The following is a 57,671-nucleotide window of genomic DNA, read 5'->3' as shown; positions in this document are numbered from 1 at the left end:
GGCACCGCGAAGAGCTGCTGGAAGTCCTGATCGACACCCAGAAACTGGAATCCTACTCGATCACCCAGCAGGAGCTCCTGAACTCGCTACAGCTCAACAACCAGCTTGTTCCTGCGGGCTTTATCGACGGCGGCAAGGGCCGCTTCAACGTAAAGGTGCCTGGTCTCGTCGAGACCGCAGAGGATGTCTACACACTTCCGCTGAAACAGAGCGGTGAAGGTGTGGTGACCCTTGCAGATGTCGCCGAGATCCGGCGCACCTTCAAGGATCCCAACGCCTACACACGCGTCAATGGCAACCGGGCAATTGCTCTTCAGGTCGTCAAGCGTATCGGCACCAACATCATCGAGAACAACGCGGCAGTCCGTGAAGTTGTCGAACATGCCTCCAGGGACTGGCCGGAAACCGTTCGCGTCGACATGATGCTCGACCAGTCCAACAACATCTTCGAAGTGCTTGGCTCGCTGCAATCGTCGATCCTGACGGCGATCTTCCTGGTGATGATCCTGGTTCTGGCGGCGCTTGGCATGCGCTCCGCGCTGCTCGTCGGTCTGGCGATCCCGACCTCCTTCATGGTCGGCTTCCTGATCCTTGGCGGCGTTGGCTACACGGTCAACAACATGGTCATGTTCGGCCTCGTTCTGACCGTTGGCCTGCTGGTCGACGGCGCCATCGTGATGACCGAATATGCCGACCGCAAGATCCAGGAAGGCATGGAAGACCGCGAGGCCTATATCCGCGCCGCGAAGCTGATGTTCTGGCCGATCGTCTCCTCGACGGCCACCACGCTGGTAGCGTTCCTGCCCATGCTGCTGTGGCCCGGTGTTGCCGGCGAGTTCATGAGCTACCTGCCGATCATGGTGATCATCGTCCTCACCGCCTCGCTGTTCACCGCCATGGTGTTCCTGCCGGTGACAGGGGGCATCCTGGCCCAGGTCTCGCATTTCCTGAACAGATATGCCGCTGGACTTCTGGCGCTGACATTTGGCGTTCTGGCCGCCGTCATTGTCGGATTCGGCCCGTTCGTACCGATGGCTCTCGAAGGCGTCGTGCCAGCGGTGGCTGCAACCGGCATCGCCATCCTGTGCGGCCTGGTGGCCCTCGTCCTTGTCGGCTTTGTTTCCTACAAGCTGCTTCTTCCGTTTGTGCGCTGGTCTCAAGCACGAGCTGCCAAGAGAGCCGAAAAGGAACGTGCGGAAGCTGCCGCCCTTTCCGGCTCCGAAGCGTTCGATGTCAAGAAAGTAAGCGGGTTTACCGGCATCTATGTTCGCATCCTGAAGATGTTTGCAGGCAACCCGATCGGCAACATCGCCGCCATCGTGCTGCTGATCGGCAGTTGCTTTGCGATCGTCGGCGCGTTCATGGCGAACCCGACCGGTGTTCAGTTCTTCATCGATGAAGAACCGGAACAAGCGGTGGTTCTTGTTTCCGGCCGTGGCAACATGTCTGCCTCGGAAGCGCGCGATCTCGTTGTGCAGGTTGAAGACAGGATCATGTCCATTCCGGGCGTCGACAATGTCATCACCAACGCGTTCACACCCGGCGGTTCGTCCGGCGGCCCCTCCGTCGGCGACGTCCAGGACAAGCCTGCCGACGTGATGGGCGAGATCAATATCGAGCTTGCAGACTTCTGCTGCCGCCGGGTGGCGAAGGAGATCTTCGCCGACATCCGTAACGCGACCAGTGACATCCCCGGCATCAAGGTGGAGACCCGCAAGATCGAAGGCGGTCCGCCAACGGGCAAGGACGTTCAGCTGGAGATCAAGTCCACCGATTACAACGACATGGTTGCTGCTGTCGCCCGCATTCGCGAGCACATCAACGGCATGGATACGCTGATGAACCAGGAGGACGACCGTCCCCTGCCCGGCATCGAATGGCAGATCTCAATCGATCGGGAACAGGCCGGCCGCTACCAGGCAAGCATCGCTTCCGTTGGCAACATGGTCCAGTTGGTCACCAACGGTGTTCTGATCGGTACCTATCGTCCCGGAGACAGCGAGGACGAGGTGGACATTCGCGTGCGCCTGCCGGAGAACGAGCGGACCATCGACCGGTTCGATCAGCTGCGGCTGCAGACCTCGCTTGGACTGGTGCCGTTGGCAAACTTCGTCAGCCGCGAACCGGCCCAGAAGGTGTCGGAAATCGTGCGTCGTGACGGGCTCTATTCCATGTTCGTGAAGGCGGCGGTCAATCCGGAAAGCGGTTCCACGCCGACAGAACAGGTTGCAGCTCTTCAGAAGTGGCTGGATACGCAGGAATGGCCTGCCAACGTGTTTCTGAAATTCCGCGGCGCGGATGAGGACCAGCAGGAGTCAGGCGAGTTCCTGATGAAGGCGATGGTGGCATCGCTGTTCCTGATGTTCCTGATCCTGCTGACCCAGTTCAACTCGTTCTACCAGACGATCCTAACGCTCTCGACGGTGGTTCTGTCAGTGTTCGGGGTGCTGCTCGGAATGCTCGTCACCAATCAGCCGTTCTCGATCATCATGACCGGGACCGGGGTGGTGGCGCTTGCCGGGATTGTGGTCAACAATGCCATCGTTCTGATCGATACCTACAACAGGTTCCTTCATGACGGCCTTCCCCCGCTGGACGCGATCCTGAAAACATCCGCTCAGCGAATCCGGCCGATCCTGCTGACCACCATCACGACCATCGCCGGCCTGGTGCCCATGGCCACCATGATCAACTTCGATTTCTTCAATCAGGTGATCACCTATGGCGGCATCACGGCGGTCTGGTGGGTGCAGCTGGCAACGGCGGTCATATCCGGCCTTGCTTTCTCCACCTTGCTGACGCTGCTGATGATCCCGGTCATGATTGCGCTGCCGAGTGTATGGTCAAGCACCTTCTGGAAGGTGGTGTCCACCGTACGGCGCAAGCCAGGTACTGCCACCGAGGAGGTAACTCCGGAACCTGTGGCTCTTGGCGATCAGCCCGAACAGCGCCCGGCTGCAAAGGTGGTTTCCATGCCGAAGCCGTCGCAACCGAAAATCCCCCCGCAGGAGGAACTGCCGCACGCGGCAGAGTGATCCTATGCACCTCCAAGCAAAAAGGCCGCCGGTTTCCGGCGGCCTTTTTGTTTGCAACATGCAGAGTGTCTTCACCCGAATTCCAACCACTGCCCCTTGAATTGCGGCCCATCAATCAATATAGTTGCAATATACAACTATATAGGCTTTTGCATGTCCCAGCATTCCCCCTCCCTCGTCAACGATATCCGTGCAGCGTCCCGCCAACTGGTCCGGGAATTCGGCTTTCTGGACAAGACCATCGCCGGTACGGATCTGTCCGGTTCAGGTGTCCACGCAATGATGGAAATCGGTTTGAACCCAGGCATTACTGCCAAGGAAATCTCGACGAGACTGAAGCTCGAGAAATCGACCATCAGCCGTTTGCTGAAGTCACTCGAGGCCCGCGGGGAAATCACACAAACCCGGTCTGACAGCGATGGCCGATCATTCGGACTGACTTTGACCGAAACCGGTAAGGCCACCTTTGCGAAGATCGACAACTTTGGCGATGCCCTTGCTCGAAGGGCGCTCAACCGGATCAACGGGGACAAGGCACAAGAAATTTGCGATGCCATGTCCGCTTATGCGGAAGCGCTCGCCATGCCGCAGGAAACGCCGGCAGATTACCAGCCACAATTCACGGTCGCTGAAGGTTATCAAACCGGAATGATCGGCGACATTGCCGGAATGCATGCCCGCACTCACGGCCACATCGTCGGTATGGGGCCAACCTTTGAAAGTGTGGTCTCAAACGCCATGGCCGAATTCATGCCGCGCATCGGCAAACCGATGAACAACAGCTGGAGCGTGCTCGAAAACGGAGCCGTTATCGGATCGATCACAATCGATGGCGAAGACCTAGGCAACAACATCGCACATTTGCGCTGGTTCATTCTGTCCGAACGCCTGCGAGGCAAAGGACTGGGAAAAGTGCTGCTCCAGAAAGCCCTGGAACACTCGGATACGCTTGGGTTCGATGAAATCCACCTCTGGACGCTCAAGGGGCTTGAAGCCGCACGTGTGCTCTACGAAAGAAACGGGTTCACCCTTGCGGAGGAATATGTCGGCGACCAGTGGGGCAAGGCCGTCACGGAACAGAAATTCATAAGAATTCGCCCAAAATAAATTCGCAGGCCCCGCAGGCCCCTATCACCGGGCCGTATCAGCCTTTCAGCCCAAAAGGAACGGTTCGGGTCTTCGCCAGAACCGTTCCTGTGCTGGCTCATCCCTTGGAGATGGAGTTTCCGCCATCACAGAGCATGGCGGAACCGGTGACAAAAGAACTGGCGTCGGACAGCATAAACGCAGCCGCCTTGGCGATCTCTTCGGGTTCAGCCATCCGCTTCAATGCGTGGAGGCCGGCGATATACTCGCGGAATGCCGGGTCATCGCCCCCCATCTCGGTCTTCGTGCCACCAGGAAGAAGAGCATTGACCCGTATGTTTTCCGGTCCGTGTTCCACGGCCAGAACCTGTGTCAGGCCGACAAGCCCCGCCTTCGCAGCCGCATAGGCGGCCATGCCCGGAAAACCGATGGTATGGCCAACGAACGATGAGGTGAACACAATCGATCCGCCTCCCCGCTCGCGCATGGCCGGGATCTGGTATTTGGCCGCGAGAAAGGCGCTGTTGAGATTGGTGGCGACAACATGGTTCCAGGTTTCCATGCTCATGTCCGGCACCGGCCCCATCTCTCCTAGCGTACCTGCATTATTGAAGGCACCGTCGAGGCCACCAAAGGCGTCGAGGGTCGCTTTCACGGAAGCTTCGGAAAATGTGGTATCGCAGACATCGCCAACGAACAGTGCGATCCGGTTGGATGCATGGGGCAATGATGCCCGCAGCTCTTTCAGTCGGTCTTCCCGTCGGGCAGCCAGCATCAGGTTCGCACCGGTGTCAGCCAGAAGACGCGCGGCAGCCGCTCCGATGCCGCTGCTGGCACCGGTGATCAGAATTGTCTTTCCATCAAGCATGAGAAGGCTCCTCATTTGTCGAGGAGGCCTAATTGAACCAGAAAATCGCCTGCTGAAACCCGATTTGCGATCAGGTGTGCGTCAGCCGCCGTGGTCCTTGTCCCTGTCCGCGATGTTGTCGAGATCTGTATCGCATTCGTCACCGTCGTCATCGAGGCCCAGCGAGGCGTCTGCGAGCACCAGCTTCCTGTGCGCACGCCAGGACAACGGAATGGTCAGCAGGTAAAGGACCGCTCCTCCCGCCAACATCCGGAAAGGATAGGAAACGGTCAGCGCCACCACCAGAACCGCAACCAGGAACAACGGCAATACGAAGTCGCGGCGCACCCTCGTGCCCAGCGTCTTGCCGGAATAGGTCGGCAAACGGCTGATCAGCAGGAAGGCAACTCCGATCGTATAGACTGCAACAAAAGCTGAATCTGCGAACCAGTGCGGAAACAGGCCGAGAAAATCGAGATAAAGCGGCAGGAGCACGGTCAGCGCTCCAGCCGGTGCAGGCACGCCTGTGAAGAAACGTGACGCCCAGGCAGGCTTGTTCGGATCGTCCAGGGCCACATTGAAACGCGCCAGACGGAGTGCGGCTGAAATCGCGAAGATAAGGCCTGCGATCCACCCCATGTTGCCTGCATCCTTGAGGATCCAGAGATAGAGCATCAAGGCCGGCGTGACGCCGAAATTGACGAAATCCGAGAGGGAATCCAGTTCCGCACCGAAACGCGACGTTCCCTTCATCATGCGGGCGACACGGCCATCGAGCCCGTCCAAGACGGCTGCCACGAGAACGGCACCGACCGCGAATTCCCAGCGGCCTTCGAAGGCCATGCGCACAGCCGTCAGACCGGAGCACAGCGCCAGCAACGTCACCATGTTCGGAATGATCAGGCGCAAGGGTACGCGCCGGAAGCGCGGTGTTCTGCGGGTGTCGGCCGGTCCTTGATCGGGCGTCTCGTTCACGGTGGCCTCAGCTTACACGGGTCAGGGACTGAGCCGGGCTTTGCGGTGCCGACAGATCGGCCAGCACGGTCTCGCCGGCAATCATGGTCTGGCCGAGGGCAACCTTTGGCTGGGTTCCGACCGGAAAATAGACATCAAGACGCGAACCGAAACGGATCAGACCAAAGCGCTCGCCAGCAGAGAGATTTTCTCCTTCACGAACGAAGCAGACAATACGGCGGGCAACAAGACCGGCGATCTGCACGACACCGATCCGGCCGTTGCCGGTGTCGATGACCAGTCCGTTGCGCTCGTTGTCTTCACTGGCCTTGTCCAGTTCCGCGTTCAGAAACTTGCCGGCACGGTAGGCGACGCGCTCTATGCGCCCGCCAACAGGTGCCCGGTTCACATGGCAGTTGAACACGTTCATGAAGATGGAGACCCGCATCAGCGGTTCAGCGCCGAGTTCCAGCTCAGCAGGCGGGCGTGCCAGGCCAACTAGGCTGACGACACCATCTGCCGGAGAAATCACCAGCCCTTCGCCGACAGGCGTCACACGCTTGGGATCGCGGAAGAAATAACAGACCCACCCCGTGAGGAAGAGGCCGATCCAGAACAGCGGATCGATGAACCAGCCGATAACGAGCGTCGCCACCAGAGCAATCGCGATGAAGGGCCAGCCTTCACGATGGATCGGCACCATGGCCTTGGAGACGGAATCGACTATCGACATCTTCTTTTCTTCGCTTTCCATTGCTGCCTGGCGGCAGGCGTATTCCCGGCCCGGGACTGAACGCACCCGTTGCGCTTTAGCTTCTGCCCCGCTTCTAGTGGCTTTTCAAGGCAAAGAGAACCTGCTTTTCATGAAAATCACACGGTTTGCGACCCACTTGAGCCAGTGGAAGCCGTCCGATAGTCGCTCTCCCAGTAGGGCGGTCGACCGTACTTTGAAATCAGGAAATCGACAAAGGCGGTCACCTTGGGCGGAACGAACTGGCTTGGCGGATAAACGGCCCAGATCGCCCCGGTGCGGGCAATCGTATAGTCTTCCATGACGGCGACCAGACGCCCGTCGCGCAGGTCTTCCCAGACATGTGCCAGTGACTTCAGACTGAGGCCAAGGCCGTGAAGCGCGGCGTCGTAAGTCAGGTCGCCGCTATCGCCCTTGATGACCGGCTTCTGGATTTCGAAAGCGACCTCCCCCTCCGGCCCGTTGAAATACCAGAACGGCATGGAGGCCATGGCGATACAGTCGTGGTTGGCAAGGTCTTCCGGTGTGTGCGGCACGCCCTTGCGAGCCAGGTAGGCCGGTGATGCACACAGGGCTCTTGGATTGCCACCCAGCTTGCGGGACAGCAGAGAGGAATCGGTCAGTGGCGCTCCCCTCACCGCCATGTCATAGCCTTCCTCGATCACGTCCACGATCCTGTCGGAAAAATCCATTTCCAGCCTGATATCCGGGTAGAGTTCGCGGAACTCCACCAGATACGGCAGAATGTGCTTTCTTCCGAAGAATGTGTTGCAGGAAAACCGAAGCGAGCCGCGCGGCGCTTCTGTGGAGGCTTCCAGGATCGAGCGGGCCTGTTCGATCTCACCAACTGCGGTGCGCGCGTGTTGCAGCAAAACACGGCCGGCTTCCGTCAACATCGTGCGTCTGGTGGTGCGGGCAAAAAGCTGGGATCCGAAGGACTTCTCAAGGCCGGTCAACCGCGTGCTGGCAGCTGAAGGCGACAAGCCGATTTCCCGGCCGGCAGCAGCCATGCTGCCCAGTTCCGCTATGCGGACAAAAAACTGCAGGTCTTCCAGTCTCATTGTTCCAATCTTTCGAAGAATTAATTCTACACTAGCCTCATTCTTCGAAGGAACGCAATATGAGACAAATGCTCATCCCAAGCGATGGAGAGCATTATGACACATACAGGAGACGACTACGAAGCCCGCGCCCGCGCGGCCCGTCACGCCGAACTGCGTCGCCTTGCCAAGGCACTTTCAAGACTGTTGTTCAAAAGGGGTGAAGCTGCCCCAAACAACAATCTGCCGACAACAGGCCATGTAGCCTGCGACAATGATCAGGCACCTCAAACATTTCGTGCAGCCTGACCTCCGGCAAGTTTCTGACTTCTTGTCATCCAGGAAGACCGGTGGTGGAGATCCGGGATAATTGCGCCCAGATCTCTTTCAAGGGTCAGCGTCATACCGGGAACAGGTGCATTCCCTCTCCCGGTTAAGGCTCGGCTAGGCCCGGATGACCAGAAATAGCTGTCGCCAGACCTATTTCGCCGGTACGTAATCAGCCCTTTGACCACGTGTGACGATACCAAGATCGTCGTTTTCCCGCGCTGCCCGCAACCGTTCTTCGGCTTCGTCCGCCTCGCGCTGACGAGCCCACATGGATGCATAAAGACCGTTTTCCTTGGCCAGCAGCTCCTGATGGGTGCCGCGCTCGGCAATCTCGCCACCTTCCAGAACGATGATCTGGTCCGCATTGACCACGGTCGACAGGCGGTGAGCAATCACCAGCGTCGTCCGATCCTGCGAAACCTCATCCAGCGCCGACTGGATCTCGCGTTCGGTATGTGTATCAAGCGCCGATGTCGCCTCATCGAGGATGAGGATCGGCGGAGATTTCAGGATGGTGCGGGCAATCGCAACACGCTGCTTTTCACCGCCCGACAGTTTCAATCCGCGCTCGCCGACTTCCGCGTCATAGCCCTGAGGTAGCCTTTCGATGAAGTCATGGATCTGCGCCATGCGCGCGGCCTCCCGCACTTCCTCGTCGCTGGCGTCCGGGCGGCCATAGCGGATGTTGTAGGCAATGGTATCGTTGAAGAGCACCGTATCCTGCGGAACCATGCCGATGGCCTGACGCACGCTTTCCTGCGTCACGTTTCGGACATCCTGGCCATCGATCTCGACTGAACCGTCGGTGACGTCGTAAAACCGGAACAGGAGACGGGAGATCGTCGATTTGCCCGCACCGGAGGGACCGACGATGGCGACGGTCTTGCCTGCTGGAACCTCAAAGTCGATCCCCTTGAGGATCGGCCGGTCGGGATCGTAGTGAAAGCGAACGTTCTTGAACGCAATCTTTCCCTCAACAGCCTTCAACGGGCTGGCGTCGGGCTTGTCCTCGATTTCGGCGGGAACCATCAGCAGGTCGAACATGGATTCGATATCCGCAAGACCCTGACGGATTTCACGGTAGAGGAAGCCGATGAAGTTGAGCGGAATGGAAATCTGCATCAGCAGCGCGTTGATCAGGACAAAGTCGCCGATGTTCTGCTCGCCCGCCAGTACGGCCTGCGCAGACAGCCCCATGCAGGCGGCCATGCCAATGCCCAGGATGACCGCCTGACCGAAGTTGAGCCACGAAAGGGACGTCCAGGTTTTCGTCGCGGCGCTCTCATATTTCGCCATGGAGACATCGAAGCGCGCAGCTTCCATGTTTTCGTTGCCGAAATACTTGACCGTTTCGAAGTTGAGCAGACTGTCGATGGCCTTGGAGTTGGCATCCGTGTCGCTGTCGTTCATCTCGCGGCGAATGCCGATCCGCCAGTTCGAGGTCTTGATGGTGAACCAGACGTAGGCGACGATCATCACCGCGACGATCACAACATAAAGGAAACCGAACTGGTACCAGATCACGGCTGCCATGATGGCAAATTCCAGAACCGTCGGAATGCCGTTCAAGATGGTGAAGCGGACAATCGCCTCTATGCCCTTCACCCCGCGCTCAATCACACGGCTGAGCCCACCCGTCCGCCGGGCAAGGTGGAAACGCAGGGAAAGCTGGTGCAGGTGGCGGAATGTCAGGATTGCGAGCTGGCGTACGGCATGCTGGCCGACCCGGGCAAACAGCGCATCACGCAGCTGGTTGAAAGCCACTGCCAATACGCGGGCTGCATTATAGGCGAGCACCAGCATGACCGGAGCTACCAGGAAAGCAGGCAGGTTGGAGCCTTCACCTGTCAGTGCATCCGTCGCCCAGGCGAAAAAATACGGCGACAGGACCGTCACGATCTTGGCAATGATCAGTGCAAAAATGGCCAGAAGCACGCGCTGCTTGAGATCCGGCCTATTAGACGGCCAGATGTAGGGCCACAGGTTGGCCAGCGTTGTGAAGGTGCTGCCTTCGTCTGCATTGACAGGCTTGCGGATGTGCGCTTGAGCGGAATGGCTGCCGGCAGCCGCAGCCGAAGGCTTTTGCGGCGGGGTCGCTGTCTGATCGGTCACACAAAATCTCCAGGCCGCGGAAGGCGGCCACTTGGGTTAGTCTGAAGCGGAAACCACTTGCGCACCGGCTGACTGTCCTGCCTGGTCCGGCTGCGCCGCGTTCAGGCGCTCCCAGAAGTCCTTGGTCCGGCACTCCGCCAGACTGAGCACTTGCCAATTGAGCGCGTAGTGGCAATTCCTGCCCCGCGTGTCACAGCACAAGAGCCCGGCGTCCTTCAAAACCTGCAAATGCTGAGACACGGTCGACTGAGCCAACGGCAGGTGACTGACGATCTCACCGCAGCAGGCGCCCTGACGGCTTGCGAGCTGCTTGATGATTGCCAACCGGGCCGGATGTCCAAGTGCACGGAAGATAGCCGCGAGTTCCTCGCAACTTGCCAGACCTTCCTTGGAGGTCATGCAATTTCCACCGGCCGGCAGATCCGTCCCGCTCATGGGGCGGTTTCCTCATTCACGATTGTTTGTTTCATCGTTGATATGCGATGAATCATCAAAAAAACAAGGGGCTGATGCAAAAAGGCAGAGGATCATTCCGGTCCCCTGCCTTCATTTTTGACATTCAACCAAGGCATAACTGACAGAGTTAAGCAGCGCCAACAGCCGAGAATTTTATAAATGCCCATGGCCGATTTCAGACGTGCCGACAACGCCCGAAGTGCCGACAGAGGCCGGTGTCACCTCAGCCGTTGTTTTCGTCTGGTTTCGGCCAGCTGAGATCGCCTTCTGGTGTCAGGAACACTTGCCCCGGGTAAATCAGATCAGGATTGCGGATCTGTTGCTGGTTGGCCTTGTAGATCGTTGTATAGCGAACGCCCTCTCCATAAAGACGCCGGGAGATCCGCCACAGGTTATCCCCCTTGCGGATGATCACGACGGGAAGAGATTTTTTCACTTCCGCGCCCTGGCCGTCGGCTCCTGCACCCTCACCGCTTGCGACGACCTTGGTCAGCACAATCTGCTTGTCCTGTTCCTTTTCAAAGGTAACGGCTGCACGGGCGTCGACCGAGCTGCCATCCTCACCGATCAAATCGGCGCGAACCTCGACATTTCCTTCAGAAATATTCTTTCCGCCTTCAATCAGCCACTTCCCGCCCGAACCGACCTTAGCCTCGCCCTGAAACTCGTCGCCGACGTAGACACGAACCGATGACCCAGGTTCGCCGGTACCGGCAACAAAGACCTTGTCCTTTTCGGATTCCACGGCTTCCACGGTCACCGTCGGCGCATCCGGTGCTGCTGCGGGAACATCAGCCGGTTCATTCTGGCCGGCTTGCGCAACGTCTGCGCCACTGTCCTGTGTCGCTAAAGCTGCCGGCGCTGCCCCTGATGACGTCGAAGCAACTTCGGTTTCTGCTGAAGCCGCCTGTCCGGATGCTTCAGCCGTTGAAACGGCGGCACCATTGCCGGCCGTTTCCGGCTCTGCGGTGCCTGTTCCAGATGAAGTGGTGTCGGCAGACGCAACAGCGGTCTGCTCAGAGGTACCGGCGGGCTGTTCGCTCGTCTCCCGGGAGGCCGTCTGCTGGCTTGCAGAGGTCCCTGCGGCAGGTTCCGCAGCAGCAGTTTCAGTTGCGGACGTCGACCCGGAGGCCTCGGTGGCGGTGCCTTCTGCAGAATCCGTTGTCGCAGCTGTTTGCGAACCTTCGCCAGTCGAAGTGATGGAAGCCACCTGCTGCTCGGCCTCAGGCTTTTGCAAGACGTCCGACGGACCGTCAGGCGTGTTCAGAACCACAAGGGGTTGTTCCTTGCCGCCTTCCGGCAGAGAAACGGCAAGCCGTTCTTCGGACGTGGCAATCGCTTTGCCGGTATCGTCATGAACCTCCAGGCCAACGTCATAGTCGCCCGGCTTCAACGGCTCATCCAGAATGATGGTCCATTCACCGACCTCATTGGCAATGCTCTTGCCGACAACCTTGCCGTTGGCAGTCAAGGCAACGATAGCGCCAGCGACAGACCGGCCCGCAACGACCGTTTCACCGGTCGGCTCAACGCCGACAACGTCAAAGCTAGGGCCTGCACTTGCCGTTTCCGCGGCAGGCGCCTCATCTGAGGCATCAGCCTTATCTGTTTCTGCAGATTGCGTCTTTGTGCCTGTATCAGAGCCTGCAGCCTGTTCGGTCGTGGCACTGTCGCCGGAGACCGATGGCGTGGCGGCAACTTCGGGACCGCTCTGGAAAGGCAGACGCCCCGTATCGCGATAGATGTAGCCCGTCACGAGAGCGGCCAGGCCAACAGGCACGGCTACGATCAAAGTCCAGATGAGTGTCTTGTTATTCATTGTGTGTCCTGCCGGGAAAGCAGCCAGGCGATGCGGCGCTTTCCAAATCCGTTCCCCTGTTTGCGCCCTTTCGGGTGCTGCCTGTCTCAGCCGAACTCCTGACCTTGATGGCCATGTTTCCTTTGCCGTCGGCTCTTCTTCAGATCGTGGTTCATGCATAGCCGTCTTTTCCAGGCGCGGCAAGAAAACCCGGTTCAGAACCAAGGCCTTTCAAACAGAATGCTTGACCTTGTGGCAATCTGAATGCCACATCTTTGCGTCATGAATACGGTTTCTCAAAATCAGCTTACAAGCGTCTGTGTTTACTGCGGGTCCAGCTTCGGTTCGGACCCTGCACACGAGGCATCCGCCACCCGTCTGGGCCAGCTAATTGCCGAGGCTGGCCTTCGACTTGTCTATGGCGGCGGCTCTGTCGGTCTGATGGGAACCGTGGCCAATGCCGCCCTCGAAGCCGGCGGCAAGGTGACGGGAATCATTCCGCGTTTCCTGGAAAAACGCGAGGTGATGCTGGACACCCTCGAAGACCTGATCGTCACGCAGGACATGCACGAGCGCAAACACCTGATGTTCGAGAAAGCCGACGCCTTCATCGCGTTGCCCGGCGGTATAGGCACCCTGGAAGAAGCCGTCGAAATGATGACCTGGGCCCAACTCGGACAACACCGCAAGCCGGTGGCACTGGCCAACCTCAACGGCTTCTGGTCGCCTTTGCTGGAACTTCTGGATCATATGCGGGCACAGGGATACATCCGTCCGGATACTGAAGTTCCTTATCTTGTTGCCCGATCCGTGGACGATATCCTGCCAATGCTGCGCCGCGCGATCAACGGTGACCCCCTGCCGGCACAAGAAGCATGCGCCTCGGTAACAGATCTCTAAAACTCTACTGAGTAAAGAGGTTGGGAATACGTTCCCATGACTGTGAATATTGGAACCAAATCGATTTGCAGTCTGTGGAGTTGAATAGTACCGTCGCACGAAACGCAGGAAGAACAGGCCACTAAATGCAAACTACCCTTCTTGTTGAAGATGCGGCGTTTTTCGAGAAGGCAATCGTCAAGAAACTGCATGAGGTCGGCCGTCACCAGATCATGGTGGCGCGTAGCTACGAAGAGGCAGAGAACTGCCTCAATCTGCCTATCGGTGAACCTGACCTTGCTCTTGTCGACCTGACCCTTCCAGACGCCCCCGACGGCGAAATCGTCGATCTTTGCGAGAAGTGGAATATTCCCACGATCGTCTTCACCAGCCGCTTCGACCCGAAAACCCGAAGCAAGTTCCTGGAAAAAGGCGTTATTGACTACGTTCTGAAGGATTCTCCCGGCAGCCTGAACTATGTTGCGGACCTGATCCGGAAACTGGCGCAGAACCCCAAGATCGGCATTCTCATTCTGGACGATTCCGCGGTGGAGCGGGACGTGATCTCCAAGATCGTCGGCAAGCACCTTTACAAGATCTATCAGGCCAGCTCTACGGACGAAGCCCTCCAGACCCTGAAGGATTACAAGGACATCAAACTTGTCCTGGCGGACTATTTCATGCCGGACAAGGACGGCTTTGCCTTTCTGAAAGCCGTCCGCAGAGTGCATGACCCGGAGAAAGTCGGCGTCATCGGCATGTCGTCCTATGCCAATCCGGACAACCGGGTGCGGTTCCTGAAATACGGTGCAGCGGATTTCGTCGACAAGAACTGCCCTCCGGAAGAGCTGCTGCTGCGCGTGTCGCAGAACCTCGACTACATCTACCGGATCGAGGAACTCAACAACATGGCGATGCGGGACTCCCTCACGGGTCTCTACAACCGCCGTTACCTTCTGGAACAGGCCACCAAGGCAATCGCGACCTGGCCGGTGTCCGAAGGACGAGCGCATTGGCTCGCGCTCCTCGACCTGGATTCCTTCAAGGCAATCAACGATTCACTCGGCCACGATTTCGGCGATGCGGTTCTGATCAGTTTTGCCCGCCACATGATGAAGCTGGCAAAGGAAGACGATATCGTCTCGCGGCTCGGCGGCGACGAATTCTGCATCGTGTTCCGGGACAAGGAAGAAGCCGAGGTTGTCGACGGACTGCAAAACCTTCTGGATAATGTTCTGGCCTCGCCCGTGCGTCACGACGGCGAGGAACATCTGATGAAGACAAGCGTCGGCGTCGCCCCGCTCGAAAGCGGCAGGTTTGGCGATGCCCTGAAGACCGCCGACCACAGGCTTTATGCCGCCAAACGCAGTGGCCGCGGCCAGCTGGTTTCTTCAGACTGACCGCATCTTCCACAGTGCCCTGGCTGCCATTACCCTAGTTTCAGCTGCGGTAGCGCCGCCAGCTGTCGTAGGTAAACACCACCAGCGCAGCCCAGATCATGCCGAAAGTCATCAGCTTGGTCGGGTCCAGCGGTTCGCCCCAGATATAAATCGCCATCAGGAAGTGCATGGACGGCGCCATGTACTGCATAAGCCCCAGCATGAAGAGCGGGAGGCGCCGGGCGGCTGAGGAAAAACAGATCAGCGGCAAGGCCGTGACAATGCCCGTCCCCACGAGGGCGAGCAGAACCGGCGGATCGTTCAAGACCATTGCGTCGACACCCCAGCTGAGGCTCAGCAGCATGTAGCCGGCGGCGAGCGGAAACAGCACAAGCGTTTCCACGAACAGTCCCGGAGTTGCCTTCACGGGCGTCACTTTTCGCACGTAACCGTAGCCTGCGAAGGAAAACGCCAGCACCAGAGACACCCACGGCAACCCACCTGCCAGGATCGCCTGCAGAACCACGGCAATGGCGGCAACGCCGACAGAAATCCCCTGCCAGGTCGTCAGTTTTTCCCTCAACACGAACAGGCCAACCAGAATGCTGACCAGCGGATTGATGAAATAGCCGAGCGAAATATCGAGCACGTTATTGTTGGAAATTGCCCAGACGAAGGTCAGCCAGTTGACGGCAATGAAAGTGGCAGACGCCGTCAGCCCCATGAGCACCTTCGGCTGGCGAAAAACCTCGCGCACTTCCTGCCAGCGGCCGCGCGCATAGAGAAACAGACCGACAAAAAGCACCGACCAGAGGATCCGGTGAGACACCACAAGATCTGCTGGCACGGTATCGGTCAGTTTGTAATAGGCCGGGAGGAAGCCCCACATGCCGTATGCCGCCAGGCCAAACAGAAGGCCCTGACGGAATTCGGCATTCGCTTCGGTGCTGGTCACCGTCTGCGACATGGCATTGCCTTTCTGGCGCCCGAAAGGCGCGTGACCAGGATCAGGCCACGTTGGCTTTCATCAGCGCGAATGTAATGGAGTCGACCAGGGCCTGGAAAGAGGCGTCGACGATGTTGGAGGATACCCCGATCGTGAACCAGCGCCGGTGCGTGACTGTGTCCTGGCTTTCGATCAGAACGCGCGTGACAGCGCCCGTGCCACCATTGAGGATGCGCACCTTATAGTCAATCAGTTCCAGGCCGTCGATGGCAGACTGGTATTTGCCCAGATCCTTTCGCAGTGCCATGTCCAGCGCATTGACCGGGCCGTTGCCTTCAGCAACCGACATTCGGGTTTCGCCGTCGATATCGACCTTCACCACGGCTTCCGAAACCGTGACCAGATCGCCGATTGCGTTAAACCGGCGTTCCACCATCACGCGGAAGGATTCGACAGCGAAGTAACGCGGCACCTCGCCCAATTCCCGGCGCGCGAGCAGCTCGAACGAGGCGTCGGCAGCCTCGTAGGCATAGCCTTCGGCTTCCCGTTCCTTGACCTTCGCCAACAGTAGGTCAAGACGCGGGTCTGACTTGTCGACTTCGATGCCCACCCGGGCCAGCTCTCCCAGAAGGTTGCTCTTGCCGGCCTGGTCGGACACCAGCACCCGCCGCTGGTTGCCGACACTTTCCGGTGCGACGTGTTCATAGGTCTGCGGATCCTTCAGGATCGCGGAGGCATGAATACCGGCCTTTGTGGCGAAGGCAGTTTCGCCCACGTAGGGGGCCTGCCTGTCCGGCGACCGGTTGAGGATTTCATCGAACGCATGGGAGATTGAAGTGATCTCTTTCAACTGAGCGTCGCTGACACCGATTTCGAACCGATCGGAGAATGCCGGTTTCAGCTTGAGTGTCGGGATCAGGGTGATGAGGTTGGCGTTGCCGCAGCGCTCACCCAGCCCGTTCAAGGTTCCCTGGATCTGCCTTACGCCGGCATCTACTGCCGCCAGTGAGTTGGCGACCGCGTGACCGGTGTCATCGTGGGTGTGGATGCCGAGATGCGTTCCGGGAACAACCTCCTGCACCTTGGTGACGATGTCGAAGATCTCGTCGGGCAGCGTGCCGCCGTTGGTGTCACACAGAACGATCCACCGCGCGCCTGCATGGTATGCCGTGCGGGCACAATTGAGCGCGTATTCCGGATTGGCCTTGAAGCCATCGAAGAAATGCTCGCAGTCGATCATCGCTTCCTTGCCGGCAGCAACGGCTGCGGTAACGGTCTCGTAGATCGAATCGAGGTTTTCCTCGTTGGTGCAACCAAGCGCGACCCGGACATGGTAGTCCCATGCCTTGGCCACGAAGCAGCAGGCATCGGAACTTGCGGACAGCACGTCCTGAAGCCCCGGATCGTTCGCGGCCGAGCGGCCTGCGCGCTTGGTCATGCCAAACGCGGTGAACGTTGCCTTGCGCGTCCGCTTTTCACTGAAGAACTCACTGTCGGTCGGGTTGGCACCCGGATAGCCACCTTCAATGTAATCGACGCCAAGCCGCTCCAGAAGTTCGGCAACCACAACCTTCTCGTTGACAGAGAAGTCGACCCCGCTGGTCTGGGCGCCGTCACGCAAAGTCGTGTCGAAAAGAAAAAGCCGTTCCTTGGTCATATCCGTATCCTGAGCAGCGTCGGGGCTGTCTTTTATTCGTTGTCATTTGCCCCGGTGCGAACCGGTGGCCAGGTTTCCGTGTCGTGATCGGGGTGCTGGAACGAAACGAGCGACGCCAGAAAAGGCGCTGCCTCCATATCGTCTTCCGTCACCCTTTCGGGAATTTGAGCCATGCTGTCGGCATAAGGCAGCTTTGCCTCGACGCCGAACTGGATGCTGGGCGGGATTTGCGATGGATCGTCAAAGGTCCCGATGGCCAGTGCAATGCCATCCGGCGCTTCATAGGTTAGCGGCGTACCGCAATCGGCGCAAAAGCCCCGGGTTGCGTGATTGGAACTCTGGAAGTGCTTCAACGATCCACGTTTCCAGACAAGCCTGGATGTTTCAGGAACACTGACCAGTGGCGCGTAAAAGCCACCAAAGGCCTTCTGGCACATGCGGCAATGACAGATGGAAGCCTCGCCCAGTGGCCCTTCCACCTTGAACCGCAAGGCACCGCACTGACAGCCTCCGGTACGGATCTCCGTCATCCGCCCCTCCCTTCCCAATGATCCGTGTCATGATCGGGGTGCTGATTGTTGGTTGCCGTGACATCATTGATCCCACCTGGCAGGTCGTCCCGATTTGACTGCGTTTCGTTCAGTTCGAAAAGATGCCCGTAGAACGAGACACGCCCCTCGACACCGGACTGTTCAACCGGCGTGACTGCGGCAACATCGTCCAGGCTGCCATGGGTAAAGGAAATGTGGTCGTCGCCAATCGTATCAAAGGCCAGAGGCGTGCCGCAGGTTCCACAGAAACCCCGGCGGACAGGCTTGGAAGAGTGGAACCAGGAGGGTTCGCCGCGGGTCCATTCAAAATCGGACTTCGCAGCACCGATCAACGGCAGAAAGAAATTCCCCGATGCCTTCTGGCACATCCGGCAATGACACAGATGCGGATGACCGACCTCTCCCGTCACCTGGTAACGCACGGCGCCGCACTGGCAACCACCACTCAGCTTTTGAACATTATCGCCCATCAGAAATTCTCCTTGCCGTGTGATCGGAGAAAGCTGCTTCAGCACCGCCGCGCCGAGCCGCGGAAAAAAGCCCGGTAACTTGCGCCTTACTCTCCTTTTGCGAGGAAGATGTCCGCGCTAGCAGACAGAGGAGGGTATCCCGTCTTTCCGCCCGGCTCCGTCTCACCGCTTGACTTCCCAGGTAGTAACGCGGGCACCGGTTTCTGAGTCTTTTGAATCCTTTAGAAGAATTCCCTGAGACGTCAGTTCATTGCGGATCGCGTCAGCTTCCGCCCAGTTCTTGGCATTGAGGGCCTCCAGGCGTTTTTCGATGGCTGCCTGAATGCTGGCCTCATCAACGCCAGACAAATCCGCCTTGACCGGATGAACGCCGAGGAGCGCGGTAGATGCCGAGTAAACATCCAGCTTGGCAGGGTCCTTGGAAGCCTCGACGGCGAGCGCGTGGAGCGCCTGAATGGCGCCTGCGGTGTTCAGGTCGTCCAAAAGGGCATCAAGCACCTCGGCAGCAGGGGCTGCATCCGTTTCGACCGGATCCGGCCAACGGGCGAGAAGGTTTTCAGCTTCTTCAAGCTTGCGTTTGGAGAAATCGATCGGCTCTCGATAGTTGGTCATCAACATGGCAAGGCGCAGCACTTCGCCCGGCCACATGCGACCGCCGAAACTGTCCGTTTCCAGGAGCTCCTGAATGGTGAAGAAGTTGCCCTCGGACTTGGACATCTTCCGGCCTTCCACCTGCAGGAAGCCGTTGTGCATCCAGTAGTTGGCCATGACCTTGGTGCCATGAGCGCAGCGGGACTGGGCGATTTCGTTTTCGTGGTGCGGGAAGATAAGGTCCAGTCCGCCGCCGTGTATGTCGAACACTTCACCCAGATGGTGCGCACTCATGACAGAGCACTCGATGTGCCAGCCCGGACGCCCCCTGCCCCACGGGCTGTCCCAGCCGGGCTCTTCTTCAGAAGAAAGTTTCCAGAGCACGAAATCTCCGGGGTTCTTCTTGTGAGCATCAACCGCAATGCGAGCCCCGGCCAGCTGCTCGTCCAGCTTCCTCTTTGACAGGCCGCCGTAGTCGGGCATGGACTGGGTGTCGAACAGAACTTCACCGCCCGCCTGATAGGCGTGTCCCTTTTCGATCAGCGCCGCGATCATCTCGACCATTCCGACAATATGCTGTGTCGCCCGAGGCTCGATGCTCGGCTCCAGCACACCCAGAGACCTGATGTCCTTGTGGAACTGGTCCGCAGTCTTCTGCGTCACCCGGGCAATGGCTTCATTGAGCGGCAGATCGGGAAAGTCACGAAGTGCGCGTGCGTTGATCTTGTCGTCAACGTCAGTGATGTTGCGCGCATAGGTGACGTGGTCGGCACCATAAAGATGGCGCAGAAGCCGGAAGAGCACATCGAAGACGATGACCGGTCGCGCGTTACCGATGTGGGCAAAGTCATAGACGGTCGGTCCGCAGACGTAGAGACGCACATTCCCGTCATCGATCGCCCGGAAGTCCTCCTTCTGGCGCGTCAATGTGTTGGTGAGCTTCAAGCCCTTCAAAGTGCCGGATTTCTCTGTCTCAGCGGCGCTCATGTCAAACGGTCTCCTGGCCGGCTGGCCGGGCGGTCCGTCTCAAAGGAAATTTTGCCAAGAGGGAACGGCCACAGCCAGCGGTGTCGCTAGCTGCAAATAATGGTGATCGAAATGATGTTCCGTGTGGCCGTCATCATGGAGCGCTTTATGGACCGGAAAACAGAACCCGGTCAAGGCTGCAGTTGCCGCTGAAACGCCAAATTCCGTGCCTTGTGGCCGCAACGCGTCACTCCCACGAGCGATAACGGATCGCGCGCTTTTCCTGCTGCGGCAACAAATGGGATCGGCTTTGCAATGGCAAGGAAGCTTAACGCAGTTCAATTATGCGCAAGATGCACTAGACTTTCCCCGTTGGGAATCAGAGGGGGTATTTCCGATGGGAATATTTTGCACGTGCCGTAACAGACATCTTGGTCTTCTTTTCACGCTGGCAGCGTTTTTGTCCGGACCACTTTCGGCACCATATGTCCAGGCACAAACCGCGGCACCGGCGACCAGCGAGACCCAGGTCGTTCCGCCCCCTGTTTTCGAGGAACCGCAGACGCCGATCGCCAGGGCCATTCAGGCGCAAGTTTCTACGAACCTGCCCGAAGGTCTTGCACTCTATTATGGCGAACGCGCTTTCGCACCGGTCTGGTTCAACGAGAATGGCCTCACGGAAGACGCTCATCTGACCATTGCCGCCATGGCGGCGGCGAACGACCATGCGCTCAACCCCAACAATTACGATCCCCTCGGCTTCATAAAGCGTTCGGAAACTTCCCAGAGCGAGCAGGAATGGGCCCAGTTCGATCTGGACCTGTCCGTGCAGTTCCTGCGCTATGCGACCCACCTCTCCTCCGGCCGCGTTCAACCCAACAAGGTCAACAAGGCGCTGAACGTGTTTCCGGATCGGCCTGATCCGAAAGTGCTTTTTGAAAATGCCAAACAGGCTGTGGACTTCGGGGCCTTTCTGGAAAGCCTGGCACCCCAGACCGACAATTATGCCCGCCTGAAGCGGCGCCTTGCCCAATACCGGGAGAAGGCTGCTGCCGGCGGCTTTACCCAGGTTCCGGATGGTGACATTCTGAAACCAGGCATGAGCGATCCGCGCCTGGAGGTTTTGCGAACCCGGCTCATGGAAGAAGACATTGTCGTTGCCGGAGATCACACCGGTGATGTCTATGACGGCGCCCTGGTGGAAGCCGTCAAGCTGTTCCAGGAGTACCACGGCCTTGAAACCGACGGTGTCATCGGCAAGGCGACAATTGCCCAGCTCAACATTCCGATCCAGGAAAAGCTCATCCAGATGGAGCTCAACATGGAGCGGCGGCGCTGGATGCCGGATGATCCGGGACAGTTCTACGTCTTCGTCAATCTGGCTGACCAGAACCTGAAGGTGGTGCGGGAAGGAAAGACCATTCACACGGCGCGGGTCGTTGTAGGCAAGCCCTACCACGCAACGCCGGTGTTTTCCGACCGGCTGGAATATGTGGAAATCAACCCGTACTGGAACGTGCCCTACTCCATCGCGACGAAGGAGTATTTGCCGAAACTCAAGCAGAACCCCACGGCGCTCAGCAACAAGAGCATCCGGATCTTCCAGGAAGGCAACGAGGTCGCGCCGACACAGGTTGCCTGGAACAGCTATTCCGGTGGCAATTTCCCGTTCCGGCTGCGCCAGGACCCGGGTGAGGACAATGCGCTTGGTCGCATCAAGTTCATGTTCCCCAACCAGTTCAACATCTACATTCACGACACCCCGTCGAAATCCCTGTTCACCAGAGCGGAGCGCGCCTTCAGCCACGGCTGCATTCGTGTATCGGATCCTTTTGCCCTGGCGGATGTTCTTCTGGTCGATTCCGACGCCACTCCGGGTAAATGGGAAGCCATTCGCGACAGCGGCGAGCGTACGGTCGTCAAAACCAAGGTCGAAATCGACGTGCACCTCACCTACCTGACCGCGTGGATGAACAAGGACGGATCAACACATTTCAGAAAAGACATCTACGACCGCGACAAGGTGCTGCTGGAAGCGCTTCGCAGAGCGATGACAGAGAACCTCTAGAGGCATAACATACTGTTCTAATTGAACTTTACTTCCGTTTAGATATCTGAACGGTAGCTGAATGCGGCACTCAGCATGGGTTCAAGCCGGCCCCACTAATCTCCAGTCAATCGAAACGGATTGCCATCTGGAGTTACCCATGCTGAACCGCCTCTTCGTCATCTTCTTCCTGGCCCTCATCCTGGGTGGCCCGTTTGCAGCCATCATCGCAATCACCGACGGCACCAAGGCGTTTGGCCAGGAAGCCCAGCAAAAGGGCATGTGCCTGACCACCGGCACCGGCTGCGGCAACGGGAATATCATTGTCACGGTGGCCAGTCGGATATAAAAGCGCGCTCGCAGGCATTGCGAGAACCGGTGAACGTTCACCTGAAAGCGCGTGTACCTTCAAAGTTGTTTCCACTTGAAAAGAGTGGGAATCTTGTCTGAGATTGGTCGCACACAGGACATTCCAGCCTCTTTGCTTGCAGTTTACTCCGATGTTTGGCAAGGTTGTCCCATGGACTACAAAGCACTTGAAGATAAAGCAGAATCCGCGGCGGAATTCTTGAAGATGATGGCATCCGCGCCGCGATTGCTGTTGATGTGTCTTGTCCTCGACAACGAACGCAGCGTTGGCGAACTGGCAGAAAAAACCGGCATGCGCATGCCGACCGTCTCACAGCAGCTCGCCCTTCTGCGCGCGCAGGGTCTCGTCACGACCCGCCGCGAAGGCACGACCATATATTACCGGCTCGCCAGCGAACCGGTTAGGGACATCATGTCCGTGCTTTACAAGAACTTCTGCGCGGATGCCGAACTGCCCGGCCCAATGCAGCTGGAAGCACTGGACGCGGACTGACCTGCAAGGTCAGGCTTCTTTCAGCTCCAGCAAATCTCTGACATTTTCCCGGAACGCGGCCGCCCGCTCGATAGCCCAGTCGCAGAACCGCCTTTGCTGCGGCCGCATTACACGGCCACTTATCGACAAGAGCCGGTAACGATAGCCTGTCTGAACATGTTTTGCGGGACCAAAGGGCATTATCAAGTGCCCGCCAACCAAGGCGTCAAACGCTTCCGTGACGCCGCAAAGCACAAGGCCCTGGCCGGACAGGGCTGCTTGCATTCCCGAACTGATCCTCGAGAAGCGTACTCCTGAAACCTTTTTGCCCGTAGTGACGCTGAAGGCTAGCGACCAGTCCTGCCAGCTTGCCCATTTGGGATCAGGTGTCCTGTTGTCCAGATGCACAAGAGGCACATCAGCCAGGCTTTTCAGCTCTTGCGAAACACCATAATGGTACGCGAACTGCGGCGTGCAAACCGGAACAACATAGTCACCGAAGAGATCGATCGCATCCAGTCCCGACTCGGGTGGCGGACTGTAGCGAATTGCGAAATCGAAGCCGTCGGCAGCAAGATCGATCCGCTTGTTTGATGCGTTGAGCCTGAGATCAACCGCAGGATTGAGACGATAGAAATCCGAAATACGCGGCGTAAACCAATTTTCAGCGAAGGATTCAGGGAGCGTTACAGAAACCTGGTTGGCTGTGCGCACGCGCCTCAATTCCATCAAGACGTCATCGAGAATGGACAAGCCGCCTGTCAGTCGATCCTTGACGCGTAGTGCTTCATCCGTCGGCTTGGCCCCCGATGAACTGCGCAAAAACAAGGTTCTGCCCAGATAGGCCTCAAGTCCCCTGATCTGCTGGCCGACCGCTGCTGTTGTGACGCCAAGTTCTTCCGCCGCAGCCCGGAACGTTCCTGTCCTCAGCACGGCCTCGAAAGCTCGTAATGCGTTCAGATGCGATACTTTCATACGCCTATTACTAAAGATTTTCTTTTCACGTAGCGAGACAAAATGAGCTGACCTTCCGGAAAATCGGAGCGATCCTGTCATCTGCAAACCGACTGACCTTGTCACGAGGGAAGAAAAAGTTTCGCCCCATCTTCCACGGAAGGACTACCAGGATGAAGAAGTACGTCATCGAACGAGATATTCCGGGTGCCGGCAACATGAGTACCCAGGATCTCGCAGCAGCCACACGGAAATCCAATGAAGCGCTGGCTGAATTGGCACCGTTCATACAGTGGCAACATTCCTACGTTGCCGGGGACAAGACCTTCTGCATTTATCTGGCAAAGGACGAAACCACGATCCTTGAACACGCCCGTCGCAGCGGTTTTCCAGCCAACAACATCACCGAAGTGGCATGCGAAATCGATCCGACCACTGAAAACAGTAAAGGGGCGTGAACATGCTCGCTCCCTACACCCTCTTCTGGGAACGTTTATCCGGCGCCATCGCACCACAAGTCATGCTTGAAGAGCTGGATGTCAGTCATTGTCTTGTTCATGTTGACATGACAGCAGGCGATCATAGGCAGGAAGCGTATAGGTCATTAAACCCCGTGATGCGCATTCCTGCGCTCCGGTTGCCGGATGGCAAGGTCATTGGCGAAAGCTCCGCAATAATGCTTGTTCTCGGCGAAGCGCATGCCGGCTCCGACCTTGTCCCCGCACCGGACGATCCCGACAGGCCGGAATTTCTGTTCTGGCTGACATCCATGGACGCGAACGGTTACCCGATTTTTTCGCGTGCCTGGCACCCCGAAAAATTCACCACCAACGCCGAGGCCAACGAGAGTGTCCGGCGGCGTGCGGAAAGCCATCTAGCGGAGTTTTTCGCTGTCATGGACGGTGCTATTGCCGGCAGCCCCTATTTCCTGCCACGTGGCTTCACCGCACTGGACATCTATCTGGCGATGCTGAGCGAATGGTCTGCGGACCGTCAGGCCTTGTTTGAGGCCAATCCACACGTCGGTGAGCTTTGCAGGGCTGTTCGGGAAAGACCGGCCTACAGAAAGGTGCTGGAAATGCACACTGCTCCGTTGGCCGCCTGACGCCCGAACAACAAATACCAGTTGGCCTCAGTCCTGGACGAAATCACCGCATTTCGGAGGCTGCTGCTCTCCCCAGGGCATTAAGGGCACGGTTGAGGTCGAGTTTTTAGGGCTGCCTTCAATCAGCTTGTCGGAATAGACCAGATAGACAAGAACGTTTCGCTTGGCATCGCAGCCACGGACGATCCGCATTTTCTTGAACATGAACGAGCGGCGCTGGCGGAACATTTCCTCGCCCTGTTCGAAGTTCTCCTTGATCGTGACCGGGCCAACCTGACGGCACGCCAACGATACGTCAGAGACTTCTTCCGCAACGCCGAGCCAACCGGAAACGCCGCCTTTCTCCGGAACGGTGAAGTGGCAGGAGACACCGTCGACAATCGGGTCGTCTATGGCGTAGGTCGCCAACTTGTGGTCGGGCGTCAGGAACTTCCAGACGGTTGATTTCTTGAAGATCAGATCAGGCTCATCCGCCGCAAGAGCAGCGCCCACGCCTTGCAGCAGCAAAGATGCGCCAAGAGCGGCAGCGACCAGAAAACGCATTAGAAATCCTCCAGATTTTCAACCGCCCAACATGTGGGGATCACGAAAGCGCGATCAAGCGTCAGACGAAAAACAAAGCGCGCGCCCATCAGGCGCGCGCCTCATAACTTCATCTTACCGGGTTTTCGACGCGATGTTAGCGAGCGTCTTCAAGAACCTTGTCTGCGGCCGCCTTTTCTTCAGGAGCCGGTGTATCCGACGGCTTTTCGTCCTCGACGATGTCCTCGGCCGATAGCTCCATCTCTTCGCTGTCTTCCGGCTGCTCCTCTTCAGAACCGAGTGCAAGCGAGGCAGCAAAATCGCTGTCCGAGACCAGATCAGATGCTTGTGCTTCTCCGCCCGTTGCCGAAGCCTCTTCCGAGACTTCCGACGCGGGCGTATCGGCGACAGCCATTTCCGCCGCAACCTGCTCCGGTGCCCCCTCATTCAGGCCGGCTGTTCCGTCCAGGGCATCGTAAAGATCGGCGATCCGTTCCCGTGTCCATATCTGGGGCTGGTCGAGGCCAAGAGCTTCGTCGTAGGCCCGGGCAACGCTTATGGGCAGATGAAATTCAAAGTCGGCCTTCGAGCCGAAACGGGCAGCAAGCGCGTCACGAACAGCCTGGAAAGTATCCTTCAGGCCAAGGCTCTGCTCGACGCATGCAGCTGCCGCGTCCCGCAAGGTCACGACAAAATCACGGGTTGTTTCAACAGCCGTTGCCACGGCTTGCGCACCGATGGCGGATTTCCCGCGTCCCGGCATCAGCGCAGTCGGACGAAACGCCGTGATGCGGTCGAGCGCGCGCGGCCAGTCGGCCAGATGGGCATCTCCGCAATAAGGAACAGCGGCTTTCTGAACCAGATCTCCCGCGAAGATCACGCCACTTTGCGGAACCCATACGACCAGATCGCCCATCGTATGGGCGCGGCCCAGATGCATCAGCCGGACGTCCAGCCCGCCAAGGTCGATGGTCATTGAAGATGCAATGGTCATGGACGGCATGCTTACACCGGTATTGCCGGGTAGTCCGGCGAACAGTGCAGCGTCCCGCTCCCGGGCCACGCGGATTTCCTCGACGCCGCGGGTTTCCATCATCCGCCTGGTCAGATCGGAAGCAATGACCTCGCCCGGCTCGAATGCCAGGGCACCAAGTGTGTTGTCTGAATGGAAGTGCGACAGAACAACCTGTTTGATCGGCTTGTCCGTGAGCTCACGAACCTTCTGCAGAACCTTTTCCGCAAGGGCCGGCGTTGCCTGGGCATCGACAATCAGAACACCTTTTTCGCCGATGACCACGCCGGTGTTGGAACACCCATCCGCGCTATAGGCATAACAGCCGCGTCCAAGCTCTTCGAACCGTTCGTTTTCACCCGGAACGGCTTCGGACCTGTTTGTCATCTCTACCATAACGGTCTCGCTTTCCTGCCAGATGTCTGACTGCCTGTTTCGGCCTGCGCGAACTTTGCCGCGCTTTTTCCTGTTGACTGAAGCGTCTCAGTTTCGGTGTCTGATTCGCAATTTTTCACGCGCCAATTCCTTAACTATTCTCTCTTTATCAACAGATAGGTCAGCTCTTTCGCCGTATTTTGACTGCACCTGACAAAGCTCTTCGCCATACTTGCTTTCAATCCTGCTACTTTTTCGTAGCTGCCCGGGGTGTCTTTCCGGGGTTATTCAACCGGATATACTTGCTAGTCACAGAAAATGGCCGGATAACGGCATTGTTCATCTGCCTACTCAATCAGGCTTAACGAATCTCCAAGGCGTCGACTTATCCATGTCCGATCAGCAAGGGTCCAAATCCACTGTTTCCCCAGGCAAGGTACCTTCCAAACCTGTCCTGAAGCTGAGCGCATTCCTGCCTTACAGGCTCAACCATCTGGCCGAGACCGTCAGCAGGTCCTTTTCCAGAATCTATGCCGACACCTACGGTATCGGGATTCCCGAATGGCGGGTGCTTGCCACTCTTGGCGAATACAAGGCCATGACTGCACGAGATATCAGCCAAGCAACCTCCATGCACAAGACCAAGGTCAGTCGGGCTGTCGCCGCCCTGGAAAAGCGCGACCTGCTTGTGCGCGACAAGAACAGGGACGATCAGCGGGAACAGACCCTGTGCCTCTCTGACCACGGCAATGCCATGTACGAAGAAATTGTCCCTCAAGCCCTCGCCTACAGCAAGAGCCTGGAAGACGCCCTGACAGAGGAACAGAAGTCGGTCCTGGACGAGATTTTCGACCGTCTGCACGAGGCCACCCGATCCGGGGAAAGCGACTGAAATCCTGCGTGGTCCTGCCGCTCCGCCATTAACCTAACGTGAGAGCTTTCATTGCTATTGATAGGTCCGGCAGCGATAGTGCCGGGGTCGGTTTAAGGCCGATACGGCGTGGCAAAAACGCTGTAGGGGATGGGTGATGAGACGTAGCTGGTCTGCCGGGTCCAAGGTAATGGCACGCGCTGTCGCGTTTGGTGCCGGGCTTCTGCTGTGCGCACATACTGTGAGCGCGGCCACCTGCTCCAGCTTGAAGGCCGAACTGCAGCGGCTGGAATCGCGTTCGACGGCACAGTCTCCCGCAGCCCAGAAATGGACCACCGCCAAATCCCAGCAGCAAAAGGCCATCAATGCCGCAGAACGGGATGCAAACTACTTCGGCTGCGCATCAAACGCATCCCCCAAATGCAGTGGTCTAAATGACAAGATCAAGCGCATGAAGGCCAACCTTTCTGCAATTGAACGTCAGCTTGCGAAGTCCGGTGGCGGATCGTCGAAGACTGCAAAACGTGCAAGGCAGGTCCGGGCCTCGCTGGCAAAACAGAAATGCGATGCCTCGACCCGCGAAGCACGACAACAAAATGCCAGCGGTGAGGACAAGCCGAAGTCTCTCCTGGCCCGCATCTTCAACCCGCAGCCGCGCGTCGAACTTGCCTCCGTAACGACGGGCGACCGGGAAATCGCTTCGGTGCGCCGGCAAGCTCGCAGCGAAACCAAACGATATTCCCTGCCTTCCGGTGGCGCATTCCGGACCGTATGTGTCAGAACCTGCGACGGCTATTTCTTCCCGGTAAGTTTTTCGACGGGCAAGAGCCAGTTTGCCAACGACGAAGCAAGATGTTCAGAAATCTGTCCGGCTGCGGAAACCGAGCTATACGTCTATCGCAACCCGGGTGGCGACCAGGCCCAGATGATGTCTCTGGCCGGCAACCTCTACTCCGAACAGCCCTTCGCCTATCGCTACAAGAGCGAATTCGTTGAAGGCTGCAGTTGCCGGGCAACCCGGCAATCGAAGGCACAATCGGCGTGGACGGATCTCAGCACCGGTTCGGGAAACAGGGTATTCTTCACCGACATCAGTGCCGGCCTTCCCAGGCGGACACTTCAGCCAAGCCGTGGTGGAACCTACGAACACGAAGAAGACCTTCCCTCTCCGCTGACCAGAACCCCGCTGACCAGAACGCAGCTTCCGCGCTTTGAAGATCCCGACACGCTCATGAACATGGAAAAGGGCTTCGACGTGTCGGCGCGGCTTGATCTCGCCGCGACACGACTTGAGCGCGACGAGGACAAGGTTGCTTCAAGTTCCGGTTTCAAGGACGGTTTCCCGGTCCTGTCGATCCATTCCCCCAAGGAAACGGATGACGAGGAACTGGCGGCTTTTTCGCCTGTGTTCAAGGCAGAAGACGACGGTTTTAGCGCAGCGCCGGACCGAAAGGCCCCTGTCAGGGTAGTCGGTCCAGAATATTTTGTCGCCCAATAAGCGGCAGCAAGGCCTTCATGTCCGGACCGTGATCCATCCCGGTCAGCACCCTGCGCAATGGCATGAACAGACCACGACCTTTACGGCCGGTTTCAGCCTTCAGAGCAGACGTCCACTCTCCCCAGGTCTCCAGGGTGATGTCGCCCTCGGGCAGCAAGGCCTTTGCACCTGAAACGAATTCCTGGTCTTCGTCCTCGATGCGGCTTTCCACCGGACCCGTGACGACCAGCCAATAGGCACGCGCGTCGTCAACTGTTTCGCAGTTGCCACGCACGGTATCCCAAAAATCAGCCCCCCCACTGATGCCCATCGCTGCAAGACGGCTCTCCACCGCCTCAAAGGGCAGATCATGCACGAGCCGCGCGTTGAGGGATTTCAGCTCTTCCGGATCGAACTTTGCGGAGGACCGCGAAACACTGGCCAGGTCGAATTTCTCGATCAGGGCATCCATGGATGCAACCGGCTCGACCGCCTGACTGGTCCCGGTCAAAACAGCCAGGGAAGCGACCGCCATTGGCTCAAGCCCGGCCTCGCGCAGCGAACCTATGGACAATGCCCCCTTGCGCTTCGAAAGGCCTTCGCCATCGATCGTCGTCAGGAGGTTGTGATGACCGAATACCGGCGGTTTTGCCCCCATCGCCTCGAAGATGGCAATCTGGACGCCTGTGTTGGAGACGTGATCTTCGCCGCGGATGATGTGGGTTACATCCATGTCGATGTCATCGACAATTGAGGTGAAGGTGTAGAGATACGAACCGTCCGCACGGATCAGAACCGGATCGGACATGGAGGCCAGATCGATCGTCTGGTCGCCGCGGCACAGATCCGACCAGGCGACATCCGTACGTCTTGTTTCAAACGGGTTGCCGTCGTGGTTCGGCAGGACAAAGCGCCAATGCGGCTTGCGGCCTTCGGCTTCGAAAGCCGCCCGCTCTTCGGCGGTCTGCTTCAGGCCTGCACGGTCGTAAACCGGAGGTCTGCCGAGCGCTCGCTGGCGCGACCGGCGGCGTTCCAGTTCATCCGGCGTTTCGTAACACGGGTAAAGCAGGCCCGCATCTTTCAGCTTCTGCGCCGCTGCATCGTAGTTGGCGATCCGGTCCGACTGCCGCTCCTTCAGGTCCGGTTCGATCCCGAGCCAGTGAAGGTCAGTCTCGATGGAATCGGCATATTCCTGCTTCGAGCGGACGAGGTCCGTGTCATCGAAACGCAGGATGAACCTGCCCCCCATCTTCTTGGCAAAAAGCCAGTTGTAGAGCGCAGGACGGATGTTGCCGATGTGGATATGGCCGGTCGGCGACGGCGCGAAGCGAACAGTGACGGTCATGGCGATGAGTTAGCCGGGGTTGAACCGGACGGCAACCCCAAACTACCGGACCTTACGAAGAATGTTCGGAAGACCGGTAGGTGCGCGACACGAACCCGAGCACACCGCAGAAAACGAGGCAGTAGCCCCCCATTGCCATGACCTGCAGGTCGAACGAGACACCTTTGTCGATCAGCCAGCCGACGAGACCCGGACCGGCCGCGGAAGCAAACACCATCACCGAAAACGCGACAGCGCGAATGGCCCCCATGTGCCGCGTGCCGTAAACCTCCGGCCAAAGCGCGCCCACCAGCGTGCTGTTGAAACCGTTCGAGATGCCGACAAGCAGCATGAAAACGAAAGCAGCTGCTGGCGCATGGAAATTGGCCAGCACGAAACAGGCCAGTGTCAGGGGAACAAGGGTGAAAGGCAGCAACTGACGCGCGGAAAACCGGTCAATCAACGGACCTATCACCAGGGAAGCACAGACCACGCCGGATGCCATCAGCAGAAAGGCGCTTGCAAACAGTTCCAGCGTCCACCCTCTCAGTTCCACCAGATAGACCTGGTGGAAGAAGATTGCCGTTCCGATAAAGGCCGGCGCGTTGACACCGCAGTTGACCAGCCAGAAGCGGACATCGCGCAGCGCTTCTCCTCGTGTCCACTGGCGGCCTTCCGGTTTGGCCGAGGCCGTTTCGAGCGCGGATGGGATGCGGTCCTTTGCCAGGAGCGTCAACAAGACCGGCAGCGCGACAACAGCCAGCACGACGGCCGATACCGTCCAGGCACCGCGCCATCCGAAGGCATTGGCCAGGACGACGAAGCAAAGCGGAAACAGGGCTTCTGCCGTCGGAAAACCGAGAACGGCGATCGACACCGCCCGGCCCCGCTGCGCGGTGAACCATCGTCCGGCAGCGGTCACCGAAGTGTGGGTCATCATGCCCTGCCCGCACAGCCGGAGGCCATAAAAGGCAAGTCCGACCATCCATACGGAAAACGTGTTGGCCATCGCCAGGCAGAACAGGGCGAGACCTGTCATCACCACCGCTGCGATCTTCTGTACCGGGAAGTGATCCAGGCTGCGACCGACATAAGGCAGGGTCAGGGCACTGCCGAGGGTCGCCACCATGTAAAGCAGGCCAATGTCACCGTGACTTAGACCGAACTCCGCCCTGAGGTCCCCCGCCGAGAGCGAGATGAAAAACGTCTGCCCGAAGCCGGAAAAGACCGCGAGAAGGTAACTGGCGGCAAGCCAGCGGGCATTTTCACGCAGGAAGGAGAAATAGGTCATCGAGGCAAAAGCCCACTTTCAACAAACAACTGACGATCCACAAAACAACCCATCCTGCGAAAGCGCGTAACGCCGTCTCGAAGGATGAGGCGGTAGCTTTCTGCCACGCCCGTTCAAATTCAAACGATCAGATTCTGCGAAACATCAGCCAGGCAAGCACTTATGAATGCCCTGCCCCTCAAGAGCGATCGCGGAACCTGTTGGTGATGGGATATCGCCGGTCCTTGCCGAAGTTGCGCTCGGTGATCTTCACCCCCGGAGGCGCCTGCCGGCGTTTGTATTCGGCAATATAAAGAAGATGTTCGATCCGGTGGATCAGTGCCCGGTCGTGACCGCGTTTTTCAATGTCGCCCACCGACATCTCGTCTTCCACCAGACATTCCAGGATGTCGTCGAGAACATCGTAAGGTGGCAGGGAATCCTGGTCGGTCTGGTTTTCACGCAGTTCGGCAGTCGGCACCTTGGTGATGATATTGGACGGAATAACCTCTCCAGCCGGACCAAGCAGCCCTTCCGGCAGGTTGGCATTGCGCCATGCGGCCAAGTGATAGACCTGCGTCTTGTAGAGATCCTTGATCGGATTGTAGCCACCGTTCATGTCGCCATAAAGCGTGGCGTAGCCGACCGACATTTCCGACTTGTTGCCGGTGGTCATGACCATGCGCCCGAACTTGTTGGAAACTGCCATCAGGATGACACCCCGCGCACGCGATTGAAGGTTTTCTTCGGTCGTGTCTTCGTTCGTGCCGGCAAACAGATCGCTCAGCGCCGACCTGAAGCCTTCGACCGGTTCGGAAATCGGCACAGTGTCATAGCGGATACCCAGCGCGTTGGCGCAGGCGGCCGCATCGGTGATGCTTTCCTCCGAGGTATAGCGATAGGGCAACATGATCGCATGGACCTTGTCGGCACCAAGCGCATCTACCGCCATTGCCGCACAAATGGCCGAGTCGATACCACCGGAAAGACCCAGTACGACTCCCGGAAATCCATTCTTGGTGACGTAGTCTCCAAGGCCCATGACGCAGGCCCGCCAATTCGCCTCATCGAGTTCCGGAAGCCTTGCAAAAGTGCCGTTCTCGCAAACCCAGGTCTCGCCCTCGCGCTTCCAGTCACTGATACCAAGAGCAGCTTCAAACTGAGGCATCTGAAATGCCAGCGAGCGATCGGCATGAAGCGCGAAAGATCCGCCATCGAAAACAAGCTCGTCCTGCCCGCCAAGCTGGTTGCAGTAGATCAGCGGCAATCCGGTCTGGACCACACGCGAAACAACCACCTGCAGACGGTGCTCCGCCCGGTGTTCCCAGTAGGGAGAGCCATTGGGAACCAGCAGCAGCTCCGCGCCGGTTTCCTCCAGACACTCGCAAACCTCGTCGTTCCAGATATCCTCGCAGATCGGCAAGCCGATGCGCACACCGCGGAAGTCGACAGGTCCGGGCAAGGGGCCGGCAGCAAAAACCCGCTTCTCGTCAAAGACGCTATAGTTGGGCAGGTCGTACTTGTAGCGAACGGCCTTGATCTCACCCTGGTCCAGCAGCAGGGCGGCGTTATAGACTTTACCTTCCTCGCTACGCCAGGGAGACCCCAGCACGATGCCCGGACCGCCATCTGCGGTCTCACTGGCGAGGATTTCGGCCGCCTCCATGCAGCGCCTGACGAAAGCCGGTTTCAGAACAAGGTCTTCCGGCAAATACCCGGCGAGCATCAGTTCGGAGGTCAAGACAAGGTCGGCCCCTTGAGAGGCGGCTTCCTGACGGGCCTTGCGAACGAGCTCTGCGTTGCCGGCCACATCGCCAACAGTCGGGTTTAGCTGCGCGACAGCCAGTCTGAAACGGTCTGAAATCATCGGAAAATTACCAGGAAGTGACATTGCTTTCTGGTGTAGCCGCTAGATCGGCGAACGTCCAATCTGAATTTGCATACGTCCAGAAGTAGATTTGCCGGCACCTGTCAAAAGCCCGGTCGTGATGGGCCATGCCCGAAGGCATCGTCAGAGCAAGGCGAGCCCGGCTTGATCGGCTGAAGGTTCCGATGCTGCCGTGGACGAGATGTCCGTGACATTCAGTTTGCGCAGCGGCTGCTGATGCCCGGGGCCGAGAAGACCTTTCGAGCGCCCATGCATCTCCTGCCGTTCAAGGATTTCCCCGATGTGACGATACAAGATGGCAGGAGCGATCGGTTTGGCGACGAACCCGTGAATACCGATCTCGATGCCTTCCAGGATTGTCGCGCGCTTGGCATGGGCAGTCACGATCAGAACCGGCGTGGTGCTGACCACAAGGTCCCTGTCGGCACGAAGGATGCGAAGAAACTCATTGCCGCCAAAGGGGCTCATCACCCAGTCGCAAAGCACAATGTCCGGCTTGCGGTCGACGACCATTTCCAGGGCTTCCGCACCATCACTGGCTTCATAGGCCGAACGGATGCCGAAGCCCGCCAGCACGGAGCGGAGGATCGAGCGCATATGGGGATTGTCTTCCGCAATCAGGCAGGAAACCTTCGTCAGATCCCACTTATCGCGCACAACTCAAACTCCCCACTACACCCGTTTCCCTAAAAAGAAGGTATGCGCGTCGAGCGTTAAGCGAGGCTTACCTCAGGGCACGTTCATCCGGAAAATTCCGGAAAAAACGCAAAAGGGCGGCAAATGCCGCCCTTTCAGATAACGTACGGAAGAGGCAATCCTCTTTATGCGCTTGCCGCAAGCGGCTCGACCTGCCGGCCGTCGCGTTCCTTCTTCAGGTTTTCCGCGATCAGGAATGCAAGTTCCAACGCCTGATCCGCATTGAGGCGCGGATCGCAATGGGTGTGGTACCGGTCGCCGAGCTGGTCCTCGGTCAGGGCGCGCGCCCCGCCCGTGCACTCGGTCACGTTCCGGCCGGTCATTTCGATGTGAACACCACCGGCATGCGTGCCTTCCGCCCGATGAACCGCAAAGAAGGCTTCCACTTCTTTCAGGATCCGGTCGAACGGACGGGTCTTGTAACCGCCAGCGGAAATGGTGTTGCCATGCATCGGATCGCAGGACCAGACAACCGTCTTGCCTTCCCGCTCGACAGCGCGAACGAGCTGCGGCAGGTGGTCGAACACCTTGTCGGCGCCGAAGCGGGCGATCAGCGTCAAGCGGCCCGGTTCGTTTTCCGGGTTCAGGATGTCGATCAGCTCCAGCAGGCCATCCGGTGACATGGACGGGCCACACTTGAGGCCGATCGGGTTCTTGATACCGCGGAAGAATTCCACATGGGCATGGTCCGGCTGACGCGTCCGGTCGCCGATCCAGATCATGTGGCCGGAAGTCGCATACCAGTCACCCGAGGTGGAATCGACGCGCGTCAGGGCTTCTTCATAGCCAAGCAGCAGAGCTTCATGGCTGGTGAAGAAATCGGTCGACCGAAGCTGCGGAACGCTATCGGCGTTGATGCCACAAGCCTTCATGAAGTTCAGCGACTCCGAAATGCGGTCGGCCAGTTCCTTGTAGCGATGGCCCTGAGGGCTATCGGAAATGAAGCCGAGCATCCAGCGATGAACCTGGTCGAGGTTTGCGAAACCACCCTGCGCGAAAGCACGCAAAAGGTTCAGCGTGGCTGCCGACTGACGGTAAGCCATGGCCATGCGGCCCGGATCCGGGATACGGCTTTCCGGGGTGAAATTGATGTCGTTGATGATGTCGCCGCGGTAGCTCGGCAGCTCGACGTCACCCTTCTTCTCGAAATTGGAAGAACGCGGCTTGGCGAACTGACCGGCGATCCGGCCGACTTTCACAACCGGCTGGCTGGCGGCATAAGTCAGCACGACAGCCATTTGCAGGAAGACGCGGAAGAAATCACGGATGTGGTCGGGATGATGCTCGGCAAAGCTTTCGGCGCAGTCACCGCCCTGGAGCAGAAAACCGTTGCCCTGCGCGACATTTGCCAACTGGCTCTTCAGCGCACGTGCCTCACCTGCAAAAACCAGCGGCGGATAAGTCGACAGGCGCTGTTCAACATCCGCCAAAGCCTCTTGATCCGGGTATTCCGGAACCTGCAAGATCGGCTTCGATCTCCAGCTGTCCGGGCTCCACTTCTCCGCCATACTTCCTACTCCTCACTGGACCCGCAGGTTCGTTTCACACCCTAGATCACGCGGTCCGCGACATTTTCGTTCGTTTGGGCCTGCCAATTGAAGGCAAACGTGCGGCCTTATACACTTCATGGGCCGCCAAGGCCACAGGGCAATCCCCCAAAATATACCCTGTTTCAAGGATCATTTTCGCCACTTCTGCCTGGACACGAAATCCTTGCCTTTGAGGCGGATCATTGCGGGTGGTGATCCGGAGATGCATCGTGTGTGAAATCACACAGGATGACCCCATGCCGACACCTCGTCTGGAGCATAGCCACAGGCCCGATGACATCGCGAACCGGCTCGCTTCAGGACCGGACGCAAGCTACCTGAGAGACTGGGTATATGGCGGCATAGACGGCGCCGTCACCACCTTTGCCATCGTTGCAGGGTCTGTCGGCGCGGATCTCTCTCCAACGATTATCCTCATCCTGGGAGCTGCCAACCTGTTTGCCGACGGGTTTTCCATGGCGGCAGCCAACTACACCGGTTCCAAATCCGAAATCGAGGATTACGCGCGCCTGAAGGCGGTCGAGGAAAAGCACATCGCCGTGGCGCCAGATGGCGAACGGGAGGAAATCCGGCAGATTTTCCGCGCCAAGGGCTATGACGGACCAGACCTGGAAACCCTGGTCGAGTTGGTCTCCTCCAACAAATCCATCTGGATCGAAACCATGATGCAGGCCGAATACGGTCTGTCGAACACGGCGCGATCGCCAATGAGGGCAGCGCTTTACACCTTCGCCGCCTTCGTTCTGTTCGGCTCGATCCCACTGCTGCCGTTCGTCATTCCGGTGCCAGCCAGTGCAGAAACCGCGACAATCCTCACGATATTCGCCTTTTTTACCATCGGCTCCCTGAGGGCGCGCTGGTCGCAGCGGCATTGGTTTTCCTGCGGGCTGGAAACAAGCGCAATCGGCACCCTGGCCGCGGGCATCGCCTTTGCGGTCGGATACGGCCTGCAAACGCTGCTCGGCTGACGGTACGATAATGCCTAAGTGGCCGGGGAAAGAAAGTTGACCCCGAGGTCTTTCAACTTGCTGTCGATCAGCTTCGCCACTTCCGGATCGAGCACAATCTTGCGCGGATAGAGCGGATTTGCACGGTCAGGCAGTACTGGCACATGCCAGCCGTCAGTCGTTTCCAGAAAATGGTCGATCCCTGCTTCGCCCCAGAAACGGTAGAACCCGGCGAGAACGCAATCCAGGTAACTTTGCAGGATCGGATGTTTGTCCGTACCCCAGCGACAATGTTCGGGCGCAGCCCTAAAAAGAAACAGTTCGTCGGGCCCCGGCCGCATGGACGCGTCGCAACGAAATGCGCCGCCGACAGCTTCGACCTTCAGGTATCGTTTCTCGCGCAGTTCCAGCTCGGCAAGGCGGGTCTTGGGTTCACGCGCCATCACCCCCATGATGCGTGATCCTTCCTTTTCCCGTACAGTCAGGGCGCAGCGCCCCTGGCCGTCCGGGCTCTCGCCGCACACTTTCCATTCCCGCACCCAACCGTGAAGGGTTCCGGGCGTCACTTCAACGCCGGCGGGAATAGTGTCAATATTGACTAGGGAACCATAACCAAAATATGTGATCGTCATCTGGTGCTTGTCTAGTGCTTGTATGTTTTTCTTAGATTGTTTCCGAGGGTGTCATGATCGTTCCGTCTCTTACCCAGCAGGATATCGACCTCATGAGGGACGATACTCCGGGTGTACGTCAGCTCATTCACTTTAACAATGCGGGAACGGGGCTGGCCCCAACTCCTGTTCTTGAAGCAGTTAAGCAGCATCTCGATCTTGAAGCGACCCTCGGCGGATATGAAGCCGCTGCGGCCGCCAAGACCGCAATGGACACCTTTTATACGTCTCTGGCAGCTTTGATCGGCAGCAAACCGCAGGAAATCGCCTACATCGAAAATGCCACCCGGGCCTGGGACATGGCTTTTTACGGCATCGACTTCCGCGAAGGAGACCGGGTTGTCACCGGCCGTGCCGAATACGTCTCCAACTACGTTGCCCTGCTGCAGATGAAACGCCGCAAGGGGATCGAGATCGATATTGTCGAGGACGATGAATTCGGGCAAATCGACCTGAAGGCCCTGAAAGCCGCGATTGGTCCGAAAACGCGGCTCATCGCCCTTACGCACGTTCCAACCTTTTCCGGACTGATCAATCCTGCCGAAGAGGTTGGAGAGATCGCGCAGGAAACCGGTGTCCTTTATCTTCTCGACGCGTGTCAGTCCGCAGGGCAGATCCCGCTGAATGTCAACGAAATCGGTTGCCATATCTTGTCCGGCACCGGGCGCAAATATCTGCGCGGTCCGCGCGGCACCGGATTTCTCTACGTCAGCGACGCCGTGCTTGACCAGGTAGAACCGCCGTTTGTCGATCTTCAGGCAACGGAGTGGATCGACGAGGATCGTTATGAACTTGTTCCCCACGCACGCCGTTTCGAAACCTGGGAACGCTATGTCGCGGGGCAGATCGGCCTGGGTGTTGCAGTCAGCTATGCCATCGGCTTCGGCATGGAGCGGATCGGCAACAGGATCTGCGGGCTTGGCGCTCAACTCCGGTCTGAGCTATCTGCACTTCCCGAGGTAACCCTTCACGACAAGGGCCAGCGCAAGGGCGGCATCGTCACGTTCTCGCTGGCCGGTGAAAGCCCGGCACAGACCAAGCTACGGCTCGGGCAAGCCGGTATCAACGTTTCGGTCAGCCAGGCCAGCTCAGCCCGGATCGACTTGCCGCTTCGGGGTCTTGATGCCGTGGTGCGGGCGTCGGTTCATGCGTTCAATTGCGAAGAGGAAATTGAACGCTTTGTTAAGTGTCTCGGTAGTTTTCGCTAGGTGAGCACCCCAGAAAAGCGCCTCCCCCACCCGGTGTTAAAGTTCTTCGGCTAAACAGCTGTCGCATCCGGGTAAGAGGGGATGGCGGTTTCTTGTTCCGTTTGAAGAAAAAGACATCTGAAGCAACACATCCAGGGCTGGAGGCTCCCGAAGCCGGCCGGCGGATCACGGTGTGGATCTACAGCCTTGCAGCGCTCGTGATTTTCCTGTCGACCGCTTCCCTCACCTTCATTGCCCACATGGCCTGGGGCGAAGCTGACAGGCGCGCTCTTGAAGCCGAGCAGATGCGCCTGACCAACACCTTGAAGGACATCCACCGCCAGGTCGCGCGAGACCAGGTGACGATGGCTCAGTGGGACGATACCTTCAACGCCCTTCAGGCCCCTTTGGACCGCGAGTTCATCGAAGACGAACTGATCGGCGACCTTTGGGAAGATTTCAACCTCGACCGGACTTTCGTCGTGATGCCGGACGGGACCTTGATCGCGCAGGCAATCAGGGACGATGTCCTGATTGAAAATCGGCAATTGCCGGCCGAAAATCTTGTTCGGAAGCTTGCCGAACAAACGGCTGCGGCTTTCAGGAAGCGGCAGGACGGTTCCAACTCCGTTTTTGCCGAATGGTACATGCCTCAGTCCGCCTTGCTGGAAACGTCTCAATCCGCCTTTGCCCAGATCGACGGATCCCGAGCATTCCTCAGCGCCATCCCGGTTCTTCCCGATGAAGGTCATGTCCGGCTGGTGGGCGACTATCCGGCAATCCTGGTCAATGCCGTCTACATAGATCAGGAGTGGCTGACCGGACTGAACGAACAACTCGGCTACAGGGATTTCCGGTTTTTCCCCGGTGAACCTGAACGCAAACACCCAACGAATTACCTTGTACAGGCGGCAGACGGGTCCACGTTCGGCTATTTCAAATGGGACCATTCCAAACCGGGTCGCGAAATCTGGATCATGGCCCTGCCGCTGATCGTCCTGTTGGCGTCCATCATCGCAATCGTCGCCTTCGCGCTTGCAACGAAGATCAGCCGTCTGTCGGCATCGCTTGAAGAAAGCGAACGGAAGAACCGCCACTTTGCGCGACACGACGCTCTGACAGGGCTGCCGAACCGGCATCATTTTTCCGACTGCCTCACTTTCTCGCTGGATGGCCTGCCGGATCGTGGATTTGCGATATTTGCCTGTGATCTCGACCGCTTCAAACCGGTGAACGACACATATGGGCATGAAGCCGGCGACCGGGTCATCTGTACTGTCGCCGACAGAATGCGGCTGCTGGTCGGCAAGGATGGTGTCGTCAGCCGGATTGGAGGAGACGAATTCATTGTCCTCTTCACCAAGCATACAGACAGGGACAGGCTTGCAGCACTGGCCGAGGAAATCCGCCGGTCGATTGCCGAGCCGATAGACATTGGTGGAGGTCAACAGGTCGACATCGGTGTCAGCATCGGCATTGCCAGCGCGCCAGAGTCCGGCACGAGCGAGAAAGATCTGATCCGCATGGCCGACATGGCGCTTTACCGGGCGAAGGATAAGGGCCGCAATGCTTATGAATTTGCGGGCCCGCACAGTCTCGAGGCTGCCAAGGCCCGCAAGCAGATGGATCTGCAAGCAATTCCGGCGTCACGCTAGCGGGCACTGCCGAAAGCGGCAAATTACATTGTCATTAATACTATAAAAGGCAGAGTCCTTTGAGGATGCAACTCACGAAAACTCCTGAGTTTTTTAATACTCCCACATCCTGTTAAGGTATTCGTTGATACAATCACTTTACTCTTTAGTGGCAAGAATTCAGAATAACAAACAAAGACCCAATCGGGATCTCAACTTGACCGAGTTTAGGCGTAGATATAGCGACCAGGCCGCGAAAATTCCCCGGCAGCATATTTCCCGGCTGGCGTTTCTGCTTGCCGGATTGCTGATTGCTGTTACGTCCGTTTCGTTGCTGTTCGTCGGTTTCGTTGCCTCTCAAGCTTCCCGGCAGCAGGCCATCGCCAACGAGGAACGTCTGTTCCAGAGCACGCTGGCAGATCACCTTCGCACCATCGTTCGCGAGCAGATCGGCATCGCGTCGTCCGACCAGTCGGTGCTCAAGCTGGTGCGCAATTTCGATCCCGACTACGTTCGAAGCAGCTTCGACACCCTGTGGTCAACCTATCGCCACAGCAAGGTAATGCTGATCTCCGGAAACGGGGACGTTCTGGCTGAATCCTTCGCAGACTATACTCACATCATCCGGCGTCCCGTCTCCGAAACGCCGGAGCTTGAAATTGTTCATGAAAAACTGAAGGCGCTGTATCTGCAAAACCGCGTGCGGGTGCCTGGCGGTTTCGGTCACAAGTCCCTGCAAGGAGCAGATCCCGGGGAATATGCCGTCATGGGTTTTGTCCATATCGACGGCAAACCGGCCATATTCGGCGCGATGCCGATCATTCCGGACGATTATGAAGAGACTTTGCCCGAGGGGCCTCCCACCGTGCTGCTGTCAGCCCATTATGTTGACGCCTACTTGCTCGGTCAGCTCAACGCGCAGCTGAATTTCGCCAATTTCGGCTTTGAGGAAGATGCAGGCGTGCCCGGCAAAGGGCCGCGCCATCTTGTCAAGGATCAGAATGACGACCCGCTCGGAACCTTTCGCTGGGACAGCCAGACCGTCGGCGAATCCATCTGGCCAACCATCGTCCCTGTCATCGTGGTTCTGAGTGTTGCCCTTGGCGCCCTCGCCTTCGGCATTGCCTGGCGGATCGGCCAGCTGACCACATCCCTTCAGGCGAGCGAACACCAGAACAGGTACCTGGCTCTGCACGATACGTTAACGGGGCTCGCTAACCGCCTGCAGTTCAACCGTGTCCTGGAATCCTCGGTCAAAACCCTGCCGGACAAGCCCTTTGCGGTCATTCACTGCGATCTGGACAAGTTCAAGGCGGTGAACGACACCTTCGGACATGCCGCGGGCGATATCGTCATCAAGACCATGGCGGAGCGCCTGAGCAAAGCCGTCGGCAAACCCGGTCTGGTTTGCCGTATCGGCGGCGACGAATTCATGGTGATCTATCGTGGCAGTGTTGTGCGGGAAACCTTGAACACACTTTGCCGGGCCCTTGTTGCTGCCGGCGAATTGCCCGTACCGATCTCAAGTGGCGATATTGCGCAGATCGGCCTTAGTGTCGGCATCGCGATCGCCCCGGAGGACGGAACAACTTCCGAACAACTCGTCACCCGTTCGGACGCCGCGCTATACCAGTCGAAGAAACTCGGCCGGGGCCGGTATTCCTTCTATTCCGATTCACTCGATCTGGAAGTCGGACCAGACGGCGTGTTGACTGACCCTGAAGACGAGCCGCTGCGGCGGGCAGCGTCAGGGCCTGCAGAATGAAACCGCTGCGGGACAAGTTACCCCGCAGCGGCTCCTGACTTTCTGAATTGCCGCCGAACTACCCGCGCAGACACTCGGTCGGTTCACGCATCGTGACGAGTTCTTCAGCAGCGGTCGGATGAACGGCGATCGTCCTGTCGAAGTCGGCCTTGGTCGCGCCCATCTGCAAGGTGATGCCGAGGATCTGAGCCAGTTCGCCGGCGTCCGGTCCCATGATGTGGACACCGAGTACTTTCTGCGTGTCTGCATCGACGATCATTTTCATGAGCATCTTTTCATCTCGGCCCGACAAGGTGTGCTTCATCGGACGGAAGCTGGACTTGTAGATATCCAGATTGGGCGTCCGCTGCAGTGCTTCTTCCTGTGTGAGACCGACCGTGCCCATTTCCGGCTGCGAGAACACGGCAGTGGCAATCAGGCTGTGGTCGACCGTCCAGGGCTTGTTGCCGAAGACCGTGTCTGCAAAGGCATGGCCTTCCCGGATTGCAACCGGCGTCAGGTTGGCCCGGTTGGTGACGTCGCCAACGGCATAGATGGATGCCACATTGGTGCGGGAATCCGCTCCAACCTTGATCGCACCCGCCGCATCCATCTCGACACCGGCCTTCTCAAGACCGAGGTCACGGGTATGCGGGTTGCGGCCGATGGCGAACATGATCTGACCTGCTTCCAACGCAAGCCCACCCTTGGTGTGGCCTGTCAGAGTGCCGTCTGCCGCCTTCTCGATCCTGGAGAACGTGTCGTTGAGCACCACCTTGATGCCCTTCTTCTCCATTTCCTGGCGAACCGCGGTCCGAAGCTCACCGTCGAAGCCGCGCAGAATTTCCTCTCCGCGATAGATCAGCGTCGTATCGACCCCCAGCCCGTTGAAGATACCGGCAAACTCGACCGCGATGTAACCACCACCGGCAACCACGATCTTGCTCGGCAGTTCGGCAAGGTGAAAGGCTTCGTTCGAGGTGATCACATGCTCGCCACCCGGCAGACCTTCGTCCACGTTCGGAGACGCGCCGACGGCCACGAGAATATATTTCGCGCTCAAGGTCTGTCCGGTGGACAGCAGGCGGACTGTATGGGCATCTTCGATCACCGCGCGGCTGTCGTGGACTTCCACGTCGGTCCGCTCGAGATTGCGCCGGTAGATCCCTTCGAGGCGCGTGATCTCCTGATCCTTTGCCGCAACAAGCTTGTCCCACGAGAAGGCGCGTTCGCCGACCGTCCAGCCAAAGCCTTCCGCATCTTCGAACTCTTCGGAAAACTTCGAGGCGTAGACAAACAGCTTCTTGGGCACACAGCCGCGAATGACGCAGGTACCGCCGTAACGGTACTCCTCGGCGATACCGACCCGGGCGCCGTGTGTCGCGGCAATTCTGGCAGCGCGTACGCCGCCGGAGCCGCCGCCAATAACAAAGAGATCGTAATCGTAGTCGGTCATCAGTGCCTCATCGTGATCAAAAGTCCGCCGGCTGCCGTCCGGCAGAGCCTTGCCAGCCCCGCAGATAGGCAACCGAAGCTGCGGTACAAGTCCGGATGCCCGGTCGGGCCAGGCCATCAGGGACAGCCAAAACGGGCCATTTCCAAAAGAATTGGGCCGCTTGCGCGGCCCGAAAGCCGGACATGACCCCGGCCTCACTTATTCGTGTGAAAGGCGTGTTCCCTGCCATCGGCATGGCCGACGCGGGAGCCCTGCCCTTACTGAGCTGCGTTCAGCTTGGCCAGTTCTTCCTGAACCATGGTCACCATTTCGGTGGAAACCTTGTCCTGCCATTCACGGGCAGCACCAACGGAATACTGCGTGATGGTCGGGATCTTTTCGGTCAGCTTCTGGCCGAGTTCGGTGCTGTAGAATTCAGCAAGCTGGTTCAGCTCTTCTTCGGTGAAGGCGTCTGCCCAGGCCTTATAAACCAGATTGTTGAGCTCGGTCCGCTTCGGCGCCAGCGTCAGCGCGACATTCTGAACGACTTCGGCGATTTCTTCCGCACGGGTCGGGTCGGACTGAATGAAAGCCGTCCGGGTCTGTTCAGCAAGGATCGGAAGAATATCGTCAAACGGCTCCAGAACCTTGGTCACAACGGCAACCTGCTTGGCTGCGGCAAGGTGGCTTTCAGAAACGGCATCCTGTGCGGCTGCGCCCGAGGCGACAAAACCAGCGGCCATCATGGCTGCGCCCAATACAGCTGCCCGCGGGAAAGATTTGATAAGCTTCATTTTTCTACTCCTAGGCGGCTTTCATCTTTAGTCTGGAAAGCCAAATCCACACCACTTAGATGGGCAAGACGGTCTTTACCCCATCTGTGCCGGCCACGTAAGCTTTTGTTGCAAGTTCAATGAAGAGGCCGTGTTCGACAACCCCCGGGATGGCAACCAGCCGGTCGCCCAGGGTCTGGACCTCGGGTATGCTTTCAAGCTGCGCATCCAGGATGAAGTGACCTCCATCCGTGACGAAAGGCTGAGCCGATCCGCCGCGCAAAGCCATGTTCAACGGCAGTCCAAGATCCCCAAACACTTTCAGGATCGCGCGCCGCGTTGCTTCCAGACCGAAGGGAACGACTTCGATCGGCAGGGGAAAGCGGCCAAGCGTCGCAACTTCCTTGCTGCCGTCTGCAATGACGATCATGTTGGCCGACGCTGATGCCACGATCTTCTCGCGCAGCAAGGCTCCTCCACCGCCCTTGATGAGCGACAGATGGGGGTCCAGTTCATCGGCGCCATCGACGGTCAGATCAAGTTCCGGCAATTCATCAAGCGTGGTCAGGCGAATGCCGAGGCTCGACGCCAGTTCTCGCGTGCGCTCCGAAGTCGGCACACCGATAACGTCCAGGCCATCCTGTACCCGACGGGCAAGTGCATGGACGAAGAATTCCGCGGTCGAACCGGTCCCAATTCCAAGACGCATTCCGGATGTGACATCGTCGGCAGCGCGCTCCGCCGCCAGTTTCTTGTACTGGTCGCTCATTTACCATTCCTAGGGCCAACCTGTCGGCGGAGAAGACCAAGCAATCATCTCCATCCGGCCGCCGGGTGCTTAACATGGCCGGCGTCCGCCGGTCCAGTGACATTCCCCCTCTTCAACGGGGAAACACCGCCATAGCGCCCATATCCGCGGTTTATTAACCATCATTTCAGACCAACAATAGATAATGCTTTCAATTGTCTAGGGTTTGGAAAGCACAGAATCAAATGAACATTCTTCGACTTAGACCAAGGCAGAAAGACGAATACAATAATTTAAACAACAAGATACCTGCCCCTGAGGAAACTGACAATACTTCCGGAAACCAGCCGGAAGCGCAGCTGGCGGCCAGCCAGATGAGCTTCGTACTGGACAGCCTGGAAGACGATCTGCAAGTCGCGGCCAAGACCATCAACGCCGCGGCGGAGAAGGTGCAGGACCGGCTCGTCAGTCAGATGGACAAGCTGGAGACCATCCGCAGCGACAGTCAGTCGCTTGCGGACCAATCGGCCGTTGCCAATGAGAACGCTTCGGGACTGGCCACGTCCATTCAGGATCTCACCACCTCCAGCAGCGAAATCGGACAGCAGGTCGGTGTGTCCAACCAGTTGGCGCAAGAGGCCCGCGACGTCGCGGCCCAGGTCAACCAGGGTGTTCTGGAGCTCAAGAACGCGATCGATGACATTGCCAATGTCGTCAGCCTGATTTCGGACATTGCCAAGCAAACCAACCTGCTGGCCCTGAACGCCACCATCGAGGCTGCCCGCGCAGGCGAAGCCGGCCGTGGCTTTTCCGTTGTCGCGAGCGAGGTGAAGGCGTTGTCGGTGGAAACGCAGTCGGCAACGGAACAGATCGTCGCCAACATCGACCGCCTCAACCAGTCAGCGGAACTCAGCCTCGGCTCGGTCAACCAGATCATCGATGTTATCGGCAGGATACGGCCCAGCTTTGCCGCGGTCGAAGATGCGGTTCAGACCCAGGTTGAGACAACGAACCGGATCGGTGACCAGGCGCAGCAGACGGCGGACTTCGTTCAGGAAGTGCTGCGCACCGCGCAGACAATTACGGAGTCTGCTGCGGCAGCAGAAGAAGGTGGCATGCTGGCGCGCGAAACCGGTGCGGAAATGAGCACGGCTTCCAAAGCGCTGCAGTTCCGCTTCACCATGATGATCCGGCAGACCGAAATCGGCGATCGTCGTCAGCACGACCGATTGCCGATCAAGATTTCCGGATCGGTGACAGCAGGCGGAACATCCGCACAGATCGAGACCCACGACATTTCGGAAGGCGGCACGCTGTTCCGGCCCGAAGGTGGCTCCAGCCTGAAACAGGGCATGAATGCCCGTCTTGATCTCACCGGGATCGGCCAGGTGGAAGTCCGCATCGTCGCCGTCTCCGAACATGGTTGCCACGGTTGCTTCGTCAACAAGGATGCCGGGTTTCAGGCGGCCCTGGAGCGCAAGATCGCATCCATTCATGAAAGCCACGCTGCCGAAGTGGAACGCGTCCAGACAGGGGCTTCACGTATATCCAACGCGATGGAAGAACTCATCGCGCAGCGTCAGCTGACCATGGACGACCTGTTCGATACCAATTACCAGCACATAGCCGGCACCAACCCGCCGCAGGTGTCGACGCGCGCGTTGGCTCATCTGGAAAAGATCCTGCCAACGATCCAGGAAGAAATCCTCGGCAAATGCAAGGGTATGGCCTTTTGCGCCTCGGTCGATCGCAATGGCTATCTGCCGGTACACAATCTGATCTACTCGAAACCGCAAAAACCGGATGATGTTGCCTGGAACACGGCCAACTGCCGCAACAAGCGCATCTTCGATGACCGGGCCGGCCTCAGCGCGGCGCGCAACACGCGCCCCTTCCTGATCCAGTCCTATGCCCGGGACATGGGCGGCGGCAATATCGTCTGGATGAAGGAGATCGACGCGCCGATCATCGTTCAGGGCCGTCACTGGGGCGGCTTCCGGACCGCGTACAAACTCTAGAACAATCCGGCGGAGCCGATCCGCTCTTGCGGCGGAGCGGCTATGCAGCTAGGCATTGAAGGTGGCCTGCGTTCGGGTGAATGCAGGCCTTTTCCACATTCCGGGGCCGGTTCAACTGCCCGCAATCATGCCTTTCAGCATGAAGCGTTCTTGCTGTCCCGCTCCTGCATTTCAGAGGGTCACATGTCCGTTCTGGTTTTCGATCTGGATGGCACGCTGGTGTCGTCCATGGAAGATCTCGTCGCCACCTTGAACGTCGTCATGACCTCCGCAGGGCATTCGGCCATTCCCCAGGACAACGTCGCCAACATGGTTGGCCTGGGTGCAAAGGTGCTGATTCAGCGCGGCCTGGAATTCAACGGCATTTCCTGGACCGATGAAACCGTGGCGCCGCTCTATGTGCATTTTCTGGAGCATTATGCCGCCAACATCGCGGTTCACACCAAACCGTTCGACGGCGTTGTCGCGGCGCTGGAAAACTTCCGAAAAGACGGATGGAAACTGGCGGTCTGCACCAACAAGGCCGAGCGGCTGACGCATCCGCTGTTGGCTACACTCGATCTCGCCAGGCATTTCGACGCCGTCGTCGGCGGCGATACGTTTTCCGTGGCAAAGCCGCATGCCGAACCCGTGCATGGTGCCATCCACCGGGCGGGTGGAGAAATCGGCGGTTCCATCATGATCGGTGACAGCGGCACCGACATCGATGCCGCCCGTAACGCCGGCATTCCGGTCATCGCGGTCGATTTCGGCTACACGGTCGTGCCGGTCCGGGAACTTTCCCCGGACCGGGTCATTTCGCATTTCGACGAGCTGGCTGGTGCAATCGCTTCGCTCAAGTCCTGAGGCTGGTCCTGTCAGACATCAGAATGTCCTGATGGCATCGCCCAGGGTTTCACGGATTTCTTCCCGGCGCACGGATAGTGCCGCAATTTCCGTATCGACATCCTCGATCCGGGTTTCGCTTTCCTCCAGCTTGCGGGCGGCACGCTTGTAGAGATCGGCACCCGGCTCAAGAGCCGCCAGGTTGGCCCGGTGGCGTTCCTGGTCCCGGCTCTCCTCATCCTTTTCCAGCCGCAAGCGCTGGATCTGGCGCTCGATCTGGGCGATCTCGTTCTGCAGCTCCGACAGTTCCTTCAGCTTTGCAGCGGTTTCCTTGTCCGGCGAGCGCCTGGAGAGATAAAGCAGCTGGTTCGCATCGGTGGAGATCAGTGAATAGGTCTCCGACAAGGTCCGCTCCTGCAGGGCGGAAACCGTTTCCGTTGTTCCCGCTGGCACTTCCACCTTCAAACGGTGGTGCGTTGCGGTGCTGTCCAATTCCTGCTCGGAGGAAAACTGCCACCCGGGACGTTTGGCATGCTCGATGACGATCGTGCGGTCACCGTCCGGGGCTCCCTTGATCGCGTATTGCGTCGAGGATCGCTCGCGCACCATCGCGTTCAGAACCCCGTCATTGACCTTGATCGAGACGATCTGGCTGTCGGCAGATGTTGACTGTGCAATCCTGACCTTCTTGTCGGTCGCAAAGCTTGCCATGCGGCTTTCGCCCGAAGGCATGCCGCTGATCTGCGCGTCGCCGACATACCCTTCCTTTTCGTCATAAACCGTCAGGATGCCCTGCGGCAGACTGGTTTCGGTCTCGTTCTTTATCAGGATTGCAGCAATGGGATGCTGCAGGCCGCTTTCAGGCTGGAATACGGAAACCGTCTCGGCGGACACGACCTTGTCGACGATCGGTGCCGACAGGGTTTCCCCGCTTTCAAGGTCGACAGGCCATGGAATTGTGAAGGACGCGGTGACCGCGCCTTCGCTCACCTCGCCGACATTGGCGGCGGCCATGTTGAGAACCATTTCCGGCGCAACCGCCGAGCCAATGAAGCTGGAACGCGCCGCGCCCGGCATGCGGGCCTCGCTCTCGGCAACATCAAACTGCGGTTCCGCCCCCATGTCGACAGGAGGCACGTAGCCGCTGGACACATCCACCGGCACTTCCTGCCGTTGCTTCCAGTAAAGATCGTGGAGCCGCTGTTTCAGCGTTACCGGTGCGCCGGAGGACAGGGTTATCCTGACATCGTCCCAGTCCTCGCCGCTGGCGTTTTCAAGCACGGCCCAGGCCTGCAGCCGGGCCTTGTCATCGGCCATCGTCACCACGCGGTAAGCCGTCTTCCAGATGGGCGCCGGCACGACATAGGAAACCGCGACTTCGCGTTCGCCCTCGCCTGCCACTTTCAAGGCAACGGTTCGCGCGCCGTCCGATTTGCCGTTGCCAACGGCCGACAAGGCCTTGGCAACCTTCTGCTGAATGTCTTCATCGAGAAACGTGACTTCGGTATCTGCGGACAGGCCGACACCGGTGATACGACCATCACTGAGAACCGAAATGACAAAGGACTGCCCCCTGTCGCCGTCATCCTGCACCGACACGCCGAGAACGAGACCCTCGACCGTAGACCCGGCCTTTTCCAGACGCACGCGGGTTCCCTGCAGTTTTGCCAGAAGGCGTGCGGGCGACTGCAGGTCCTCAACGGTGAACGGCAGGTTCTTGAAGGTTTCCGCCAGAGGGTTCGGGCCGGGAAGAGTAATGCCCTCGACAACGCCTGCCTCGTCGAACACGACAATGCTCTTCAGCACATCGTTCACCTGTTCGAGCGGGACCGTCATGTTGATAAGGCCGCTGCTGTCAATATCCGCCTTGCGCACCACTTCGGCGAGACCACCCGAAGACAGCGTGATGCTGGTAATGGGCCCATTGTCGGCGCCAAACGCCCCGGCAGGCAGGAAAAGACCCACGAGCGCGAGAGAAGAAACGCGTGCAATCATTTAAAAACACTCCAAAAAACAGTCAGCGGAAACGATCGTCTGCTTTAAATACGGCCTTTTCGCGAAGACTGATAACGGCTCCTGACATAATCTGTCACGCGATACGACACCCTTTCGGATCCGACCGCTCGATGAATACCTCACCAAACGGAAGACCGCGCCGACAGGAAACCGCCCCATATTACGGCACCCCCGATTTTCCAGACATTGCCGATCAGACGACAAATATTTTCGCCCGGGACAGCGGGTCACCTTTTTCCGTGGCATCAGTACAAAAAGCAATTGGCTAGAACCGATGAGCCCCAGCAACAGACGTCGGCTCCAGAAAAAGGGTGTTGCGCAAGCCGTTGATTTGCCCTAGATACGCGCCACCAGCCGCCAAGGCATGGGCGATTAGCTCAGCGGGAGAGCACTCCCTTCACACGGGAGGGGTCACTGGTTCAATCCCAGTATCGCCCACCATTTTCCTTTGATTACCTCCAGATCCGGTTGCCGCAATTTTCACTACTTTGCCGTGATCCGATTCACCACAATTGCAACTCTTGCCAGAAATCTGGGCAAATTTTCCTGAAAACCAGCCCTGCAAAAGGTGAGCGTGTATATTGGTCAGATCCGTTCCGTTGAGCGGATCCTGATGATCGGGCGTACCGGAAGTGATCCGGTTTCGTGTTGCCCGCCAGCAAAGCCCTGGCTCCGGCACTGGGCATGGATGACATGTTTCGCTCCGCGACCAAAAAAGCTGCGGCACTTTTCCTGTTGTTTGCGGTCCTTGCGCCCGCAACAGTCGCTCGCGCGCAGTCCTCGCAAAACGTCCAACTGCCGTCTGCCCCCCTGCTCACTGACGAGCAACAGCGACTCAATCAATCGCTTCTGCAGCAGCAGATGTTGATTCTGGAGCTTGAGCGACAACGACTGGCACAGGAAAGGCGTGAACTGGAAGAAGCGCAGCGCGTTCAGCAATTGCGCGAAGAAAGAGTTCGCCTTTTGCAACTGGAAAGACAACGCCGGCTGGGCCTGCCGCAAAACAGGTCCTACTATCAGCGCCAGCAATACCAGCGCGAAGACTACCGGCCGCAGCGGGGGCAACCGCAACAATACCAACGCCAGCAATTCCAGTCACAGCAGTTCCGCCGGCAGTAAGCTCTTTCAAGTAAGAAATTCAGGTTCAATCCCCAAGGTAATCCGGACAGTTTGGCTTGTCGGCCTGCCTTTGAGACCCCTTCCTGCTATTGTTCTTCAAGTGATTCCCGAAGAGCAGATAGAAGATGGCCACGCAAACCGCTCCAAATCCTTTACGCGAAAAGCTCGTCAAGGGGCTGTCCTATCACCAGTCCGGAGAGATTGAAAAAGCGCAGCGGTGCTACAAGTTGGTATTGAAAAAGGCGCCGACCAATCCGGATGCGCTCAATCTGCTAGGCGTGACCTATAGGCAATTGGGATCTCCCAAAAAGGCCGTTGAATACATCCAGAAGGCGATTGCCCAGAACCCGAACCAGGCGTCGTTCTATGCCAACCTCGCCCGAGCGATGATGGACATCGGAACGGATTCGGAAAGCATGCTCGCCGTTTCGGAAAAAGCTCTGTCGCTCAACCCGAAGGAGCGCGAGGCACTCAACATCAAGGCCATCGCGCTGACCGGACTGCAACGGGTTGAAGAAGCGGAGGCGATCTTCAAGAGCCTGCTTGTCTCCAATCCGAACCACGGCGAAGTTTATACGAACTATGGCCTGCTTCTGCGCAAGAACAACCGTTTCGAGGAAGCGCTTACCTTCTTCAAACGCGCGGAAATACTCGCACCGGACAACGTCGAGAACTGCATCGAACAGGCCCGTTGCCGCCTTGAACTGAAACAGTTCGACGCATCGCTCGAGGCGATCGACAAGGCCCTGGAGCGCTTCAAGGACAACCCGCTCCTGCTCCATGAAAAGGCCCGCGTCCTGTTCTCGATCTCCAGGGCACACGAGGGCTTGAAATACGCTGAAGAGGCCGTCAGAGGCACGCCGGGCAACTATCACTGCAAGGTCACGCTCGGGGTTCACTACCTGATGCTCGGGCGCGGACAGGACAGTATCGACATTCTGCAGAAGGCAAAGGAAGAAGCGCCTGGCGGCGTGATTTCCGGCCTCGACTGGAACCTGTCGCTCGCCTATCTGTCGATGGGCAACCTCGAAACGGGTTGGGACATTCACGCCGCCCGCTTTGAAGACAAGAAAGCAACCTCCCAACGACGGGAGTTTCCAAAGCCGGAATGGGAAGGCGAGGATATCTCGGACAAGACGGTGCTGCTTTGGGGCGACCAGGGGCTTGGTGACGCGCTCAAGTGCGGCACGATGTTTCTCGATATCCAGGCGCGAGCGAAAAAGCTCATTCTCGAAGTGTCGGCTAAGTCCGTTCCCTTCTTCCAGAATTCGTTTCCGGAGATCCTTGTCAGGCCCGGCACACCAAAGGACGACCAGTCCCCGGAGGATGCGGATTACGACATAACGGCCAACATGGTCGATCTAGCGCGCTATTTCCGGCGGGATTTCGAGAGCTTCAAGAACGCCCCCTACCCGGTTTACAAATTCAACCAGGAAAAGGCCCGCGAATATCTCGGCAGGCTGCCGGACGCCGACAAGAAACCGATTATCGGCGTCTCCTGGCGCTCACGGAACCTGGAAAAATACCGCGCGCGCTATTACTTGTCCGCGCCTGATTTTGCGCCGATCCTTGATGCTGAAGACGCGATCTACGTCAATCTTCAGTACATGGCCCTGCAAAAGGAGCTCGACTTCCTGGTGGCCCGCTCGGAAGGAAAGTTCACCTATTTCCCGGACGTCGATCTCTTCAACGACCTGATGGCGGCCGCTGACCTGACCGCCATTTGCGATGTTGTGGTTTCGGCAAACACCAGTGTTGCAGACATGGCGGGCATTCTTGGCGTTCCCTGCGTGCGCTTCGGCCCGGTGGAACCCGCCCTGTTGCTCGGCCAGGCCAATCCTCCCTGGTATCCAAGCATGAAGTACATCTACATCGACGAGACGCATCCGACGGTGGAGATGGTACCGCAGGTCATTCAGGTCATGCGTGAAGAACTGGCAGCCGGTTATCCTGGCAAACGGAACGAACGGCTGGGCCTGTAGAAAGCTTTGCAGGCGCTGCCAGTGAACCTGCGGCAAAGCAGTGCGAACAATTGTTGAACTGACCGCCCCGCCTTAGCGAGCCTTTCTGGCAATCGCAACAAGCGTATCGGTCGCGTCGATCTTGCGGAGCGCGGCCTCGTACGCCGACCTGAGTTCCGGTGTTTCCAATGCGGACAGGCTTGACTTGTGGCCACCGGGCTTGCCGTTGGCAAGCCAGCCGAGATGGTTGGAAAGCGGATACCGCTGCACCCCTTCAATCACAACATCCGCAAAGCCGGCAGCGACAAGCAGGCGCCTCAGGCTTTCGCGGGTGTGGAGAATAAGGTGCTGGCTCCAGAGGGTGAAATTCTTGAAAGCTTCGTTCTGAAGATTGGACAGCAGGAAATCGGAAGCATGCGGAACCTCGACAACGAGTGTTCCGGTGTCCGTCAGCAGTGCGCGCAAGTCTCGCAAGGTTGAAAGCGGATCGGGAAGATGCTCCAGCACATGAAAGGCAAAGACCGCATCCTGCGATGACGGAGAGATCTGGTTTGGATTGTCCACGCAGCGATAGCCATCGGCAACCAGCGCCTCGATGTAGCCCCTGTGCAGCTCGATCCCCGTGACATCGGCACCACGACTGGCTGCCTCTCTCAGGAAAAGCCCCTTCCAGCATCCAAACTCGGTGACCGTCTTGCCTGTATAAAACTGCTTGTAGGCATCCAGACGCCGGTACTGATCCTGCTGGTATTCATAGTCCCAGTCGATGCGCTTGTAGAAGTCATCCTTGCGGTGTTCAGCGCCTTCGTAGGTCTCGTCACCAACATAGTAATCATTGATATAGACAACACCTGAAACCGTGTCGCGATAGACGGTCAACCCCTCCTTGTCGCGGGTCCGGGGTGCAAAAACACTCTGGGTTTCAAGGGACGCAAGGCCGAGCTGCTGCAGCGTATCGAACACCGAAACGTTCTTTTGCAGTGGGTCTACGGCCATATTTCACCTTCTCAGTCGCAAGGTGCCCGGGGAGCGAAGACGTTTGCAAATTGCACGTATCGCGATCCCCGAACCCAAATTCTTCCATGTCACCACCTGGAGTGATGACGGTCCTGTCAGTTGGCAATCATGCCCCGTGCAATCAGCAGCTCGGAGACTTCATTCAGCACACCGGCACCGCCGGCACTTTCCAGAACCACCGTTGCCGTTGCCTTCACTTCAGCAGGCGCATTGCGCGGCGCGATGCTCAGACCGCAAGCCTTCATGCAGTCGAGATCCGCAATGTCTGCGCCGATATAGGCAATCTCCGACCACTCCAGCCCCTTTTTGGTGCGCCAGTCCGAAAGGGTTTCCATCTTGTCGAACAGATGATGCTTGTAATCCATGGCAAGCTTGCGGGCGCGCTGGACAGCGAGACTGTCCTCTTCCCGATCCAGCATCAGCAACATCATGCCGCGGCCAAGCAGACGGTCGAGACCGATTTCATCATACCGGTTGCAGACGATTGACTCCGTGCCGTCTCGATTGACGAAAACCGTATTGTCCGTGTGCACACCGGCAAAGGCGGTCACAACCGCCCGCAAGGGCTGGGTCTCAGTCTCGGTCAGGAAGCCGGTGAAGGGTTCTGACCGGATGAAAGCCTCGGCCATGTCCCAGTCCTGCGAAGTATCGATCTCGATCCAGGTCGAATCCACCGGAACCAGGATCGTCTTTCCGCAGTAACGGTTGCCCGCTTCCAGGAATTCGGGAACACGCATGGCGTAGACGGCACCGTTTTCCCTGTATCTTGCAGAGATATCCTGCCGGCGAACGCGTTGTTTGCTCGGATCATGGTTGAGACCGACGCCTTCGCCGCTGGGGCCGACTTCCCAGTAGAAGCCATGGTCATCGACCACCGAGATCGCGCTGGTCGCATTCTTGGCCAGCAGCGCTTCCACAACATGGTCAACATGATGCGCCTGCGTGAAAGGGGCCGTGCACTGCAGGAAAACCAGAATGTCCGGCGGTTCGCTGACAAGGCTTGGCTCGTTCTGCAGAAGATGGATCAACGCGGATTCCGAGCTCGCGGTCGGTCCGGAAAGTTCGGTCGGGCGCAAAACGGATTTTGCTCCGTATTTCTCACCGACTGTCAGAATTTCCGCTGAATCGCTCGAAACGAATACTTCGGACACGAAACGCGACCCGCGTGCAGCACGCACGGTCCGGCCGACAAGCGGAATGCCGTTCAAGGGCCGGATGTTTTTGCCCGGAAGACCGACGGAACCGCCTCTGGCAGGAATGGCCGCTACTATTTTCATTTTCTGCTCAACCACCTCGGGGAAGCTGGAGTCACTCTGGTTTGCGCGCGAACACGGTTACGAAAGATCCCCAGAACGCCGGCGACACATCCGCGTCGGCCCGTACCATGCTGTCGAACGTTTCGCGCGTGGCAAAACGCGTTCCGAAATAGGGATATTCGACCATTTCGATGCGGAATCCCGTGTCACGCAGCAGCCTGACAAGAGAATCGTCAGAGAACAGGCTCACATGAGTTGGGTCATGCAGCAACCGGAAACGATCACCGTAGACCCGGGCGGCCGCTGAAGCGAAATTCGGCGTGCCACAAATGAAGTCACCACCCGGTTTCAGGATCTCGAAGATGGTTTCAACAAAGGGGATCGGGTCGTCGACATGCTCGATGACATGGTTGGCGGTCACCACATCGAACGTGCTTGAAGGAAACGTCCCCTTCTCCAGAACACCGTGCCGAAGCTCGGCCGAACACCATTGGCGAGCGACCTCTACCGCCTTCTCGGAAGGATCCAGGCCGAAACACTCGTTCTTGCCCGTGAGCTGCTCAAGCAGTTCGCCAAGGCCGAAGCCGATATCAAGCACTCGTCCCGGCGACCGTGCGTTGACGTAGTCCGCGATATAGCGAACATCTTCCTTGCGCTGATCACGCTCGGCTTCAATGTCCCTGACCTTGCCGTCCGGATCCGTCTTTGCTTCCCAATAGTCCTGCGGGAGCGGCCGCGCTGGATAAGCCACATAATAGCTCTCCCCCCGGATAAGATTCAGGCAGCGGTCAATGATGGACATAAATGGCTCTTGAACAAAAAAAGAGCCGACCGGTTCCGGTCAGCCCACCAATACCTCAATTGTCTCACGCCGCCTGCAGCGTGACTTTCCGGCGAAGCTTTTCCGCAATCGGCTTCTCGTCTTCATAGAAGCGCAGAACCCCGTCACCCCGGACCACTTCCACCCGGCGCACCTGCGAAACCAGCTCAGCGACTTCCGGCATTTCAAGCGACGCCTTCTGGTCGGACCCCCAGTCCGAGCGATCCAGCGTGACATGCCGTTCAATGGAACACGCCCCAAGAGCGGCGGCACAGACGCTTGGCAGGATACCTTCTTCGTGACCGGAAAAACCGATCTTCAGATGAGGGAAAGCGTCCTTCAGGGTCGAAATGCCGAGCAGATTGATCTCGTCATCGCGCGTCGGATAGGTGGACGTGCAGTGGTACAGGCAGGCGATCTCGCCGCCGGAGCGCTCGATCACGTCAACGAAGCTCTTCACCATAGCCATGTCGCTCATGCCGGTGGAAACCAGCAAGGGCCGGCCACTGCGAGCGCAATACTCCAGGAAATCCCGATCGGTCACCATCGCGGAAGCGACCTTGATATAGGGCGTGTCGTAGTCCAGCAGGAAATCGACGGAGCCTTCGTCCCATGGCGAGGCAAACCAGTCGATGCCCAGTTCCTTCGACAGCTTGTCGATGCGGTCGTAGTCGGCCTTGCCGAATTCCAGACCGCGCTTCAGATCACCGTTCGTCGCGCCGAAGACGTTTTCACGGGGACGCGCCAGCTCTTCAGCGGAATAGACGACGTCGATCGTACGCTTTTGAAACTTGACTGCGTCGCACCCGGCCTCCTTCGACTTGCGGATCATTTCGAGGGCCTGGTCGATATCGCCATTATGGTTGATACCGATTTCGGCAATCACATAGGTTCGACTGTCGGAGATCATGGCTCAGTACCTTGATGTTTGGCCTGCAGCGTTCAAGTGGCCCTGCTGACTTGCCATTTTTAAGACAGATTCTTGCCACTGCAGGCAATGTCTGTCCACCCGCGAACCCCATATTAGGGTGTATCGACCCTGCTTTCTTTGGAAAACCCAAAATAGATCATTAATAAAGCCGCGGGGGCACGTGTTAAACACGCGCCCCCGGCCAAAGATCTAAGCATTAATAACAGATTAAGCCGTTGCCGACTCAGCCGACAAACGCACGCTCGACAACGAACTCTGCCGGCTTGTTGTTTGCACCTTCGGTGAGGCCTGCTTCTTCCAGAAGCGCCTTGGTGTCCTTCAACATGTCCATGGAACCGCAGATCATGCCGCGGTCAACGGCGGGATCGAGCGGCGGTACGCCGAGGTCTTCAAACAGTTTGCCGGACTTGATCAGATCGGTGATACGGCCCTGACGCGGAAAGTCTTCACGAGTCACGGAGGTGTAGTGGACCAGCTTGTCCTTTGCGAACTCACCGATCAGCGGATCGTTGATGGTTTCCTGCACAAGGTCCTCGCCGTATTTCAGCTCCGAAACTTCACGGCAGGTATGGGTCAGGATCACCTGGTCGAATTTTTCGTAGGTGTCCGGGTCACGGATCAGGCTCGCAAACGGTGCGATGCCGGTTCCGGTGGAGAACATGTAGACGCGCTTGCCGGGGATGAGCGCATCGTTCACCAGCGTGCCGGTCGGCTTCTTCTTCATCAGCACGGCATCACCCGGCTGGATCTTCTGAAGATGAGACGTCAGCGGGCCGTCCGGAACCTTGA

The 57,671-nt window shown here is 58.2% G+C and carries 50 protein-coding genes and 1 tRNA gene (2 of these 51 cut by a window edge); 21 read left to right on the top strand and 30 right to left on the bottom strand.

The genetic code is table 11. The features are described 5' to 3' along the window. On the top strand, positions 1–3,035 hold the 3' portion of the coding sequence (locus ACYQ6M_RS11225; RefSeq protein WP_460073815.1) for an efflux RND transporter permease subunit. It extends 529 nt beyond the left edge of the window; only the last 3,035 of its 3,564 coding nucleotides appear in the window; its start codon lies beyond the left edge, outside the window; the stop codon is at positions 3,033–3,035. A 153-nt stretch (positions 3,036–3,188) separates the two neighbouring features. Next, positions 3,189–4,142 carry a helix-turn-helix domain-containing GNAT family N-acetyltransferase gene (locus ACYQ6M_RS11220; RefSeq protein WP_460073814.1) on the top strand — a complete coding sequence of 318 codons (954 nt, stop codon included), beginning with the start codon at positions 3,189–3,191 and terminating at the stop codon, positions 4,140–4,142. A 97-nt stretch (positions 4,143–4,239) separates the two neighbouring features. On the opposite strand, the gene ACYQ6M_RS11215 is transcribed toward ACYQ6M_RS11220, so the two are convergent. From ACYQ6M_RS11215 to ACYQ6M_RS11200, 4 genes are all read right to left on the bottom strand, one after another. Beyond that, complete coding sequence (locus ACYQ6M_RS11215) at positions 4,240–4,989, bottom strand: SDR family oxidoreductase (RefSeq protein WP_460073813.1); 750 nt, start codon at positions 4,987–4,989, stop codon at positions 4,240–4,242. A gap of 81 nt (positions 4,990–5,070) precedes the next feature. Beyond that, the gene (locus tag ACYQ6M_RS11210; RefSeq protein WP_460074626.1) at positions 5,071–5,856 is read right to left on the bottom strand and encodes a CDP-alcohol phosphatidyltransferase family protein; all 786 of its coding nucleotides are present in this window, start codon (positions 5,854–5,856) and stop codon (positions 5,071–5,073) included. 94 nt (positions 5,857–5,950) lie between these two features. After that, on the bottom strand, positions 5,951–6,721 hold the full coding sequence (locus ACYQ6M_RS11205) for a phosphatidylserine decarboxylase (RefSeq protein WP_353653743.1): 771 nt from the start codon (positions 6,719–6,721) through the stop codon (positions 5,951–5,953). A gap of 71 nt (positions 6,722–6,792) precedes the next feature. Then, entirely contained in the window at positions 6,793–7,734 is a 942-nt protein-coding gene (locus tag ACYQ6M_RS11200) for a LysR family transcriptional regulator (protein WP_055653605.1), read from the bottom strand. A gap of 96 nt (positions 7,735–7,830) precedes the next feature. Here ACYQ6M_RS11200 and ACYQ6M_RS11195 point away from each other — a divergent pair, with 96 nt between their 5' ends. Then, a complete protein-coding gene (locus ACYQ6M_RS11195; protein ID WP_460073812.1) occupies positions 7,831–8,022 on the top strand; it encodes a hypothetical protein in 192 nt (63 codons plus the stop codon). A gap of 171 nt (positions 8,023–8,193) precedes the next feature. Here ACYQ6M_RS11195 and ACYQ6M_RS11190 read toward each other — a convergent pair whose 3' ends face one another. The 3 genes from ACYQ6M_RS11190 to ACYQ6M_RS11180 form a co-directional block, all read right to left on the bottom strand. Then, positions 8,194–10,080, bottom strand: coding sequence for an ABCB family ABC transporter ATP-binding protein/permease (locus tag ACYQ6M_RS11190; protein ID WP_035907987.1), 1,887 nt, complete (start codon positions 10,078–10,080; stop codon positions 8,194–8,196). 111 nt (positions 10,081–10,191) lie between these two features. After that, positions 10,192–10,590: an ArsR/SmtB family transcription factor gene (locus ACYQ6M_RS11185; RefSeq protein WP_031270715.1), complete on the bottom strand. Its 399-nt coding sequence runs from the start codon at positions 10,588–10,590 to the stop codon at positions 10,192–10,194. Between the two features lie 244 nt (positions 10,591–10,834). Beyond that, the gene (locus ACYQ6M_RS11180) at positions 10,835–12,430 is read right to left on the bottom strand and encodes a LysM peptidoglycan-binding domain-containing protein (RefSeq protein ID WP_460073811.1); all 1,596 of its coding nucleotides are present in this window, start codon (positions 12,428–12,430) and stop codon (positions 10,835–10,837) included. A 243-nt stretch (positions 12,431–12,673) separates the two neighbouring features. On the opposite strand from ACYQ6M_RS11180, the gene ACYQ6M_RS11175 reads away from it, so the two are divergent. Next, positions 12,674–13,309 (top strand): LOG family protein, encoded by a 636-nt coding sequence (locus tag ACYQ6M_RS11175; protein WP_460073810.1) that lies wholly within the window; start codon positions 12,674–12,676, stop codon positions 13,307–13,309. 125 nt (positions 13,310–13,434) lie between these two features. Next, positions 13,435–14,688 carry a GGDEF domain-containing response regulator gene (locus tag ACYQ6M_RS11170; RefSeq protein ID WP_055653596.1) on the top strand — a complete coding sequence of 418 codons (1,254 nt, stop codon included), beginning with the start codon at positions 13,435–13,437 and terminating at the stop codon, positions 14,686–14,688. A gap of 40 nt (positions 14,689–14,728) precedes the next feature. Here the strand turns inward: ACYQ6M_RS11170 and rarD are convergent, their stop codons facing one another. From rarD to cysS, 5 genes are all read right to left on the bottom strand, one after another. Further along, on the bottom strand, positions 14,729–15,634 hold the full coding sequence (gene rarD, locus ACYQ6M_RS11165; RefSeq protein ID WP_460073809.1) for an EamA family transporter RarD: 906 nt from the start codon (positions 15,632–15,634) through the stop codon (positions 14,729–14,731). Between the two features lie 40 nt (positions 15,635–15,674). Beyond that, complete coding sequence (gene cimA, locus ACYQ6M_RS11160) at positions 15,675–17,270, bottom strand: citramalate synthase (RefSeq protein WP_055653593.1); 1,596 nt, start codon at positions 17,268–17,270, stop codon at positions 15,675–15,677. Between the two features lie 32 nt (positions 17,271–17,302). Next, a complete protein-coding gene (locus ACYQ6M_RS11155) occupies positions 17,303–17,800 on the bottom strand; it encodes a GFA family protein (protein WP_460073808.1) in 498 nt (165 codons plus the stop codon). Further along, complete coding sequence (locus tag ACYQ6M_RS11150; RefSeq protein WP_075281645.1) at positions 17,797–18,291, bottom strand: GFA family protein; 495 nt, start codon at positions 18,289–18,291, stop codon at positions 17,797–17,799. The genes ACYQ6M_RS11155 and ACYQ6M_RS11150 overlap by 4 nt, the downstream gene beginning before the upstream one ends. A 162-nt stretch (positions 18,292–18,453) precedes the next feature. Continuing rightward, positions 18,454–19,869: a cysteine--tRNA ligase gene (cysS, locus tag ACYQ6M_RS11145; RefSeq protein WP_460073807.1), complete on the bottom strand. Its 1,416-nt coding sequence runs from the start codon at positions 19,867–19,869 to the stop codon at positions 18,454–18,456. Between the two features lie 439 nt (positions 19,870–20,308). Between cysS and ACYQ6M_RS11140 the strand changes: the two genes are divergently transcribed. The 3 genes from ACYQ6M_RS11140 (at position 20,309) to ACYQ6M_RS11130 (ending at position 22,757) form a co-directional block, all read left to right on the top strand. Beyond that, entirely contained in the window at positions 20,309–21,916 is a 1,608-nt protein-coding gene (locus tag ACYQ6M_RS11140) for a L,D-transpeptidase family protein (protein ID WP_460073806.1), read from the top strand. 139 nt (positions 21,917–22,055) lie between these two features. After that, a complete protein-coding gene (locus ACYQ6M_RS11135) occupies positions 22,056–22,244 on the top strand; it encodes a hypothetical protein (protein ID WP_023003917.1) in 189 nt (62 codons plus the stop codon). Between the two features lie 171 nt (positions 22,245–22,415). Next, a complete protein-coding gene (locus tag ACYQ6M_RS11130; protein WP_023003916.1) occupies positions 22,416–22,757 on the top strand; it encodes an ArsR/SmtB family transcription factor in 342 nt (113 codons plus the stop codon). A 9-nt stretch (positions 22,758–22,766) separates the two neighbouring features. On the opposite strand, the gene ACYQ6M_RS11125 is transcribed toward ACYQ6M_RS11130, so the two are convergent. Further along, positions 22,767–23,792 carry a LysR substrate-binding domain-containing protein gene (locus ACYQ6M_RS11125; RefSeq protein ID WP_460073805.1) on the bottom strand — a complete coding sequence of 342 codons (1,026 nt, stop codon included), beginning with the start codon at positions 23,790–23,792 and terminating at the stop codon, positions 22,767–22,769. A gap of 71 nt (positions 23,793–23,863) precedes the next feature. On the opposite strand from ACYQ6M_RS11125, the gene ACYQ6M_RS11120 reads away from it, so the two are divergent. Together ACYQ6M_RS11120 and ACYQ6M_RS11115 are read left to right on the top strand one after the other, a co-directional pair. Continuing rightward, positions 23,864–24,148 (top strand): DUF4242 domain-containing protein, encoded by a 285-nt coding sequence (locus ACYQ6M_RS11120; protein WP_460073804.1) that lies wholly within the window; start codon positions 23,864–23,866, stop codon positions 24,146–24,148. A gap of 2 nt (positions 24,149–24,150) precedes the next feature. After that, entirely contained in the window at positions 24,151–24,795 is a 645-nt protein-coding gene (locus tag ACYQ6M_RS11115; RefSeq protein ID WP_460073803.1) for a glutathione S-transferase family protein, read from the top strand. 27 nt (positions 24,796–24,822) lie between these two features. On the opposite strand, the gene ACYQ6M_RS11110 is transcribed toward ACYQ6M_RS11115, so the two are convergent. After that, positions 24,823–25,338: a CreA family protein gene (locus tag ACYQ6M_RS11110; RefSeq protein WP_460073802.1), complete on the bottom strand. Its 516-nt coding sequence runs from the start codon at positions 25,336–25,338 to the stop codon at positions 24,823–24,825. A gap of 136 nt (positions 25,339–25,474) precedes the next feature. After that, entirely contained in the window at positions 25,475–26,725 is a 1,251-nt protein-coding gene (locus ACYQ6M_RS11105; protein WP_460073801.1) for an MBL fold metallo-hydrolase, read from the bottom strand. Between the two features lie 370 nt (positions 26,726–27,095). On the opposite strand from ACYQ6M_RS11105, the gene ACYQ6M_RS11100 reads away from it, so the two are divergent. Then, positions 27,096–27,596 (top strand): MarR family winged helix-turn-helix transcriptional regulator, encoded by a 501-nt coding sequence (locus ACYQ6M_RS11100; RefSeq protein WP_460073800.1) that lies wholly within the window; start codon positions 27,096–27,098, stop codon positions 27,594–27,596. Positions 27,597–27,732: 136 nt separating this feature from the next. Further along, a complete protein-coding gene (locus tag ACYQ6M_RS11095) occupies positions 27,733–29,073 on the top strand; it encodes a DUF2865 domain-containing protein (RefSeq protein WP_460073799.1) in 1,341 nt (446 codons plus the stop codon). On the opposite strand, the gene gltX is transcribed toward ACYQ6M_RS11095, so the two are convergent. The 5 genes from gltX to ACYQ6M_RS11070 form a co-directional block, all read right to left on the bottom strand. After that, on the bottom strand, positions 29,036–30,397 hold the full coding sequence (gene gltX / locus ACYQ6M_RS11090) for a glutamate--tRNA ligase (protein WP_460073798.1): 1,362 nt from the start codon (positions 30,395–30,397) through the stop codon (positions 29,036–29,038). The two genes, ACYQ6M_RS11095 and gltX, sit on opposite strands and share 38 nt — an antisense overlap. A 52-nt stretch (positions 30,398–30,449) precedes the next feature. Beyond that, positions 30,450–31,667, bottom strand: a complete 1,218-nt coding sequence (locus ACYQ6M_RS11085; protein ID WP_460073797.1) for an MFS transporter — start codon at positions 31,665–31,667, stop codon at positions 30,450–30,452. Between the two features lie 178 nt (positions 31,668–31,845). Next, on the bottom strand, positions 31,846–33,513 hold the full coding sequence (locus tag ACYQ6M_RS11080; protein WP_460073796.1) for an NAD+ synthase: 1,668 nt from the start codon (positions 33,511–33,513) through the stop codon (positions 31,846–31,848). 144 nt (positions 33,514–33,657) lie between these two features. Next, positions 33,658–34,191 (bottom strand): response regulator, encoded by a 534-nt coding sequence (locus ACYQ6M_RS11075; protein ID WP_023003904.1) that lies wholly within the window; start codon positions 34,189–34,191, stop codon positions 33,658–33,660. Between the two features lie 164 nt (positions 34,192–34,355). Continuing rightward, positions 34,356–35,738, bottom strand: a complete 1,383-nt coding sequence (locus ACYQ6M_RS11070) for a class II 3-deoxy-7-phosphoheptulonate synthase (RefSeq protein WP_023003903.1) — start codon at positions 35,736–35,738, stop codon at positions 34,356–34,358. A 278-nt stretch (positions 35,739–36,016) separates the two neighbouring features. Here ACYQ6M_RS11070 and ACYQ6M_RS11065 point away from each other — a divergent pair, with 278 nt between their 5' ends. Continuing rightward, complete coding sequence (locus tag ACYQ6M_RS11065; protein ID WP_460073795.1) at positions 36,017–36,748, top strand: VIT1/CCC1 transporter family protein; 732 nt, start codon at positions 36,017–36,019, stop codon at positions 36,746–36,748. A gap of 14 nt (positions 36,749–36,762) precedes the next feature. Here the strand turns inward: ACYQ6M_RS11065 and ACYQ6M_RS11060 are convergent, their stop codons facing one another. Beyond that, a complete protein-coding gene (locus ACYQ6M_RS11060) occupies positions 36,763–37,359 on the bottom strand; it encodes a gamma-glutamylcyclotransferase family protein (RefSeq protein WP_460073794.1) in 597 nt (198 codons plus the stop codon). 53 nt (positions 37,360–37,412) lie between these two features. On the opposite strand from ACYQ6M_RS11060, the gene ACYQ6M_RS11055 reads away from it, so the two are divergent. The 3 genes from ACYQ6M_RS11055 (at position 37,413) to ACYQ6M_RS11045 (ending at position 41,984) form a co-directional block, all read left to right on the top strand. Continuing rightward, positions 37,413–38,606, top strand: a complete 1,194-nt coding sequence (locus tag ACYQ6M_RS11055; RefSeq protein WP_460073793.1) for an aminotransferase class V-fold PLP-dependent enzyme — start codon at positions 37,413–37,415, stop codon at positions 38,604–38,606. Positions 38,607–38,698: 92 nt separating this feature from the next. Beyond that, complete coding sequence (locus ACYQ6M_RS11050) at positions 38,699–40,240, top strand: diguanylate cyclase domain-containing protein (RefSeq protein ID WP_460073792.1); 1,542 nt, start codon at positions 38,699–38,701, stop codon at positions 40,238–40,240. Positions 40,241–40,436: 196 nt separating this feature from the next. After that, positions 40,437–41,984: a sensor domain-containing diguanylate cyclase gene (locus tag ACYQ6M_RS11045; protein ID WP_460073791.1), complete on the top strand. Its 1,548-nt coding sequence runs from the start codon at positions 40,437–40,439 to the stop codon at positions 41,982–41,984. A gap of 58 nt (positions 41,985–42,042) precedes the next feature. On the opposite strand, the gene gor is transcribed toward ACYQ6M_RS11045, so the two are convergent. The 3 genes from gor to rpiA form a co-directional block, all read right to left on the bottom strand. Next, positions 42,043–43,419: a glutathione-disulfide reductase gene (gene gor / locus ACYQ6M_RS11040; RefSeq protein WP_168687119.1), complete on the bottom strand. Its 1,377-nt coding sequence runs from the start codon at positions 43,417–43,419 to the stop codon at positions 42,043–42,045. 257 nt (positions 43,420–43,676) lie between these two features. Further along, the gene (locus ACYQ6M_RS11035; protein ID WP_031270696.1) at positions 43,677–44,192 is read right to left on the bottom strand and encodes a DUF2059 domain-containing protein; all 516 of its coding nucleotides are present in this window, start codon (positions 44,190–44,192) and stop codon (positions 43,677–43,679) included. A gap of 55 nt (positions 44,193–44,247) precedes the next feature. Then, positions 44,248–44,940, bottom strand: coding sequence for a ribose-5-phosphate isomerase RpiA (gene rpiA, locus ACYQ6M_RS11030; RefSeq protein WP_023003895.1), 693 nt, complete (start codon positions 44,938–44,940; stop codon positions 44,248–44,250). A gap of 353 nt (positions 44,941–45,293) precedes the next feature. Between rpiA and ACYQ6M_RS11025 the strand changes: the two genes are divergently transcribed. Beyond that, a complete protein-coding gene (locus ACYQ6M_RS11025; protein ID WP_460073790.1) occupies positions 45,294–46,937 on the top strand; it encodes a methyl-accepting chemotaxis protein in 1,644 nt (547 codons plus the stop codon). A gap of 183 nt (positions 46,938–47,120) precedes the next feature. Beyond that, positions 47,121–47,783, top strand: coding sequence for an HAD hydrolase-like protein (locus tag ACYQ6M_RS11020; RefSeq protein ID WP_460073789.1), 663 nt, complete (start codon positions 47,121–47,123; stop codon positions 47,781–47,783). An 18-nt stretch (positions 47,784–47,801) separates the two neighbouring features. On the opposite strand, the gene ACYQ6M_RS11015 is transcribed toward ACYQ6M_RS11020, so the two are convergent. Continuing rightward, entirely contained in the window at positions 47,802–49,757 is a 1,956-nt protein-coding gene (locus tag ACYQ6M_RS11015; RefSeq protein ID WP_062489093.1) for a DUF4139 domain-containing protein, read from the bottom strand. 387 nt (positions 49,758–50,144) lie between these two features. Between ACYQ6M_RS11015 and ACYQ6M_RS11010 the strand changes: the two genes are divergently transcribed. From ACYQ6M_RS11010 to ACYQ6M_RS11000, 3 genes are all read left to right on the top strand, one after another. Further along, positions 50,145–50,219 (top strand) — tRNA-Val (locus tag ACYQ6M_RS11010). Positions 50,220–50,462: 243 nt separating this feature from the next. Next, positions 50,463–50,897: a hypothetical protein gene (locus ACYQ6M_RS11005; protein WP_460073788.1), complete on the top strand. Its 435-nt coding sequence runs from the start codon at positions 50,463–50,465 to the stop codon at positions 50,895–50,897. Positions 50,898–51,022: 125 nt separating this feature from the next. Next, entirely contained in the window at positions 51,023–52,879 is a 1,857-nt protein-coding gene (locus ACYQ6M_RS11000) for a tetratricopeptide repeat protein (RefSeq protein ID WP_460073786.1), read from the top strand. Positions 52,880–52,951: 72 nt separating this feature from the next. Here ACYQ6M_RS11000 and ACYQ6M_RS10995 read toward each other — a convergent pair whose 3' ends face one another. The 5 genes from ACYQ6M_RS10995 to ACYQ6M_RS10975 form a co-directional block, all read right to left on the bottom strand. Beyond that, positions 52,952–53,854, bottom strand: a complete 903-nt coding sequence (locus ACYQ6M_RS10995; RefSeq protein WP_460073784.1) for a class I SAM-dependent methyltransferase — start codon at positions 53,852–53,854, stop codon at positions 52,952–52,954. A 116-nt stretch (positions 53,855–53,970) separates the two neighbouring features. Next, entirely contained in the window at positions 53,971–55,152 is a 1,182-nt protein-coding gene (locus ACYQ6M_RS10990; protein ID WP_055653552.1) for an acylneuraminate cytidylyltransferase, read from the bottom strand. Between the two features lie 31 nt (positions 55,153–55,183). Continuing rightward, positions 55,184–55,933: a class I SAM-dependent methyltransferase gene (locus ACYQ6M_RS10985; RefSeq protein WP_460073782.1), complete on the bottom strand. Its 750-nt coding sequence runs from the start codon at positions 55,931–55,933 to the stop codon at positions 55,184–55,186. Between the two features lie 64 nt (positions 55,934–55,997). Continuing rightward, a complete protein-coding gene (locus ACYQ6M_RS10980; protein ID WP_023003886.1) occupies positions 55,998–56,861 on the bottom strand; it encodes an N-acetylneuraminate synthase family protein in 864 nt (287 codons plus the stop codon). A 244-nt stretch (positions 56,862–57,105) separates the two neighbouring features. Next, positions 57,106–57,671 carry the 3' portion of a ferredoxin--NADP reductase gene (locus ACYQ6M_RS10975; protein ID WP_023003885.1) on the bottom strand. It continues 247 nt past the right edge of the window, so the window shows 566 of its 813 coding nt (coding positions 248–813); its start codon lies beyond the right edge, outside the window; it ends in the stop codon at positions 57,106–57,108.

The sequence above is a fragment of the Roseibium sp. ROS1 genome, assembly GCF_054658215.1.
Note: the sequence above shows the minus strand (reverse complement) of the source record. Positions and strands in the feature narration are given on the sequence as shown.

Coding starts and splice junctions, on each gene's coding strand:
- ACYQ6M_RS11220 (WP_460073814.1), top strand. CDS start 3,189: ATGTCCCAGCATTCCCCCTCCCTCGTCAACGATATCCGTGCAGCGTCC.
- ACYQ6M_RS11215 (WP_460073813.1), bottom strand. CDS start 4,989: ATGCTTGATGGAAAGACAATTCTGATCACCGGTGCCAGCAGCGGCATC.
- ACYQ6M_RS11210 (WP_460074626.1), bottom strand. CDS start 5,856: ATGGTGACGTTGCTGGCGCTGTGCTCCGGTCTGACGGCTGTGCGCATG.
- ACYQ6M_RS11200 (WP_055653605.1), bottom strand. CDS start 7,734: ATGAGACTGGAAGACCTGCAGTTTTTTGTCCGCATAGCGGAACTGGGC.
- ACYQ6M_RS11195 (WP_460073812.1), top strand. CDS start 7,831: ATGACACATACAGGAGACGACTACGAAGCCCGCGCCCGCGCGGCCCGT.
- ACYQ6M_RS11185 (WP_031270715.1), bottom strand. CDS start 10,590: ATGAGCGGGACGGATCTGCCGGCCGGTGGAAATTGCATGACCTCCAAG.
- ACYQ6M_RS11180 (WP_460073811.1), bottom strand. CDS start 12,430: ATGAATAACAAGACACTCATCTGGACTTTGATCGTAGCCGTGCCTGTT.
- ACYQ6M_RS11175 (WP_460073810.1), top strand. CDS start 12,674: ATGCCACATCTTTGCGTCATGAATACGGTTTCTCAAAATCAGCTTACA.
- ACYQ6M_RS11170 (WP_055653596.1), top strand. CDS start 13,435: ATGCAAACTACCCTTCTTGTTGAAGATGCGGCGTTTTTCGAGAAGGCA.
- rarD (WP_460073809.1), bottom strand. CDS start 15,634: ATGTCGCAGACGGTGACCAGCACCGAAGCGAATGCCGAATTCCGTCAG.
- cimA (WP_055653593.1), bottom strand. CDS start 17,270: ATGACCAAGGAACGGCTTTTTCTTTTCGACACGACTTTGCGTGACGGC.
- ACYQ6M_RS11155 (WP_460073808.1), bottom strand. CDS start 17,800: ATGACGGAGATCCGTACCGGAGGCTGTCAGTGCGGTGCCTTGCGGTTC.
- ACYQ6M_RS11150 (WP_075281645.1), bottom strand. CDS start 18,291: ATGGGCGATAATGTTCAAAAGCTGAGTGGTGGTTGCCAGTGCGGCGCC.
- cysS (WP_460073807.1), bottom strand. CDS start 19,869: ATGAGCGCCGCTGAGACAGAGAAATCCGGCACTTTGAAGGGCTTGAAG.
- ACYQ6M_RS11135 (WP_023003917.1), top strand. CDS start 22,056: ATGCTGAACCGCCTCTTCGTCATCTTCTTCCTGGCCCTCATCCTGGGT.
- ACYQ6M_RS11130 (WP_023003916.1), top strand. CDS start 22,416: ATGGACTACAAAGCACTTGAAGATAAAGCAGAATCCGCGGCGGAATTC.
- ACYQ6M_RS11125 (WP_460073805.1), bottom strand. CDS start 23,792: ATGACAGGATCGCTCCGATTTTCCGGAAGGTCAGCTCATTTTGTCTCG.
- ACYQ6M_RS11120 (WP_460073804.1), top strand. CDS start 23,864: ATGAAGAAGTACGTCATCGAACGAGATATTCCGGGTGCCGGCAACATG.
- ACYQ6M_RS11115 (WP_460073803.1), top strand. CDS start 24,151: ATGCTCGCTCCCTACACCCTCTTCTGGGAACGTTTATCCGGCGCCATC.
- ACYQ6M_RS11110 (WP_460073802.1), bottom strand. CDS start 25,338: ATGCGTTTTCTGGTCGCTGCCGCTCTTGGCGCATCTTTGCTGCTGCAA.
- ACYQ6M_RS11105 (WP_460073801.1), bottom strand. CDS start 26,725: ATGGTAGAGATGACAAACAGGTCCGAAGCCGTTCCGGGTGAAAACGAA.
- ACYQ6M_RS11100 (WP_460073800.1), top strand. CDS start 27,096: ATGTCCGATCAGCAAGGGTCCAAATCCACTGTTTCCCCAGGCAAGGTA.
- ACYQ6M_RS11095 (WP_460073799.1), top strand. CDS start 27,733: ATGAGACGTAGCTGGTCTGCCGGGTCCAAGGTAATGGCACGCGCTGTC.
- gltX (WP_460073798.1), bottom strand. CDS start 30,397: ATGACCGTCACTGTTCGCTTCGCGCCGTCGCCGACCGGCCATATCCAC.
- ACYQ6M_RS11085 (WP_460073797.1), bottom strand. CDS start 31,667: ATGACCTATTTCTCCTTCCTGCGTGAAAATGCCCGCTGGCTTGCCGCC.
- ACYQ6M_RS11080 (WP_460073796.1), bottom strand. CDS start 33,513: ATGATTTCAGACCGTTTCAGACTGGCTGTCGCGCAGCTAAACCCGACT.
- ACYQ6M_RS11070 (WP_023003903.1), bottom strand. CDS start 35,738: ATGGCGGAGAAGTGGAGCCCGGACAGCTGGAGATCGAAGCCGATCTTG.
- ACYQ6M_RS11065 (WP_460073795.1), top strand. CDS start 36,017: ATGCCGACACCTCGTCTGGAGCATAGCCACAGGCCCGATGACATCGCG.
- ACYQ6M_RS11060 (WP_460073794.1), bottom strand. CDS start 37,359: ATGACGATCACATATTTTGGTTATGGTTCCCTAGTCAATATTGACACT.
- ACYQ6M_RS11055 (WP_460073793.1), top strand. CDS start 37,413: ATGATCGTTCCGTCTCTTACCCAGCAGGATATCGACCTCATGAGGGAC.
- gor (WP_168687119.1), bottom strand. CDS start 43,419: ATGACCGACTACGATTACGATCTCTTTGTTATTGGCGGCGGCTCCGGC.
- ACYQ6M_RS11035 (WP_031270696.1), bottom strand. CDS start 44,192: ATGAAGCTTATCAAATCTTTCCCGCGGGCAGCTGTATTGGGCGCAGCC.
- rpiA (WP_023003895.1), bottom strand. CDS start 44,940: ATGAGCGACCAGTACAAGAAACTGGCGGCGGAGCGCGCTGCCGACGAT.
- ACYQ6M_RS11025 (WP_460073790.1), top strand. CDS start 45,294: ATGAGCTTCGTACTGGACAGCCTGGAAGACGATCTGCAAGTCGCGGCC.
- ACYQ6M_RS11020 (WP_460073789.1), top strand. CDS start 47,121: ATGTCCGTTCTGGTTTTCGATCTGGATGGCACGCTGGTGTCGTCCATG.
- ACYQ6M_RS11015 (WP_062489093.1), bottom strand. CDS start 49,757: ATGATTGCACGCGTTTCTTCTCTCGCGCTCGTGGGTCTTTTCCTGCCT.
- ACYQ6M_RS11005 (WP_460073788.1), top strand. CDS start 50,463: ATGGATGACATGTTTCGCTCCGCGACCAAAAAAGCTGCGGCACTTTTC.
- ACYQ6M_RS11000 (WP_460073786.1), top strand. CDS start 51,023: ATGGCCACGCAAACCGCTCCAAATCCTTTACGCGAAAAGCTCGTCAAG.
- ACYQ6M_RS10995 (WP_460073784.1), bottom strand. CDS start 53,854: ATGGCCGTAGACCCACTGCAAAAGAACGTTTCGGTGTTCGATACGCTG.
- ACYQ6M_RS10990 (WP_055653552.1), bottom strand. CDS start 55,152: ATGAAAATAGTAGCGGCCATTCCTGCCAGAGGCGGTTCCGTCGGTCTT.
- ACYQ6M_RS10985 (WP_460073782.1), bottom strand. CDS start 55,933: ATGTCCATCATTGACCGCTGCCTGAATCTTATCCGGGGGGAGAGCTAT.
- ACYQ6M_RS10980 (WP_023003886.1), bottom strand. CDS start 56,861: ATGATCTCCGACAGTCGAACCTATGTGATTGCCGAAATCGGTATCAAC.